Genomic DNA, 53,605 nt, shown 5'->3' with positions numbered 1-53,605 from the left:
AGGCCATTGCCTATACCGTCTATGTCGATACCGCGAAGATGCACCACCGAGCCGACCGGCGTGTTGACGATGATGCCATTCACGAGGGACGCGAGCACGCCAGCTTCAGTGTTTCTGCAGTCGATGGTGATGGATTTGGTGATGGTGACCGCGCCAAAACCGCCCGGGTCGATGCAGTTGATCTCGCCGGCCGTCGCCGTCTTCGAGATGGCACCGGCAAAAGTCTTGCAGGGTGCGGTCCGGCTGCACGGATTGGCGTCGTCACCAACGCCGGAAACCCACGTCCGCGTCGCTTGCGCGGAAGCTGGCGCAATCAGGAAGGCTGACGCGAGAGCCAACACAGCGAGTGAAAGGAAAAACCGTAAGATTTTCAATTGCCCCTCCTAGATTTGGCCAACGCCTCGTCGGCCATGGAAACCGGTGTCGATATGCTTGGGGCATAAATAAACGACGGGAGCGTGCAGGACACACTCCATCTTCGAAATACCAACCGTCGATACACTTTGAAAACCCAAGCGGTCGGGAGATTACCTTTTTCTAATTTGATTCTCCAGTGACGCGACGCGTCATCGTAAATAAATATACATTCGGATCGTTGATGATTTTTACAAATGGAAAATATCGTCAATGCCGGCACCGAGCACAGGGCGGGTCCATTTGTCGACGGCTTGGGCCGCCATGGTCGAGCGGTGCAACCGGGCAGCGGAAGACGCAGGCTCCTGCTATGGCAGTCGGGAACAAAGAGGCAATGCCGCCTATCCTTGAGGGCAGCCGGCATCGCCTTTGTTCACGCTACCGCGCAGGCTGTCGTCGCTTATTGCAGCGGCGTACCGCCAGGGCCCGGGAAGGCGGTGAGCGGTGTGCCGTCGGTTACGTTGCCGGCGATCATGTTGTTCTTGAACGACTGGACGGCGCCGCTCCCGGTATTGCTGACCCCGGTGACATTGCCGAAGATCGTCGATCCGCCGAGAAAGGCGATGGCGCTTCCGTTGCCGCTGGCAGCCGCACCGTTGGCGTTGACGCCGGCGCCGGCATTGGCGCTGATCGTGTTGCCGGTAATCGTCGCGCGCACCGGCGATGCCGCTGCGACGGATTTGACCACCACGCCGTTGCCGGTGTTGCCGCTGATCAGGCTGTTGGTCAGCGTCAGGTTCATGGCCACGGTGTTGCCCGTGCCGTCGATAAGAATGCCGCTGCCGCTGTTGGTGATTTCCACTCTTGAAAGGATGGCGTTGATACCAGCAGCCACGGACGATTTGATAAGAACACCTTCGGCGCCTGCCTCAGCTATCCGCGTGTTGCTTATGTAGAGTTCGCTGTTGGCGTTGGCGGCGAATTCGACGCCGTTGCTGGTCACCCGCTCTATGTTGCAGTCCTCGATATGCAGTTGACCTTGACCAAGCATACGCACGGCGTCGGCGCCTGTGCCTACACCGTCTAGATCGAGGCCGCGGAGATGCACTATCGAGCCGGCGGGAGCGTTGACGATGATGCCGTTCGTGCCGAGCGTAAAAAGCACACCGGCTTCAGTGTTTCTGCAGTCGATGGTGAGGGATTTGGTGATGGTGACCGCGCCAAAGCCGCCCGGATCGAGACAGTTGATCTCGCCGGCCGTCGCCGTCTTCGAGATGGCACCGGCAAACGTCTTGCACGGTGCCGTTCGGCTGCACGGATCGGCGTCGTTGCCAACGCCGGAAACCCACGTCCTAGTCGCCTGCGCCGAAGCTGGCGCAATCAGGAAGATCGATGCTGCAAGCAACACGGCGAGTGAAAGGAAAAATCGTACGATTTTCATTTGCCCCTCCTAGATTTGGCCAACGCCCTCGTCGGCCGTTGAAATCCGTGATGAAATGCCTGGGGCATGAATAGATGACGGGAGTGTGCAAGACACGCTCCGTCTTCTCAATACCATTCGTCAATACACGCTGGACCCAAGCGGGCGGGAGATTACCTTTTTCTAATTTGATTTTCCACCGACGCGATGCGTCATCGTAAATAAATATGCATTTGGATCGTAGATGATTTCTAAAAATGGGAAATATCGTCAATAGCAACAGCGAGGACCCGTGTTTCCATTTGCCGGCGGTTTGAGGCGCCCGGTCGAGCCATCACGCAGCAACGAGGTCGAATGTCTTTTGGTTGAGGGCACGAGTGCGATGCCGCATCCCGTCAATCTCCCGAGGGGACGGCACAAGGCTATTTGTCGGCCAAGTGGCGGATAACTCTTCAAAAAGCCGCATCGATATGGCACGACGCGGAGACTTCATGGCGCAATCACCTGGAAAACATGACCGGAACGGACTTTCAGCACGGCCTCACGACCGCTGGCCCGGCGATCATCCTCGTCGAGCCGCAGCTCGGTGAGAACATCGGCATGGTGGCTCGTGCCATGGCCAATTTCGGCCTGTCGGAACTGCGCCTGGTCAACCCTCGCGACGGTTGGCCGAGCGAGAAGGCGCGCGCGGCCGCCAGCCGCGCCGACCATGTCATCGACGCCGTCAAGGTGTTCGACGACCTGGCCTCGGCGCTCGCCGATCTGAACTTTGTTTTCGCGACCACGGCCAGGCAGCGCGACGGCTTCAAATCCGTGCGCGGCCCGGTGGAAGCGGGCAGGGTGCTTCGGACCCGTCACGCAATGGGGCAGCGCACCGGCATCCTGTTCGGCCGCGAGCGCTTCGGCCTCTACAATGACGAGGTCGGCCTTGCCGACGAGATCGTCACCTTTCCCGTCGATCCCGATTTCTCCTCGCTCAACATCGCCCAGGCGGCCTTGCTGATGTCCTACGAGTGGATGAAGTCCGGGCTGGAAGACGAGACCAAAACCAATTTTTCGGGCCCGGACATGAAGCCGGCAAGCAAGGAAGAGCTGCACGGCCTGTTCGCCTATCTCGAAGGCGCATTGGAAGCGCGCGGTTATTTCCGCCCCGCACCGAAGAAGCCGAAGATGGTCGACAATCTGCGCGCCGTGCTGACGCGTGCCGGTTTCGCCGAGCCGGAGCTGAAGGTGCTGCGCGGTATCATCTCGTCGCTGGACAGGTTTTCACCGGCGATGCCGCGTGGCGAGGGTTCGCCGGGCGACGATCCAAGACGCTTGCCGGCGGCCGTGGCGCGCGCCCGCAAGGCGGAAGGCGATCGCCTGGCAGACAAGGCAGACGGCACCGGCAAGGACGACGACATGCCGCCGCTCGGCGGAAAGGGAACCGACAATGACTGAGCGGCCGATCCTGATGTTCGATTCCGGCATCGGCGGCCTCACCGTGCTGCGCGAGGCGCGCGTGCTGATGCCCGACCGCCGCTTTGTCTATGTCGCCGACGATGCCGCCTTCCCCTATGGCGCCTGGGAGGAGCCGGCCCTCAACGCCCATATCCTTGGCCTGTTCGGCGCGCTGCTGGAAAAATTCCAGCCCGAGATTTCGGTCATCCCGTGCAACACCGCGTCGACGCTGGTGATCGACGCGTTGCGCGAGAAATTTCCCGGTCACCCTTTTGTCGGCACGGTGCCGGCGATCAAGCCGGCCGCCGAGCGCACGCGCTCAGGCCTCGTCTCGGTGCTGGCGACACCAGGCACGGTCAAGCGTCAATACACGCGCGACCTGATCAGCAAATGGGCGCAGAAATGCCATGTGCGGCTCGTCGGCTCGGACCGGCTGGCGCCGCTGGCGGAAATCTACATGCGCGAGGGGTTCGTCGACGAGGAGATCGTCCGCCAGGAGATCGCGCCCTGCTTCGTCGAGAAGGACGGCGCCCGCACCGACATCGTCGTGCTCGGCTGCACGCACTATCCGTTCCTGGCCAATCGCATGCGCAAGACCGCGCCCTGGCCGGTCGACTGGATCGATCCGGCCGAAGCGATCGCCCGCCGCGCCATGTCGCTGCTGGCGCCGGTCGACGGGCCATTGCCGGTGGGTGAGCCTGACATTGCGGTCTTCACCTCCGGCAAGGTGGATTTCGCCACCAGCCGGCTGATGCAGGGGTTCGGGCTGGTCGTGAGCCAGATGGCGGCGGAAACGTCTCCCACTTAAACAGGTTCGAAGACGATGCTGCGTTGATCTGGATCGGCCAAGATCAGCCTTAGCGTCAGATCGTCGCCCTGTCTAAGCCCGGAGGCCTTTACGTTGGCAACGACAGGCATGTCGGCAAGCTGAACGCGCACGCCATGGTCGACGACGTCGGTGACAGCAGCTTTGAACGTCTCGCCCTCGCGTCCCTTCAGCATCACCGCCTCGGCAAGGTCGATAGCCGCGTGGTTGATCTGCGAAGCATGGCTATCCGCACGCCCCATTACCTGCGGCAATCTGGCGAACGCGTCGGTGACAGCCTGGGACACCGGCTGGCCATTGGCGATGGCCAGCGCGCAGCGCACGACGTAGCGATCGGCCAGTCGCCTGAGTGGCGCCGTTGCATGGGCATAGGTCGCTGCCATCGCCTCATGCCAAGGCACAACACCTTCCTTATAGGGTTGGTAGGATGCGCCGGCGCTTGCATGGCGGATTTCCAGCATCAGCGCCGCCTGTTGCGGATCGGTCGGGTCAAGGGTTCGCTGATAGTCACGCAAGCTTGTGGAGGCCGGCCAAGACAGCCCGAGAGCCTGTGCCGCGCTGCGCAGTCTTTGCACCCTGAAAGCATCTGGCACCGACATCACCCGAAATAACCCGGTATGGTGCGCAAACATGGCGTCGGCAATCGCCATGTTTGCAGCCAGCGAAAGCGCGGCGTTGTCTTGCTCGGATTGCAGCAGCGGTCTGAACGAAAGCCGGAATGTACCATCGGCGAGCCTTTCAACCTCCTGCTCGGGTGGGTCGACGCGCGAAGCGCCACGACGCTCTTCGTTCATTGCCATGCGTCGCGCCATTTCGGCGAAGCCGGCCGGAACGTCTGAGGGCTTCACACTGTCATAGGCGAGCTTCGCGCGGCTTTGAATGATTGCCCGCTCCGCGCCGTCCAACTTCGTCGCACCGTCCTGCGCAACCCGGACCGTGAAGACAACCGCCGGCCGGGATCCATCCGGCAGCAGGCTCGCTGCACCCTCGGCAATTACCGGCGGGTAGAGCCCGGCCTTGCCGTCCGGCAAGTAAAGTGTCTCGCCCCGCGTCCAGGCTTCGAGATCGATCGCGTCACCGTCCTCGACGAACCAGGCTACGTCGGCAATGGCGTAATGCAGCAGAAGATCGCCGCCGCTCGCCTCGATTGAGAACGCCTGATCAAGATCGGTGGAGCTCGTCGGATCGAGCGTGACGAAGGGCATCGCTGTTCGATCGGCATGCTGGTTGGGCACACGTTTGGCCGCCGCCTCCGCGGCAGCCACGACGACTACCGGAAATCTATCTGGCACGTGGAATTCGGTGCGGATTTTCGCCAGGCCAGTGGAGAGAGCTTGTGAGGGATCGGTCAGAGACTTCATCCAGCCGTCCTACACTGGGGTTCCATACACGGGAAGGCTGCCAACGAGAATCGCCAAGCCTGAATAGGTGGCGAACTGGCACCAGCGGGCCGGGAACCGAGCCACCGGGACTGGAACCGTCACCAAACCGGGGCGTTTCTTCTGAAAGCAACGGAGAAACAGCCATGCCAGCCACCTCGAAAGCCCAGCAGAAAGCTGCCGGCGCCGCTTTGTCGGCCAAGCGCGGCGAGACCAAGAAGAGCGAGCTCAAAGGCGCTTCGAAGGGAATGTATGAATCGATGAGCGAAAAGCAACTCGAGGAGTTCGCCGAGACGAAGCGCAAGGGACTGCCGGAAAAGAAGTCGGACAGCTGACCCTGGTCGCGTGTCGTCTGGAAGCTGCACCAAAGTGCACTGCATCTACGCAGGAAAACGGGTATCTCGTCGCCGGGCCCTATGCCAGTCACAAGCTTGACACCGGTTGAATCTCGGTTTAACCAGCCGTCACAACCACCGGGCAGCGATGTCCGGTGTTTGTTTTGTATGCGCAAGATCAGGATGCCTAGTCGTATCCGATCTTGTTTGAAATGACGTGTCCCGTGGGTTTTCCGCCGCGTTGCGTGGGAAAACCCTGTCAGGTCTCGAAAACGGAGGCCAGAGGAGGGCGCGTTTCCTTCACCCGGACCATGAGGCTCCGGGTGTGTTGTTTTGAAAAGGGAATGCGATGAGCAAGCGCGAATCCGCGAAGTACAAGATCGACCGCCGTCTCGGCGAAAATATCTGGGGCCGCCCGAAGTCTCCGGTCAACAAGCGTGAATACGGCCCCGGCCAGCATGGCCAGCGCCGCAAGGGCAAGCTTTCCGATTTCGGCCTGCAGCTGCGCGCCAAGCAGAAGCTGAAGGGTCACTATGGCGACGTTTCGGAAAAGCAGTTCCGCAAGGTCTATGAAGAGGCCGATCGCCGCAAGGGCGATACCTCCGAGAACCTGATCGGCCTGCTCGAGTCGCGTCTCGACGCGGTTGTCTACCGCGCCAAGTTCGTGCCGACGATTTTCGCCGCCCGTCAGTTCGTCAACCACGGTCACGTCAACGTCAACGGCAAGCGCGTCAACATCGGCTCGTTCCGTTGCAAGCCGGGCGACGTCGTCGAAGTCCGCGAAAAGTCGAAGCAGCTGGTCATCGTTCTGGAATCGGTGGGCTTGGCCGAACGCGACGTGCCGGACTACATCGAAGCCGATCACAACAAGATGGTCGCGACCTTCTCGCGCATTCCCGGCCTGGCTGACGTTCCGTTCGCCGTGCAGATGGAACCGAACCTCGTCGTCGAGTTCTATTCGCGCTAAGCGACGAATTCCATTCGCGCCAAGCGAACGCATTTTGCGACACCATCCAAAGGCCGCCCGTCGAGGCGGCCTTTTCTTTGTCTGCCATGTCCGCTAATCCGGGCGCTCCGAGCAATTCCAGGAAAAGTGGGAACCGGTTTTCCGCCCGGAATTGCTCCGAACAAAGTGTCCACCGAAAGCGACATGCCATGAACATGCTGCCAGACATCGAAACGCTTGAACCGATTGCCGACGGCGAAGGCGGCTTCCATCCGCTGTTTGCCGATGTACCGTCCTCGGTCGAGTTCAACAAATTGCGCAAGCGGCTGCTGCGTCTCACCCGTCAAGCGATCGAGGATTTCTCGATGGTCAAGCCCGGCCAGCGCTGGCTTGTAGCGCTGTCGGGCGGCAAGGATTCCTACGGGCTGCTCGCGGTGCTGCTCGACCTCAAATGGCGCGGGCTGTTGCCTGTCGATTTGCTGGCCTGCAACCTGGACCAGGGCCAGCCGAATTTCCCCAAACACATCCTGCCGGACTATCTCGACAGCCACGCCATACCGCACCGGATCGAGTATCAGGACACCTATTCCGTCGTCACCGACAAGCTGCCCGAGGGCAGCACCTATTGCTCGCTCTGCTCGCGTCTCAGGCGCGGCCATCTCTATCGCATCGCGCGGGAGGAGGGGTGCTCGGCGCTGGTGCTCGGCCACCATCGCGAGGACATTCTGGAGACCTTCTTCATGAACCTGTTCCATGGTGGCCGTCTTGCCGCCATGCCGCCGAAACTGCTCAACGACGAGGGCGACGTCATGGTGCTGCGGCCGCTGAGCTACTGCGCCGAAACCGACCTCGAGAAGTTCGCCGTGGCGATGCGGTTCCCGATCATTCCCTGCGATCTCTGCGGCAGTCAGGAAGGCCTGCAGCGCAACGCAATGAAGGTGATGCTCGAGGATATCGAAAAGCGTATGCCCGGCCGCAAGGACACCATGATCCGCGCGCTGTCCAACACCAGGCCGTCGCACCTGCTCGACAGAAAACTGTTCGACTTCGCCGCGCTCAACGACACCCTCACCACCAGGCAAGATGTTTCCAATGACATTTGACGACACCGCGATCGACTGGCTGGCCGGCATTCTGGCCGAGGCGGCAGAGGTCGAGATCATGCCGCGCTTTCGCAGGTTGGGCGACGGCGACATCCGGCAGAAGACCTCGGCCGCCGACCTGGTGACCGAGGCCGACGTCAATGCCGAGCGCCTGATCACCGCCACGCTGCGCAAGCGCTATCCTTCGGCGATGGTGGTCGGCGAGGAAGCCTGTTCCGACAATCCGGCGCTGCTTGATGGCCTTGGCGATGCCGACCTGGCGTTCGTCATCGACCCGGTGGACGGCACCTTCAATTTCGCGTCCGGCGTGCCGCTGTTCGGCGTCATGCTGGCGGTGGTGGTCAAGGGCGAGACGGTTGCCGGCATCATCCACGATCCGGTCGGCAAGGACTGGCTGATCGGCGCCAAGGGCGCCGGCAGCCATATCCGCCATGCGCATGGTAGCCTTGAGAAGGTGCATGTCGCGGCGCCCGCGCCGATCTCGGAAATGACCGGCTCTGTCTCCTGGCAATACATGCCCGAACCGGAGCGGTCGCGGCTGGCGCGCAACCAGACCAAGATCCTGTCGCAATTCGCCTATCGCTGTGCGGCACACGAATATCGCCTGTTGGCCAGCGGCCATGCCCATTTCGTCGTCTACAACAAGCTGATGCCGTGGGATCATCTGGCCGGTGTGCTGATCCATGTCGAGGCCGGCGGCCACGCCGCGCGTTTCGACGGCAGCGCCTATCTGCCGTCGCATGTTGGCGGTGGCCTGCTTGTCGCTCCGGATAGGGAAAGCTGGCAGGTCCTGCGTCACGAACTCTGGGCTGAGTAGCCGCACCGCTCCCGTGCAGGGTCGCCTCAAACCGGCGGGTTGTGTGGCTGAAACATCTTGCCGCGTTCGGCGATCAGGATCATCAGAAGCGCTGCCACCGACACGCTGCAGAAGCCGGCGGCCAATGGCGTTACCGTGCCGTTGAAGGCTTGGCCGATCAGCGTGCCGAGAATGCCGCCGATAAAGGTCTGCATGAAGCCCAGTATGGATGACGCCGTGCCGGCCAGTTGGCCGAGCGGCTCCATGGCCAGCGCATTGAAATTCGCGCCGAGCGCACCGAACGGAAGCATGGCACTGGCAAAAAGGGTGATGAACAGCCAGAGCGGCATCTTCATTTCCAGGGAAACCACCAGCCAGACCAGGCTGATAGTCAAAAACAGCAGGAGAGCGCTCTGCGACAGTCGGCGCATGCCGATGCGGCCGACAAGGCGTGAGTTCAAATAGTTGGAAAAAGCGAGCACGCCGGCGACACCGGCGAAGATCACCGGGAACATCTCGCCGACGTTGAAGACGTCGACATAGATCTGTTGCGCCGAAGCGATGAAGCCGAACATGGCGCCGACGATGAAAGTGCTGGCGAAGGCGTAGCAGAGCGCCATGCGGTTGGTCAGCACGATGCGGAAGCCGCCGACGACGGATGAAACCGTCAGCGGCCTGCGATACTCCGGATGCAGCGTCTCGGGCAGGCGCAGCAGCGACCACGCCGACACGATCAGCGCGCCGACAGCCATGGTGACGAAGATCCAGTGCCAGCTTGCAAACAGCATGATGAACTGGCCGATCCCCGGCGCAATGACGGGTATCGCCATGAACACCATGAAGATCAGCGACATCACCTCGGCCATGCGACGGCCGTCGAACGTATCGCGCACGATCGAGATGGCGATGACGCGTGTGGCGGCAGCGCCAATGCCTTGCACGGCGCGGCACAGCAGAAGTGTTTCAAAGCTTGGCGCAACAGCTGCCGCCGCAGCCGCGGCGACATAGATCACCAGCCCGGCAACCAGCGGCGCACGACGTCCGAAGCGATCCGAGAGCGGACCGAAAAAAAGCTGGCCGCCGCCGAAGCCCAGAATATAGGCTGTTATGACATATTGCCGATGGTTTTCATTCTCGACGCCGAGCGAGGCGCCGATCTGTTGCAGGGCCGGCAGCATGATGTCGATGGCCAGCGAGTTCAGCGCCATCAGCGCGGCGCACAGCGCGATGAACTCCCAGCGCGGAATGGGCAGTTTGCTTGCCGATAGCGGCGCTGCTGTTGGCTGGTCCACGGCAAGTCCGATCTCTCAAACGAAAACGCGCCGGCGGGCCGGCGCATTGGCTCGTCTTGGTCCCGGTATCCGGGACATATTAATTGCCGAGGTGGGGCTGCCCGGGCGCCTGGTGCATGAACCGAAAAACGACGTCGATTTTCAGTTCATGCAAAAACAGAAATCAGGCGGCGCCTTTGACGCCGACGCCCTTCTCGACGAGGAACGTCTGCAGTTCGCCTGCCTGGAACATCTCGCGGATGATGTCGCAGCCGCCAACGAATTCACCCTTGACGTAAAGCTGTGGGATCGTCGGCCAGTTGGAATATTCCTTGATGCCCTGGCGCAGCTCGGCCGAGGTCAGCACGTCCACGCCTTTGTAGTCGGCGCCGATATAGTCGAGGATCTGGACGACCTGGCCGGAAAATCCGCACTGCGGAAAGCCGGGCGTGCCCTTCATGAAAAGGACGACGTCGTTGCCCTTCACTTCATTGTCGATGTAGTCGTTGATGCCGCTCATAAAATATCCTTTCCCGCCTGTGGGAGTCAGGCTCGAAACATACCTTTCAAATAAACCCAACGATTGCTCGAAACAAGACGTTAGCCGTGCCGTAGCTGAAATGGCGCAAACGATGGGCCGTTTTGGGCCAAGTGGTCTTCGCTGCTGCCGGTTAAGCGGTCTTGTTCTGGTGCGGATTAGTCGGGAACGCTTGTCTGCAGGGCGAGCGCATGCAGCACGCCGCCCATGTTGCCCTTCAGCGCGTCATAGACCATCTGGTGCTGCTGCACGCGGCTCTTGCCGCGAAAGCTCTCGGCCACCACCTCGGCCGCGTAGTGGTCGCCGTCACCGGCCAGATCGCGGATCGTCACCTTGGCGTCCGGAATGCCGTCCTTGATCAGTTTTTCGATGTCGTGGGCATCCATTGCCATGGCAAAATCCTGTTTCGAGCGGCCGATGGTCGGCCTTAAGATAAGAGTCGGGTGAGCCTAAAGCCTTTCTCGTCCGGATTGAAGCCGTTCAGACCTTGCCACCGGCAAGAAGGTCCTGGGGCCTCAGAAGCAGACTTAGGCTGGTGGGCTTGCTTCGTCCTCGCCCACATCCTCGCGCGTCGAAAAGGCGCGGCCAAGGCTGAAGGCCAGGACATAGAGCGGAATGTTTATTATCAGGCTGACGATGGGGAGATAGCTCGTCATTTGCCAGGCGGGCGAGAAGAATGGCTGGCCGTAGCCATCGCAGACAAGCGAAGAGCCATATTCCCACAGCGCTCCAACGACCACCGCGGCGGCAAAAAGCTTGATGCAGGTGACAATATGCCTTGCTCGCGCCGGCTCTGGCAAAAGCCGATCCCATAGCACCAGGCACAGGATTGGAATCGCATAGATCAAGTTCTGTACCGCAAGCATCGGAATGGTGCCGTTGGCCGCGGCGAGGAACTCGGCACGTGTTTCCAGCCGCGCGCAAACCTCGCTCGAGGTCGTTGACAGCAGGAACAGGACGAACGGCCCGAGGAACCAGAAGAAGAACAGCGACGGCCAGAAAACGACTGCAAGCAGCGCCCGGGCAGCCAGTCTGGTCAACTGGCCTGATCCATGAAGCGGGGGAACCAGCCTTCGTGCGCCACGCTCAGTTCGCCGACCGGAATCGCCCGCGCCTCGCCAAGCTTCAGCGCGCTGCCGCCGGTCGAACCGATCCACGGCGCGAAGATGCCGAGTTCGCCTTGCTGCTTGCGAATGGCGTCCCATTCATCGCTATCCGGATCGATCGACAGCGTCAGGAGATAGCGGCCCTGATCCTCGCCGAACCAGACCGGGATCGGATCGGTGCCGACAAGCCCGGGAACCGTGGCGCCGATGCCCGACGCCATCGCCATCTCGGCCAGCGCCACGGCCATGCCACCGTCGGAAACGTCATGCGCCGCCGTGACGATGCCGGATGCAATCAGCGCGCGCACATGGTCGCCAACGCGCTTTTCATGCTCGAGATCCACCGGCGGCGGGGGACCGTCGCTGCGCCCATGGATGTCGCGCATATAGACCGACTGGCCAAGATGCGTTCCCCAGGAAGCGGGCGCGCCGACCAGCAGGATCATCTGGCCCTGCGCCGCAAAACCGGTGCGCACCATCTTCGACCAGTCGGCGATCAGGCCGACACCGCCGATGGTCGGCGTCGGCAGGATGCCCTGGCCGTTGGTCTCGTTGTAGAGCGAGACATTGCCGGAGACGATCGGGAAGCCGAGCGCGCGGCAGGCATCACCGATGCCTTTCACCGCGCCGACCAGCTGGCCCATGATCTCAGGCCGTTCCGGGTTGCCGAAATTGAGATTGTCGGTGGCCGCCAGCGGCAGCGCGCCGGTGGCAGTCAGGTTGCGCCAGCACTCGGCCACTGCCTGCTTGCCACCCTCATAGGGGTCGGCCTCGCAATAGCGCGGCGTCACGTCGGAGGAGAAGGCGAGCGCCTTGGTGGCATGGCCGTCGACGCGCACCACGCCGGCATCGCCGCCGGGAAGCTGCAGCGAATTGCCCTGGATCAGGGTGTCGTACTGCTCCCACACCCAGCGGCGCGACGATAGGTCCGGTCCGCCGAGCAGCTTCAAAAGCGCCTCGGCGACGTCGGCCTGCGGAACGTCGTTGGCGGCAAGCGGCGCGGGCTTTTTGGGTTCGACCCAGGGGCGATCATACTCCGGTGCCTTGTCGCCGAGATCCTTGATCGGCAGGTCGGCGACCTCGTCGCCCTGGTGCAGCACGCGAAAACGCAGATCGTCGGTGGTCTTGCCGACGATGGCGAAGTCGAGGCCCCATTTGTGGAAGATTGCCTCGGCTTCCTTTTCCTTTTCGGGGCGCAGCACCATCAGCATGCGCTCCTGGCTTTCCGACAGCATCATCTCATAGGCGCTCATGCGCTCTTCGCGCACCGGCACCTTGTCGAGATCGAGCTCGATACCGAGATCGCCCTTGGCGCCCATCTCGACCGCCGAGCAGGTGAGGCCGGCCGCACCCATGTCCTGGATGGCGATGACCGCGCCTGAGGCCATCAGTTCGAGGCAGGCTTCCAGCAGGCACTTTTCGGTGAAGGGGTCGCCGACCTGCACGGTCGGGCGCTTCTCGTCGATCTTGTCGTCGAATTCGGCCGACGCCATGGTGGCGCCGCCGACGCCGTCGCGGCCGGTCTTGGCGCCGAGATAGACGACCGGCAGGCCGACGCCCTTGGCTTCCGACAGGAAGATGGCGTCTGTCTTGGCTATGCCGGCGGCAAAGGCGTTGACCAGGATGTTGCCGTTGTAGCGGGCGTCGAAATTGACCTCGCCGCCCACCGTCGGCACGCCGAAGGCGTTGCCGTAGCCGCCGACGCCGGAAACCACGCCGGAGACCAGGTGCCTGGTCTTGGGATGGTCGGGCGCGCCGAAGCGCAGCGCATTCATCGCCGCGACCGGCCGGGCGCCCATGGTGAAGACGTCGCGCAAGATGCCGCCGACGCCGGTCGCCGCACCCTGGTAGGGCTCGATGAAGGAGGGATGGTTGTGGCTCTCCATCTTGAAGACGACGCAGTCGCCGTCACCGATGTCGACCACGCCGGCATTCTCGCCTGGACCCTGGATGACCTGCGGGCCAGTGGTCGGCAAGGTGCGCAGCCATTTCTTCGAGGATTTGTACGAGCAGTGCTCGTTCCACATCGCCGAGAAGATGCCGAGTTCGGTGAAGGTCGGCTCACGGCCGACGAGGTCGAGGATGCGCTGGTACTCGTCGGGCTTCAGCCCATGCGCGGCGATGAGTTCGGGGGTGATCGGCACGGAATTGGAAATGGTCATGGGCGGCGGTTTGTATCCGGAGCGTTGGGATTTTGAGTCCCGTCTTATCGCAAGCCTTGCGACCGATACACCCCATGGATCGACGAAAAACGCGCGAAAGCCGGACAAAGCCGCAGGCCGATCCCGAGCAGGCAGCGATCCCTCGCGACAAGACGGCTCATGGCTCAGGAGAAGCTGTCGTAGCCGGCGCGACCCTCATCCAGCAGACGCCTGATGACCGCGACGCCTTCGGCGATGTCCTTGCGCTGCCTCGGCTGCGAAACACCGAAGCGGACGCCGTGGAAAACCTGCTCGGAGCGGCCGGCCTTGAATTCGTCCTCGTCGTCGATCAGCACGCCATGTTCGAGACAAGCGTTCTTGAAGGTGCCGGAAAGCCAGGGGTCGGGCAGGGTCAGCCAGACAAAGGGAACCTTTTCGTGTGACTTGAACGCGAATCCGGCCAGCGTCTCGCGCACGATGGCAATCCGGGCGCTGATTTCGGTGATACTGCGTTTGCGTATCTCGTCTGCCTGGCCGGACATCACCAGCCTTGTATTCACCTCCGCCAGCAGGAAAGGCATGCCGCCGGTCATCATCTTGTGGGCGACGCGGATGCGATGGCGATAGGCGGGCGGGCAGGACAGCCAGCCGCCGCGCACACCCGCCGCGACCGATTTCGACAGGCCGCCGGCGACAATGGTGCGTTCGGGCGCGTATTCGGCCAGCAGCGGCGTCGGATCATCGGTCAGGTTGCCGTAGAGATCGTCCTCGATGAGAACGACATTGTATTCGCGTGCGACACGCGCGATCGCCTCGCGGCGCGCCGCCGACAACGTCACCAGCGTGGGATTCTGCGCCGTCGGCATCAGGAAGATCATTCGGGGATGCTTTTGCGCGCAGACGCGCTCGAAATCGGCCGGGTCGATGCCCTGGTCGTCCGACGCCACCAGCGCGGTGCGCCGGCCGATCAGACCGGCGCTGCGGGAAATCTGCGAGTAGGTGAGGTGCTCGAAGGCGACATAATCGCCGGGCGTTGTCAGCGCTGCGATCGCCGCCATCACAGCGGCATGTGTGCCCAGCGTTGGAACGATGGCGTCGGCGTTCGGGCGAAACGAATTGCGCGACAGCCAGCGGGCGCCGGCTTCGTACCAGCGGTCCGGAAAATCCCGCGTGTAGCTTGAAATCTCATGCGGATAATCCTGCGCCGCGCGCGTCAGGACATCGGCGACTATGGCGCCCTGGCCGATGTCGGGCGCGGCCGTGCTGTCGAAACGCAGCTTGCCGCGCGGCGCATCGATATGGCGTGTGCCTTCGCCGGTGACGTCTGGAGCCAGCGAGGTCGGCCTCGCATCATCGGCGCGCTGGCCGAGCACATAGGTTCCGCGTCCGACTTCTCCGCTCACCAGCCCTCGTTCGCGCAGCAATTGGTAGGCCCGGCCGACCGTGCCGACGGTGGTGCCGATGTCGTAGGCGAGGTCGCGTTGTGGCGGCAGCTTTGCCCCCGCATCGATCACCCCCCGGTCGATGTCCGTTTCGATGGAATCCGCAAGCCGTTGATACAGCGGCCCGGAGCCGGCGGTGAGATCTGGAAGCCAATTTGTCATGGTGACAATTTTCTATATTGCACCGGATTGTGAGTCAATACATATCAGATCGGCGCCAAAAAAGGGTGCAATTTGGAAATCTGGTAGAAAGAAAATGAATACAATCGCGACAATCAGCCATTCGAGAGCCGAGTCATCGGGTCAATCGACACGCCCATCGGGCCGGCGCGGCTTTGCCGGCCGTCTGGTGCATGTGGTCCGGTCGCTGGCGAAATGGATCGACTATCTGCTGGAGCGCCGGCGCAGCCGGCTGGTATTGCTTGAGATGACCGATGATCAGCTCAAGGATATCGGTGTCTCGCGCTGCGATGCCCACCGCGAGGCCATCAGGCCGTTCTGGGACTGACCATCCCAAGAAGCGGGACCGGAGTCCGCTTGACTAACGGACGCTCGATGTTCTGATGCGAGCAACGCCGTGGTCGACGACGACGGCGACCACGCACAGCACCAGAAAAAGCCCGGTGATGGCCGCCGCCGAGATGGCGACGCTGGCTGCGCCGTTCTTGGCGACATCGAGGAAAGGGTAGGGCACCTCGCCGGCAAACGGGGCCCGCGCCAGCGCATAGATCAGATAGGCCACGGGATAGAGCATCCACCAGGAGATGTCGCCCCACCGCGTTCTGCCGTTGGCGCCTGCGACCAGCCACCACAGCACGAACAGCACCGGCGTCACATAGTGCAGCAGGACGTCGCAGAGCAGGAACAGGCCCTGTGGCTGCCAGAGCTGCGCCAGCACCGTCGCATATACGATGAACACCAGGGCGATCGAAACGGCGATGCCCGCGCGCATCCGTGATCCTGCGAAGGCAGGCAGCCATGCATAGCCGGTGGACGACAGCAGCGAGGTGTGGACGAGCACCGCGCCGATATTGGTCAGGATGGTGAAGAAGCTGAAAAGGAAGATGATGGAACCGAGCAGGCTGCGGCCAGCTTCCATCGACGCCGGAATGCTGATGCAGAACTGCAGGACGAGTCCGGCCAGACCGATGACCAGACCCGCAATCTGCAGGAACCGGCCCATTGCCCTATGCGGCCGCCGCGCAGGAGGGATTGCCTGCCTGCCAGCGGGCGATGTCGGAGCCGATGCGCGCGCCGAGCGGGTCGTTCATCAGCGGTCCGAACACGTCGACGCGGCTGGAATTGCCTTGTGCCTGCACGACCAGCAACGGTTTGCCGCCATAGTGCTTGGCCGGCACCAGCAGGAAACGCGGCGTGCCGCTGAACGAATTCAACTCATTGGCCATCTGGTATTGCCTGAACGCCGGATCCTTGCTGGCGATCCAGCATTTGTGGGCCGATATCGCCACCTGTTCCATGGCCAGCAACGAGGCACTTTTGCCCGAGGGGACAGGTGTGCTCTTCGGGCTCGATTGGCAGGACGCCAGGGCAAAACCCGCGGCCGCAACCAGGGCGATCGTCTTGCTCCTGCTCAAGCGGCACCCATCTCAAGTTCGGACAGAAAAATCTTCAACCCGTCGGTCATCTCGCCCCACACACGCGACAATGCCGGATGCTGCGAGGCGATCTGTTCGTAGGCATCGAATTTGGGATACGCGTCGAGCAGGTCGTGGCGTCCTGTCATGGCCCGGAGATTGTTGAAGATGAACCGCGTCGGCGTCAGCCACGCATCGGCGAAACTGATGTCGTTGCCAAGCGCAAAGGGGCCTTGCGCCATGCGTTTCTCGATCGCCGCCAGCCCGTGATGCAGGCGGGCGAACTGGGCGTCGATCTCGGCATTGTTTCGCTTGGGCGCGAAATGAAGCTCGAAAAGCTTCATCGTCGGGGTCAGCACGTCGAGATCGGTGATGCGGGCAAACATGCGCACCAGAGCGCGGTCCTTGGAATCGGGCGGCAGCAGCGCCGGTTCCGGAAAGCGCTCCTCGAGATATTCGGCGATGACCACCGATTCGACGATCGTTTCACCCGAACCGGTGATCAGCACCGGAATCCGGTTGAGCGGTGAGATGGCGCGAAACTCTTCCGGGATCGGAAAACCGGGCGGCGGCGCGATGATCTTGAGCGGTACATCCTTGATGTAGGCCAGCGCCCGCACGATCGACGAGTAGGGCGACAACGGCCGCGAATAGAGTTTCATGACCGTCTCTCTCCCTCATGAAGCGGACTTACCCAATAAAATGGGCTGGAATGTCCGGCTGTTTTCAGGCTGTTCGCCTTGATGATGTCAGGCAGCAATGCCAAGCGCGCCCTCGAACAACGCCCGGCCGTCGGTGCCGCCGTGGGCTGCTTCGATCAGGTTTTCCGGGTGCGGCATCAAGCCGAGCACATTGCCGCGTTCGTTGATGATGCCGGCAATGTCGTTGATCGAGCCGTTGGGATTGGTGCCGTCTGCATAGCGGAACACCACCTGGCCTTCGCCTTCGAGGCGGGCAAGTGTGTCGGCGTCGGCAAAATAGTTGCCATCATGATGTGCCACCGGCGTGCGGATGATCTGGCCCGGCTGGTACCGACGGGTGAACATGGTGTTGGCGTTGGTGATCTGCAGCTTGACCTGCCGGCAGACGAATTTCAGCGACGTGTTGCGCATCAAGGCACCTGGCAGCAGGCCGGCCTCGACCAGGATCTGGAAGCCGTTGCAGACGCCGATGACCATCACCCCCCTGGCCGCCTGTTCGGCAACAGCCCGCATGACCGGCATGCGCGCGGCGATGGCGCCGCAGCGCAGATAGTCGCCGAAGGAAAAACCGCCGGGAATGGCGATCAGGTCGACATCCGGGATTTCGGTGTCGGTCTGCCAGACGGTGACCGGCGGCTTTCCCGAAATCTTGGTCAGCGCCGCGATCATGTCGCGATCGCGGTTGAGGCCAGGCAGAAGGACGACGGCGGATTTCATTAGCTTGTCCTGAATTCGTTGTAAGATGTTTTTAGCGCGAGCGCAGCGTACACCTCGAATAGATGTTGCAAAATATCGTCCTCGATTACAACGTAGCGGCCGTTCAGAGCACGAATACGTGTCACAGAATCAGTAAAGGCCGTCTTGAAAATCTCATCAAGCATGAGAGCTTTGCGAGAACCCTCTGGTTTGTAGGTTGCTGTCCGCCCCGTTTTCTCACGAGCAACCTTGAAGGCGAAGGAAGATTGCTCTGGGCGCCCTCCTATGTGATTGCCTATCCGCTGCCAAATATTCTTGGCGCGGCCGACATAGATGGGAGTCGTATTTTCGTAGAGAGCGTACACTCCTGGCTTCTTAGGAAAACCGGTACGCGGGCTTGCAGGTCTGAGATCGCAACGGAGCAACTTCTCATAGAGCGACGGCATCTGGTCAACGGCATTGCTGTACTCGGCCAGCAATGCCATTTAAGCGATCTCCACCGCATAATTCTCAATCACCGTATTCGCCAGCAGCTTGTCGCACATGGCCTTCAGATCAGCCTCGGCCTTGGCCTTGTCGGTCTCGGAAAGCTCGACGTCGAACACCTTGCCCTGCCGCACCGCGCCGACGCCGCCGAAACCCAGTCCGGACAGCGCGTGTTCGATTGCCTTGCCTTGAGGGTCGAGCACGCCGTTCTTGAGGGTGACGGTAATGCGGGCCTTGATCACGCTGGACATGCTCCTGTTCTCAATATCGGGACGCAAGCCGCTATCAGTGCGGCTTGCCTTTGGCGCCATCCGTCGAGGCAACAAGCACCGGGCCGGTGGGGCGCGGCGGCTCGTTCTCGTTCATGATGCCGAGGCGGCGGGCAACTTCCTGGTAGGCTTCGACGAGGCCGCCCATGTCGCGGCGGAAACGGTCCTTGTCGAGCTTGTCATGCGTCGCCACGTCCCACAGACGGCAGGAATCCGGCGAAATCTCGTCGGCGACGACGATGCGCATCATGTCGCCTTCGAACAGGCGGCCGCACTCGATCTTGAAATCGACGAGCTGAATGCCGACGCCCATGAACAGGCCGGAGAGGAAGTCGTTGACGCGAATGGCGAGTGCCATGACGTCGTCGATTTCCTGCGGGCTCGCCCAGCCGAACGCCGTGATGTGCTCTTCCGACACCATCGGATCGTCGAGCGCGTCGGCCTTGTAATAGAATTCGATGATCGAGCGCGGCAAGACGGTGCCTTCCTCGATGCCGAGGCGCTTGGACAGCGAACCGGCGGCGACATTGCGCACCACCACTTCGAGCGGAATGATCTCGACTTCCTTGATCAGCTGCTCGCGCATATTGAGCCGGCGGATGAAGTGGGTCGGGATGCCCATCCGGTTGAGATGGTTGAAGATGTGCTCGGAAATGCGGTTGTTGAGCACACCCTTGCCGTCGACGACTTCATGTTTCTTCTTGTTGAACGCGGTTGCGTCGTCCTTGAAGAACTGGATGAGCGTACCCGGCTCGGGTCCCTCATAGAGGATCTTGGCCTTGCCTTCATAAATGCGGCGGCGATTTTTCATCTGATTTTTTCTCTGGGGTTCCAGACAGGCGGCAATCGACCATTTCCTGTCCGTCTGCCTGAAATAGTGCGGCTACTGTAGGGTTCAATGCCGGGTCTATCCCAATCACATCGTTTGCTCAATCGGCAAATCCTTCCAATCAACCGCTTTCGGGACTGAAATGCCGCAGCGCAGCATGCAACGAAGCGTATTGACCGGCTCGCGACCTTTTGGTTTGTGCTTCCCCAACACATATACGTCATCACCAGCGAATCGATTTCCATCGGAGGGATGCCATGAGCAGCATGAAGGATCGCGAAGAGGGCTTTGAACGCAAATTCGCATTCGACGAGGAACTTCGGTTCAAGGCATCGGCTCGCCGCAACAAGGCGCTCGGCCTGTGGGCCGCCGCAAAGCTTGGAAAGTCGGGCGCCGATGCCGACGCCTATGCCAACCAAGTGGTCGTCTCCGACATCGAGGAAGCCGGCGATCACGACGTGTTCCGCAAGATCCGCAAGGATTTCGACGACGCCGGTGTCGACCAGTCGGACCATCAGATCCGCCGCACCATGGACGAGCTGATGGCGCAGGCGATCGAGCAGATCAAGAACACCTGATCCGACCACACTCTGGACCAATCGACCGCCCGACCTATCCGGGCGGTTTTTCTTTGCCTTGCAGCGGTTTCCGGCTGAAACTGCGATCCTTAACGAGGAAAGTGTAGATGTCCCTGAAGTCCCGCCTTGCCGCCGATGAAACGCTGTTCACCGCATGGTCCGGCGTGCCGGATGCCCTGACCGTCGAGATCGTCGCCAAACAGGGCTTCGATGCCGTCACCCTCGACATGCAGCATGGCGGCCATCATGAGGACAGCGTGCTGCGCGGTCTGGTGCCGGTGCTCGCTGCAAACAAGCCGGCGCTGGTGCGCATCCCGGTCGGCCGCTTCGACATGGCAAGCCGCGCGCTCGATTTCGGCGCCGAGGCTGTCATTGCGCCGATGGTGAACTCGGTGGCCGATGCAAAACTGTTCGCCGCGGCCATGAAATACCCGCCGCTCGGCGAGCGCTCGTGGGGCCCGACCTATGCCTTTCCGCGCCACGGCAAGGGCGACCAGGCTGAATGGCTGCGCGACACCAATCAGCGCACCATGGCCTTCGCCATGGTCGAGACGCGTGCTGCCCTCGATGCGCTCGACGGCATCCTAGACACGCCGGGCATCGACGGCATCTTCCTCGGCCCGTCGGATTTCTCGATCGCCTGGAGCAACGGCGCGACCATCAATTCGACGCTGGAAAGCATGATGGAAACGGTGGCGTCGGTCGCCGAGCGCACCCGCAAGGCGGGAAAACATGCGGCGATCTATGTCGTCGAGCCGGCAATTGCCGGTCGCGTCGTCTCGATGGGCTACCGGCTGCTGGCCATGGGCTCGGAACACGCGCTGATCGGGCTCGGCGCAAAAACCCTGTTGAAGAGCGTCAGGGATTCGATCGGCGCCTGAGAGAGCTCAGGGTTTCAGATCGGTCAGGAACTTGGCGAAGGTCATCGAGCCCTCGGGCCACGGACCAAAGCCCGAATCCGCGTTGAGGTGACCGGTTTCGCCGGCGTCGATGAACAGCGAGCCCCAGGCGCCAGCAATGTCCTCGGCGACATCGAAGGCGCAGAACGGGTCGTTGCGGCTGGCGATCACGATCGAAGGAAAGGGCAGCGGCTCGCGCGGATAAGGACCGAAGGTCATCAGGTGCCGGGGCTTGATCCCGGGGTTGGCGACATCGGGCGGCGCCACGAAGAAGGCGCCTGCGACCGGCCTCTGGAACTGCGGCATGGCCTGCACTGCCGCGGCCACACCCAGTGAATGCGCGACAATGACGACCGGTCGCTCGGCCTCGTTGACCGCCTTGGCCACGCTCGCCGTCCAGTCCTCGCGCACCGGTTTGGACCACTCCGCCTGCTCGACGCGGCGCGCCGTCGACAGCTTCGACTGCCAGCGGCTCTGCCAATGGTCCGGGCCAGAATTGGTGTAACCCGGCACGATGAGAATATCTGCTTCCTTGACCTTCATGGCGCTGAAATAGCGAGCGGCGTCGCTTCGTGCAACGGCCATGAATCGCGCTCTTGCTCACAAATAGTGAACACGATGTTCGCTTCTTCAAGTCTTGTGTGAACGATGCCGATCGACGATTTGTCGTCAGGAGAGAGAAACAGCCGTGTGCGGGACCCCCTGCGCGGCGTACTATGGTTGGCGGCGTGGGGCTCCTTGTCTTGGAAGTTTCACCGCAGGCCGGCCGAACGGAGAATTTGATGAGCGAATTGCCTTTTGCCGCCACGACTCCCGTCAGCGTTGCCCGCGTCGGGCTTAAGGCGCGCGACGCCGAAAGTCTTGCCGCCTATTATCGCAGCGTCGTCGGACTGCAGGAACTGAGCCGCGCCGATGGCGCGATCACGCTCGGGGCCGGCAACCGTCCGTTGCTGGTGATCGAGGCGGACGCGGCGGCAAAGCCGGATGATCCGCAAAGTGCGGGCCTGTTCCATACTGCTTTTCTGCTGCCGAGCCGCGCCGATCTCGGCCGCTGGATCAACCACGCCATTGCCGACAAGATTGCCATCGAGGGGGCTTCCGACCATCTGGTCAGCGAAGCGCTCTACCTGACCGATCCCGAAGGCAACGGCATCGAGATCTACGCCGACCGTCGTCCGCACGACTGGAAGTGGAATGGCGACAAGATTGCCATGGCGACCGAGCGGCTGAACATTCCGTCTATCGTTGCCGAGGTGCCGGCGGGTGACGCCGGTTGGCAGGGCGCGCCGGAAAACAGCATTGTCGGCCATGTCCACTTGCGTGTCGGCAGGCCGGAAGACGCCGAAGCCTGGTGGAATCAGGAATTCGGCTTCAACACGGTAGCGAAATATGGCGGCCAGGCGGTGTTCCTGTCGTCGGGCGGCTATCACCACCACATCGGCGCCAATGCCTGGCGCAGCCCCGGTGCCGGCCGCCGCGGTCCGGGTCGGTCGGGCCTTGCCTGGGTCGAGATGCGTTCGGACAATGTAACCAGCCCGGTAACCCGCGAAGACCCATGGGGGACTGTGATCAACACCGTTCCCGGCAAGGCCTGATTGCCATTTGGAGAGCGTCCTCTCCCCGTATAGTGACGGGGAGAAGGGAAAGCTCGCCTCAGGCTTCGCCGAACACCCGCTTGAAGATCGTATCGACATGCTTGGTGTGATAGCCGAGGTCGAATTTCTCGCGGATCTCGGCTTCGGGCAAGGCGGCGGTCACTTCCTTGTCGGCCAATAGTTCTTCAAGAAAATCAGCGCCTTGCTCCCACACCTTCATGGCGTTGCGCTGCACCAGCCGGTAGGAGTCCTCTCGCGACAGGCCGGCCTGCGTCAGCGCCAGCATGACGCGCTGCGAATGCACGAGGCCGCGGAACTTGTTCATGTTCTTCAGCATGTTGTCGGGATAGACGAGCAGCTTGTCGACGACGCTGGTCAGCCGTGACAGCGCGAAATCGAGCGTCACCGTGGCGTCCGGGCCGATCATGCGTTCGACAGAGGAGTGCGAAATATCGCGCTCGTGCCAGAGCGCCACGTTCTCCATCGCCGGCAGCGCCATGGACCGCACCATGCGGGCAAGGCCGGTCAGGTTTTCGGTCAGCACCGGATTGCGCTTGTGCGGCATCGCCGACGAGCCCTTTTGCCCCGGCGAGAAATACTCTTCCGCTTCCAGCACTTCGGTGCGCTGCAGATGCCGGATCTCGATCGACAGCCGCTCGATCGACGAGGCGATGACGCCGAGCGTGGCGAAGAACATGGCGTGACGATCGCGCGGGATCACCTGCGTCGACACCGGCTCCGGCTTCAGCCCGAGCTTTGCCGCGACGTGTTCCTCAACATAGGGGTCGATGTTGGCGAAGGTGCCGACCGCGCCCGAAATGGCGCAGGTGGCGATGTCTTCCCGCGCGTGCACCAGCCGCTCGCGGCAGCGCGAGAACTCGGCATAGGCCTGCGCCAGCTTGATGCCGAAGGTCGTCGGCTCGGCATGGATGCCATGGCTGCGGCCGATCGTGACGGTGTCCTTGTGCTCGAAGGCACGGCGCTTGAGTGCCGCAAGCAGGCCGTCAATGTCGGCCAGAAGGATGTCGCTGGCCCGGGTAAGCTGGACGGCAAAGCAGGTGTCGAGAACGTCCGAAGAGGTCATGCCCTGATGGATGAAGCGGGCGTCGGGTCCGACGAATTCAGCAAGATGGGTGAGGAAGGCGATGACGTCATGCTTGGTGACGCGCTCGATCTCGTCGATCGCTTCCACGTTGAATTTTGCCGCGCCGCCCTTTTCCCAGATGGTTTTAGCCGCTTCCTTGGGGATGACACCGAGTTCGGCCAGCGCATCGCACGCATAAGCTTCGATCTCGAACCAGATGCGGAACCGGGTTTCGGGCGACCAGATGGCGACCATTTCCGGCCGGGAATAACGAGGGATCATCGGTCAGTCCTGATTTGTCGAGGAGTTTGCCCGCGTCCTAACAGAGGCGGGCAAAATGCTCAACGCCGCTGCCGCGCAAACCAGACGCTCGCGGCAAGCAAGGCGGCGAAACCGAGCGGAAAATAGAGCCGGATGCCCAGCACCACGAACTGGTAGAGCGCAATCAACACTGTGAAGACGAACTGGATGGCCCAGTTGCGGGTGAAAGCCGGTGCATGCCACTCGGCATAATAGGAGCGGTATTGCAAGGCATAGAGCCCGCCGGTCAGGCCGATGGTTGCGCCGAGCAGGCACACGAACGCCGCCGCGAACGCAACCTCCCAGCGCCTTCCGAGCGAGACCAGCCGCGCCGCGAACAGGCCAAACGGAAAGGCAAGTGCTCCGCCGCAGGCATAGAGCAGCGACACGGTGCCGATCTTTTCAGGCGTCTCCCAGCCATCCAACAGCAGGGTGACGAGCGCGCTGGCGCCCATCGCCACGGCCCACAACAAGGCGCCGAAAAGCGCTGTTCGCGACGCCGGTATAGCGCGGCGAAGGCGGCTCAGGGCACGATTGCGCCCAGCGGGTTGAACAAGCGATGTCACAGGCGGCCGGTCACTGCGATCCAGCGAAAGTTCGGCCCCTCGAAGCCGTATTGGCGCACGCTGATCAGCACTGCATAGCCGCTGAGACTGTCCAGTGAAAACGTCTGCACCGCGCCGATCCGGTAGCCGTTCGGGCAACCCCGGCTCTTGGGGATCGACTTGTCCTCGTGCAACAGCTTGGTCGTGCCGCCATCCTGCGCCTCGATGCGCAGCAACCGGAAGCCGTTGATCTCGCCCTGGCTCTCGCAGCCTTCGGTGCTGTTCATGCCGACCTCGTCGAGCCGGAATTCAAGCGGCTGGTCGACCGGTGAAAAGATCGGGCGGGGGTTGACCGCCATGCGGTGCGGATCGGCCGAAAGCTCGGTCACCGGGTTGAAGCCCGCGGTGATGCCCCTGTTCGCCGTCAACTCAGCCTGTTTGACGATCGCTTCGCCTTTTTGCCGGGCCTCGAGACGGGCGGCTTCGAGCGTGGCATTCTCATCGTCGATCCGGACCCTGATCGGCGTTCCCTTGAGAAAGCTGTCGTCGTTTGTGTCGATATAATAACGGTTGGCATAAGGAAATCCCGAGCCGTCCTGGACGCCATATTCCTCGAAGGCGAAGACACCACCGTCCTTGGTGAAGCCGAGGATTTCGAGCTCGGCCACATCGCCGGCATGGGCGGCGATCGACGTCGCAAATTGTGCAAGCATGGCAACGACAAACAGGAAGAGCAGTCGCATCGGTTTTCGCTCCGGCAGCCGTGATCGTTTCAATCCCCTAGCACGACGGAATCAAAACGTCGTGCAGTCCGACAGCCAATGCATCCAATCGGCAGGTCATTTGTTATCGTCGACAATCCAATGGAGAACCACCATGACCGACACCAGCAAAATTCGTGAGCATATGGAAGTCATCGGCGCCGATGGCGTGCATGTCGGCACCGTCGACAAGGTCGACGGGAAGCGGATCAAGCTGACCAGGGCCGACAGCGGCGAGGGCGCTCACAAGGGCCATCACCACTACATTTCCCTGGCTCTGGTTGCCGAGGTCGATGGCAAGAAGGTGTGGCTGTCGGCGAATTCCGATGTCGCGGTGACCTTCGAAGAAGAAAAGTCCGATCCCGTCTGATCGGCTGCTTCACCCCGAGCGCGCCGACCAGACCGGAAACAGGTCGTCATCGGCAGACGTCGCGGCAAACACACCGCGGCTGATGGCGCGCGCCATCGTGGCGCCGGCCGCGGCATAGAGGTCGATCGCCGCATCGGCCGCAAGCTCGACACCACTGATACCCGTCGCCAGCGCAAACACCAGGTCGCCGTCGGCCGGCGTGTGCGTCGGCCAGATGGCGCGCACGAACCCGTCATGCGCTGCTATGGCTAGTCGTTTTGCGGCGGCCTTGGTGAGAACCGCGTCCGTGGCAATAACGGCGATGGTGGTGTTGCCACCGGTCTCCATCTGCCTGCCGACATGCTTGTCGCGGTATTTCAACAGGATCCGTTTCGCGTCGTCCGGCATCGGCGAGGGGTAGCCAAGTCCGCCAAATTCGTCGCCAATCTCGAAGGGTGCCGCCCAGAAATGCTGGGTTCGGCCGACGGTCACCGAGCCGGTCGGGTTGACGGCGGCCAGCGCACCGATGGTGATGCCATTGTCGAGCAGCGTCGAGGCCGAGCCGAGGCCGCCCTTTAAACCCGAGGTGAGCGCACCGGTGCCGGCGCCGATCGTGCCGAGCGGGAAATCGGTAGTGGCGGCTTGCGCTGCTTCATAGCCGAAGTCGCGGTAGGGTGGATAACGGCCCCAGTCCTTGTCGCCGCCATTGCGCAGGTCGAACAGGATCGCAGCCGGCACGATCGGCACGCGAAAGCCACCGACTTCAAGCCCGATGCCGCGCTCGCGCAGGGCCGCCTGCACGCCGGATGCCGCATCGAGACCGAAAGCCGAACCGCCTGAAAGCACCACGGCGTGGACAGCCTCGACCGAATTGTGTGGTTCGAGCAGGTCGGTCTCGCGGGTGCCCGGTGCACCGCCCAGGATCTGCACGCCGGCCACCGCCGGCTCGTCGCAAAGGATGGTCGTGACGCCGGACTTCAGCCTGGCGTCGGAAGCGTTGCCGACCCGCAGGCCAGCAACATCGGTGATCAGATTGCGCGGGCCGGTGCGAAACATCAGTTGCTTTCCAAAGGCGCAAAACGTGTGCCGTCGAAGCGGAAGACGCGGTAAGGGCTCTGGCTGAGGTCGCCTTTCGCGTCGAAGCGGACCGGGCCTATCGCGGTGGTGAAATCATGCCCGGTCAGCGCGTCGGCCAGCGGCTTGCCTGAAGTTTCGGCCAGGCCTGATGCTGCCTTGGCGATCTCGACCGCCGCGTAGGCCGGCAGTGTGTAGCCGTCCGGCACGATCCTGCGTGCGGAGAAGCTTTCCAGCACTTTTGGATCGGCGACATCGGCCCATTCAGGCGGTGCGATCATCAGCGTGCCGGTCGCATAGGGCACATCGCCGGGCGGTGTGCGCAGATTTTCGCCTCCGGCGAACACGATACCGGCAGAGAGTTGCGCCGCGTCACGGCCCATGATGGCGACATCGTCGCCGTCGCCACCCGCAAAGACATGCGTCGCGCCGGCCTTCTTCAGCCGGCCGACCAGGCCGATCTGGTTGTCGAGTTGCGGCCGGAACGTATCGACGAAAACCGGCTTCAGCGCCGCCTGTTCGGCCGCCGCCCGAAACGTCTCGGCCATTTCGCGGCCATAGATGGTCCCGTCATCGATGATGGCGAACAGTTCGTCCTGCCACAGGCGGGTGAGGCTGGCGGCGACCGCATTGCGCTCGTCGTCGCCGCGTGGCCCGAGACGATAGACTGGCCAGCCGGTCTTGGCGCGCCGGTCGGTCAGGCTTTCGGTTCGCACGCCAACGGTGATGACCGGAATGTTGGCGTCTTTCAGGATCGGCATCGCCGCCTCGATCGCGTCGGTGCAGAGAAAGCCGACCACCACAGTGACCTTGGCCGCCACGAATTCCCTGGCCGCGGCGGCTCCGCCATCGGCGGTACAGGCGTCATCGATGGTTTTGAGTTCGACGCCGTTCGCTTCGGCCGCGAGACCGGTGCCGGCGTCGATCTGCTTGCCGAGGATGGCAGATGGTCCGGACAAGGGCGCAGCCACGCCCACCAGCAGCGTCTGGGCGCTGGCGACGCCGGCCATGAACAGCCAGGCCAGTGCGGCAGATATCGTTACCCCGGGGCGCATTCTGGTGATGAATTCCTCCCAACTGGCGACATCTCGCAGCCGCCAATTCCCGCCAAGACCTAAAGGCTGGCCGGCCTTGGTGCAACACGCGAATTTCACGATATGGGCCAAGCACTTCGCTTGTGGCATGTCGTATGTCGCCATATATAGCGGTAGGTTTCTGGCTGTGGACAATTTCCGGTGCTGAAGAAGAATGACATTGGGCCGCAGGCCTATCGCGACGCGATGAGCCATTTTGCCGGCCACGTCCATGTGGTCACCACCGATGGGCCGGCAGGCAAGCGCGGCGCGACGGTGATCGCGGCCTGTTCGGTGTCGGACACGCCGCCGACGATTCTCGTCTGCCTCAACCGTGAAAACCCCAAGAATGAGCCGTTCGTGAAAAACGGCAGATTTGCCCTGAACACGCTGGCTTCGCATCAGGAGCCGCTCTCGATCGGCTTTTCCGGCATTACCGGCCTGCCGGTCGAGGAACGCTTCGCGCTGGGCGAATGGGACGTGATTTCGACCGGCGCGCCGACCCTGAAGGGCGCGCTCGCGGTGTTCGACTGCGAGCTGATCGACAGCAAGGACCTGGCCACGCATCGTGTGCTTTTTGGCAAGGTGACAGGTCTGCGCATGGGCGATAATTTGCGGCCGCTGATCTATCACGCCCGCGGCTACCATGTCCTGGACAGCGGGGCGGCGGCGTTCACGGAGAAAGAATGAACGAGCTGAAACCGCGTGCCGCGCCGCGGACGATCGACGAGACGCTCGATCTCCTGACCGGTGCGGACTATGTGGCGGACCGGTCATTGGCAACCGTGCTGTTCCTGTCGATGCGCATGAAACGGCCGCTGTTCCTCGAGGGCGAGGCCGGTGTCGGCAAGACCGAGATCGCCAAGGTGCTGGCGCAAGCGCTTGGCCGCCGGTTGATCCGCTTGCAGTGCTATGAAGGCCTTGACGTCTCGTCTGCCGTCTACGAATGGAACTACGCCGCGCAGATGATCGAGATCCGCATGGAGGAGGCGGCCGGCAAGGTCGACCGCTCCGACATGGAGCGCAACGTCTTCTCCGAAAAATACCTGATCCGTCGCCCGGTGCTCGATGCGCTGACCGGCAAGACGGGTGCCGCGCCCGTCTTCCTGATCGATGAACTCGATCGCACCGACGAGGCCTTCGAGGCGTTCCTGCTCGAAATCCTGTCCGATTTCCAGGTGACGGTGCCTGAACTCGGCACGATCAAGGCGGAAGAACCGCCGATCGTCATCATCACCACCAACCGCACCCGCGAGATCCACGACGCGCTGAAGCGGCGCTGTCTCTATCACTGGGTCGACTATCCCAATGCCGAGCGCGAGCTGGAGATCGTGCGCCGAAAGGTGCCGCAGGCCAACCAGCGGCTTTCGGCCGAGGTGGTCTCCTTCATCCAGAAGCTGCGCCAGATCGAGCTGTTCAAGGTGCCGGGCGTCGCCGAGACCATCGACTGGGCCGGCGCGCTGACGGAGCTCGACAAGGTGGCGCTTGATCCGGAAACCGTATCGGACACCATCGGCGTGCTGTTGAAATACCAGGACGACATTGCCCGTATCGAACAGGGCGAAGGCCGGCGCATCCTCAACGAGGTGAAGGCTGAGCTTTCGGCGGCGGAGTAGGCGATGCCGCGCCCCGAGCCGAAAGAGGCGACAGCGGACGGTCGGATTGCCGACAATATCGTCTATTTCGCCCGCACTTTGCGCAAGGCCGGCATGCGGGTCGGACCGGCGTCGGTCAAGGATGCCATCGAGGCAGTGCTCGTCGCCGGCATCGGTTCGCGCGATGATTTCTACTGGACGCTGCATGCCGTGCTGGTGTCCCGCCACGAGGACCACGCCATCTTCGACGAAGCTTTCCGGCTGTTCTGGAAGTCGCGCGAACTGATCGAGAAGATGCTGGCGATGTTCTCGCCGGTGGCCCCCGACACCAGGGAAAAACACAAGCCGCGCGCCGCAGAAAACCGCGTCAGCCAGGCGATGTTCGAGGGCCATCAGAAGAACCAGCCGACGCAGGAAATCCCCGAAATCGAGGTCGACGCCCGCTTTACTTTTTCCGGCAACGAGGTGCTGCGCGGCAAGGACTTTGCCCAGATGAACGCAGCCGAGATGGCGGATGCCAGGAAGGCGATCGCCCAGTTGCGGCTGCCCTTCGACATGGTGCGGACCCGGCGCTTCAAGGCCGATGCGCATGGCCGCCGCATCGATCCGCGCGCCATGATGCGTTCGGCCGCGCGAACCGGCGGCGAATTGATCCTGCCGAAATTCCGCTCACAGCGCGAGGTTCACCCGCCGCTGGTGGTGCTGGCCGACATTTCCGGCTCGATGAGCCAGTACACGCGCATCTTCCTGCACTTCCTGCATGCGCTGACCGAAAAGCGCCGCCGCGTCCACACTTTCGTCTTCGGCACCCGGCTGACCAATCTGACCCGGCAGATGCGCCACCGCGATCCGGATGCCGCACTGGCCGACTGCTCGGCGGCGGTCAAGGACTGGTCGGGCGGCACCCGCATTGGCGATACGCTGGCCGAGTTCAACAGGCTGTGGTCGCGCCGCGTTCTGGGGCAGGGGGCGGTGGTGCTTTTGATCACCGACGGACTGGAGCGCGACGATGTCGTCGGCCTCTCGGAGGAGATGGAGCGCCTGCACAAATCCTGCCGGCGGCTGATCTGGCTGAACCCGTTGCTGCGCTTCGACGGTTTCCAGGCGCGCGCCCGCGGCGTCAAGGCGATGCTGCCGCATGTCGACGAATTCCGCTCGGTGCACAATCTCGATGCGCTCGCCGACCTCTGTGCCTCGCTGGACAAGAAATCGGCCGCTTCGGTCGATCCGCGCCGCTGGCTGGAAGCTGGTGTCAGGCACGCCGCATAGCCATATGTCTATCCATCGGAAAAACAGACTCCCAGAAAAAATTGAAATCACCGCGCAGGAGGCCCGATCAATGACGCTCCAAAGCATCAACCCCAAGGATCTGCCGATTCCGCAGACGTACAGCCAGGTCGTCGTTGCGACAGGTAGCAAGTTGGTGTTCATCTCGGGCCAGGAGCCCGAAGACCTACATGGCAAGCTTGTTGGCCGTGGTGATCTTGCGACTCAGGCGCGCCAGTGTTTGCCAATCTCGGCCGAGCACTTGCCGCCGCCGGTGCGGCGCCTACGCAGGTCGCCAGGATCACGATCTATGTCGTCAACTACAATCGCGATGAATGCCTGCCGATCATCGAAAAGGCGCGGATAGGGTTGTTCGGAGATCACAAACCAGCTGACGTGGTGCTTGGCGTGGCGAACCTGTCCCCCGACTACCTCATCGAAGTTGACGCATTCGCGGTGATTGATTGACCATGCGTTTGCCGCGCGCCAAGTGGATCACGACGAACCCGCTTGCGCGAACTGGCGGTGCCCAGATCATAAACAGATTCCAAGAGAAGCGACCATGGAAAACAGCATTTATCTCGACGAGGCCCGCGATCCGCTGATCATCGCGGAAGGCTGGATGAAGGACGGCAAGGATGTCGCCATTGCCACTGTGGTCGAGACCTGGGGCTCGGCGCCGCGTCCGGTCGGCAGTCATCTGGTCATCGACGCCGACGGCAATTTCCACGGCTCCGTCTCTGGCGGCTGCGTCGAAGGCGCGGTGGTCACCGAAGCCATCGATGTCATCGACACAGGCAAGGCCAGGATGCTCGAGTTCGGTGTTGCCGACGAAACCGCTTGGCAGGTCGGCCTGTCCTGCGGCGGCCGCATCAAGGTCTATGTTGAAAGATTGGGCTGATTATGGACCCGTATGCGCTCAAGATGTTGAACGCCGAACGCCGCGCCCGCCGCGCGGCGATCCTCGTCACCGATCTCGGTGACGGCCGCGACCGTATCGTGCGCGAAGGCGACCAGGTTGCAGGCGATCTCGGCGTTGCTGTCGCCAGGGCGTTTCGATCAGGCAATTCCGGTTCGGTCGAGGCCGAGGGACGGACCTTCTTTCTCAACGCGCATCTGCCGCAGCCGCGGCTGGTTGTCGTCGGCGCTGTGCACATCAGCCAGGCGCTGGCTCCAATGGCCAGGATCGCAGGCTATCCCCTGGAGATCATCGATCCGCGCACCGCCTTTGCCACATCAGACCGCTTTCCCGATGTCACCCTGCATGCCGAATGGCCGGAGGACGTGCTGAAGCGCCAGCCGCTCGACAGCTACACGGCGCTTGCCGCTGTCACCCATGATCCGAAGATCGACGATTTTGCGCTGAAGGCAGCGCTCGACGCCAACTGCTTCTATGTCGGCGCGCTTGGCAGCCGCAAGACCCACGCCAAGCGCGTCGAACGCTTGCTGGCGCTGGGCGCGAACGCCGACCAGATCGCCCGCATTCACGCGCCGATCGGGCTCGACATCGGTGCCGCCAGCCCTGCCGAGATCGCGGTCGCGGTGCTGGCGCAGGTCGTCCATGCCTTCCGCTCGCGCGGTCTGGAAGTGAAAGGCGCGGCAGCGTGAAATTCGGCCCGATTCCGATCGATGCGGCCGAAGGTGCGGTGCTGGCGCATGCCACCACGGCCGGCGAACGGCGCTTTCGCAAGGCGCACAGGCTGAACGCCGAAGACGTGGCCTTGCTGCGGGGCGCCGGCATTTCCCAGGTCGTTGCGGCCGTGCTGGCCGCCGACGATCTCAGTGAGGACGCCGCCGCGCAGGAAATAGCCGAGAGCATGGCCTTTCGCGGCATCGACGCCCGGCCGGCCGCGACCGGGCGGGTCAATCTCCACGCCGGGTCAGCCGGAATCTTCACCGTCAACGCCGCTGTCATCGACGCCATCAACGCCGTCGATCCCGCCATCACCATCGCCACGTTGGCGCAGCATGCGCCGGTCGAGAAAGGCCAGATGGTCGCGACGGTGAAGATCATTCCCTTCGCGGTCAGCTCTGCGCTGGTCGATGCGGTCACGAAAATCTGCGCCGGCGGGGAAATCTTTGCCGTCAACGCCTATCAGCCGGTGCGTGTCGGCGTCATCCAGACCGTCCTGCCGGGCATCAAGCCGAGCGTGCTCGACAAGACGCTGCGCGTCACCGAAGCGCGGCTGGCGCGCACCGGCGGCAGGCTGACAGCGGAGCGTCGCACCCCGCACGAGATCGCTCCGGTGGCGGAGGCCGCGGCCTTGCTGGCGCGCGACAACGACATGGTGGTGATCTTCGGCGCGTCGGCGATGAGTGATTTCGCCGATGTCATTCCGGCGGCGATCGAGAGGGCGGGTGGTACTGTTATCCGCGCGGGCATGCCGGTCGATCCCGGCAATCTCCTGGTGCTCGGTATGCTCGGCGGCAAGCGTGTCATCGGTGCACCCGGCTGCGCCCGCAGCCCCAAGGAAAATGGCTTCGACTGGGTGCTGGACCGGTTGATCGCTGGCCTTGACGTGACCGCCAAGGATATCGCCGGCATGGGCGTCGGCGGGCTGTTGATGGAAATCCCGACCCGGCCGCAGCCGCGCGAACCGCTGCCGCCCAAAAACAAGCTCAAGGTTGGCATCGTGCTTCTGGCGGCTGGCCGGTCGAGCCGCATGGGCGGGCCGAACAAACTCTTGGCGCTATTCGACGGCAAGCCGCTGGTGCGCCGCACCGCCGAGCGCGCGCTCGGCTCGAAGGCTTCGGGCACGATTGTCGTCACAGGCCACCAGCGCGAGCGGGTGCAGGCGGCGTTGGCGGGGCTGGATGTGGCTTTCGCCGACAATCCCGATTTCGCCGACGGACTGTCGACCTCGCTAAAGGCCGGGATTGCCTATCTGCCCGAAGACTCCGCCGGCGTGATGATCGTTCTCGGCGACATGCCGGGTGTCTCTTCTGATGACCTCGACAGGTTGATCGATGCATTCCGCAAGGCCGGCGGCAATTCGGTGGTGCGCGCCTCGCATGACGGCAAGCGCGGCAACCCGGTGCTTTTGCCGCGCTCGCTGTTTCCGGCGATCGCCCATCTGGAAGGCGACACCGGTGCACGCCATCTGGTCGAGGCCGAAGGGCTCGATGTCATCGATGTCGAGATCGGCGCAGGGGCGTCCGTCGATGTCGACACCCGCGAAGCGCTGGAAGGCGCCGGCGGCGTTCTGCAGGATTGACAAACCGAAGCTGAAAAACGCATGCCTGCTGGCATGTCATTCCGCTTCCGATTTTTCTGTATCTTTGTAACCGCGACGGCCCTGTTGTCGGCGGCCGCGCAAAGTCAGACGCTGTCGCTAAAACCCTTCAAGGACGATCTCTTCGCCTATCCGGCCGTGCTGTCGTCCGACACCAGCGGCGCCTACACGGTTCTCGACTACCACGAGCTGCGCGACATCAACCAGCGTGACGAGGTGCCGGAGCGCAGGGTGCGCGCGCAATACACCGACACCAGCGTGCGTAAGGTGCAGCAGGATCTGCTGCTGAAGACCGATGCCGGCGACGTCAGGCACGTTGCCGTCGGCAAGACCGAGGGTGCCGGCATCATCGTGCTTTACCTGCACGGGCAGGGTGGCAGCCGCAAGCAAGGCGTCGACGACTTCACTTTCGGCGGCAATTTCAACCGGCTCAAGAACCTGATGGCCGGCAATGGCGGCCTCTATCTCAGCCCCGACTTTCCCGATTTCGGCGACAAGGGCGCCGCCCAGGTGGCGGCGCTGATCGATCATTATGCCGAACAATCTCCCAGCGCGAAGATTTTCATCGCCTGCGGTTCGATGGGCGGGTCCCTGTGCTGGAAGCTTGCTGCCCGCAACGACACGGGCCGGCGCATCAACGGCCTGCTGCTGCTCGGCTCGCTATGGGACGAGAGCTTTTTCTCAAGCCCGGCCTTCAGGCGTCACGTCCCGGTCTTCTTCGGACAGGGCAGCCATGACGTGGTTTTCCCGGTGGAAAAGCAGGAAGCCTTCTTCCGCGCCATCATCGCCAAATCAAAGGCCTATCCCTATCCGACCCGCTTCGTCCGTTTCGAGACAGGCACCCATGGCACGCCGATCCGCATGACCGACTGGCGCGGCACCCTCAACTGGATGCTGTCGAAAGCACCTTGATTGACGCTGTGGGAAGCCGGCTAACCCTCAGGGCGCGGTGTTGTAGTCGACAACCGTCTGCGGATTTTCCTCGCCGTCATAGGATGCGTCGACGTCGAACTGTACCAGCGAGAAACTGCCATTGCGGAACAGATAGGTCCCCGAGTCGGATGCATCACCGATGCCGCGCCACTTGTTGAAGGTGGTGATCGTGTGGGCTTCCTCGTCATAATCGGAATTGACCGCCCAGCCGGTCGTCTGGAAGCCGACGATGCTCATGCCCAGCAATTTGCCGTCGCTGTTATTGTTCTCGTAGCGGATATCCATCTTGGGTTCGGCGAACTGCAATTGCTGCACGGCCGATAGCTCGTCGGTCATGTAGTAGACCGAGCTTTCATTGTAGGCAGCGGCGGAACAGGAAAAATGAAACAGCCGTGTTTCCTTGTCGGGGTCGCCGGGCGCTGCATCCTTGTCCTTGTATTTGATCGAAAAAACGGTCGGCTCATCGGCCAGGAATTGCTTGTCGCACTGGTCGCCATAAGTCGCCAGGAAGGCCTTCTTGGCCTGCTCCAGTGCCGTGTCCTTCTTCGGAGGTGGCGGCCCGTCGCCGCAGCTTGGCGGCAGCGCCTCCTCGAAATCGGCGGTGGAGGGTTTCAGCGCACCTTTTTCGATGTGGATGGGATCGAAGGGCGGCGCCGCCTGGATCTGGGCATTGACCTGGCGCAGTGTATAGCAGCCGGCAAAGACCTTTTCGCCGCCGGTCTTGTCGGTGGCGCGAATGGCGACAGGGACATTGTAGAAAATGCTGCCGGCAGCGCCTTCGTCTGAAATTGCACCGGTCTCGACCTCGACCTTGTCGGTGCCGTCATAGCCCTTGACGAAACTGTCGAAGTCCTTTGCTGGCTTTGTATCTCCGAAATAACCCCAGGCGCGAGCGAATTCATGCCGGTTGATCGCGCTGTAAAGTGAGCGGACGACGGCGTCGGCGCTTGATCGATCGTCGACATACGGCGTTTCGGGTGTATCGTTGGCGGCCAGTACTGTTTGGCCTGCTGTAGCAAGGGAGAGAAAGGCAGTCGCTGCGAAAAGGGCGCGTCTCATCGGGAATCTCCGCTCGATGGGGAGATTCTACTATGGCGATTGCGGCAACGTGGTGACGTGGCGCTGGTGGTGCTTGAAGAATCGTGCCTGAAGGCGCTACGTCCATCCGCCGGCGTTCCGGCCGGACAAGGAGATTTGACGTGACGATATCGATGTATGAGGTGTCCGTGCCTGTGTTTACCGAGAGGCTGAAAGCCCTTTCCACCATACTGGCGGCAGCCGAACAGAATGCGCTTGAGCGCAAGATCGACCCGCAGGTGTTCCTGACCTCCAGGCTGGCGCCCGACATGTTTGCGCTGACCAGGCAGGTGCAGATCGCCACCGACCATGCCAAGGGTGCGCCGTCACGGCTCGCCGGTCGGCAAGTGCCGAGTTACGAGGACAACGAGGCGAGTTTTGCCGATATCCAGGCGCGCATCACGAAGACCCTGGACCTGCTGGCGACATTTTCAGCCGCCGAGTTCGACGGGTCGGATGACAAGGTGATCGAGTTGAAGCTTGGCGGGCGCGAACGCTCGATGCCCGGCCTGCAGTATCTCCTGCATGTGGCCATGCCCAACTTCTATTTCCACCTCACCACCGCTTACGACATCCTTCGTCACAATGGCGTGCCATTGGGCAAGGCGACGTTCCTCGGCGCGCGCTGAAGGACTTGAGGTTTTTGAGATGTCCTGGACGGGTCCGGGACATCTCGCGAGCGTACGTGTTTAGCGAATGGACATTTCGCGGGCGATGCGCGGAAAGTCGGCGGGCTTGATGCCGATGTCGGCGCGGTCGGCATTGCTCATCGAATGAAGCAGTGCGAGTGCCGAGCGGTATCTCAGATGTTCCTGCGGCCGCGGCCGGGCGAACATTTCAGTGAAGAAACCCATGGTTCAGGCTCCTGGTTGATTCCTCCACGGCTGCTAATATAGGTGAATCGTGACAATTGTGCAGTGCAGCATTTGCATGCCTGCCATGTCCTGATGATTTTTCCGAGCATAGTTTTGCGAGCGGGTGAAACTTTTTCCCGATGCGCACCGTAGGCTGAACGCCGGCACATGGCCGGCTTTTCCTCGCCACTCCTGGCGAATTCCGGACTGCGTGAAAGTGCAGTCCGGCTTTTTGTTTTGGGACGGCAGATACCGCAGCTTTGGTCCCGGCAACGGCTAAATTCGTTAACATCGGTGGCATGCATTTTTAACGAGCCGGTTCTATGGTCCGAAGCTTGGATAGTCGAGCAAGGGGGAGGCTGACATCGCTACTGGCGCCAAGCGGGATTTCGCTTCGTTGCTCGACGACCTCTTCGTCGCTTCGGACAAGCTCGACGGGATCGAGGGCGAAGAGTCCGGCGCTCGTCCATCCATCCCGTTCGACTATCTTTCGGTGGCCGATGAACTCCATTCCGGCCGCATCAAGGTTTCGGGCAGCAGCTTTTCCACTGAATATCGCGAGGCCGGCGCCGATCTGGCGACCGAATTCGCCGCCTTGCTCGAGCATGCCAGACTGGCACTCGCCGGCGAAGAGCTGAAGCCCGAGGAAAGCCTGCCGCCGATCGATCCGGAATCCATTGCCGTCGAACTTGGCCTCAATCAGCCCAAGCAGGTCGCCGATTTTGGCCGCATGCGCCGCAGCTTCGCCTTTGCCAACCATCCGGACCGTGTCGCTCCGCACCTGCGCCAGCGCGCCATGATCCGCATGCAGGTGGCCAATATGCTGATCGACGAGGCAAAGCGCCGCGCGCTGGCCGGCGCTCGCCGCTAAACGCCACTGGTTCACCCAAAAGTCGGGCTGGCGAGGCTTGGAGAGCGCCTCTGCTTTCCCTATAGATGCGGCTTCCTTCCCACGCCGCCACGCAAGCTTTCCCTCCGGAGCAGAATTCCATGCACAAACGCCGTCTCGGTCGGACCGATCTTCTTGTTAGCCAGATCTGCCTGGGCTCCATGACCTGGGGCCAGCAGAACACCGAGGCAGATGGCCACGCCCAGATGGATCTGGCCTTCTCGCGCGACGTCAATTTCATCGACACCGCCGAGCTCTACCCGATCCCGCCCAAGGCGGAGACGCAAGGGCGAACCGAAAAGATCATCGGCAGCTGGATGAAGGCCAACGGCAACCGCGACAAGGTGATCCTGGCCTCGAAAGTCGTCGGCCGCACCGCCAACGGCTGGTTCCGCGGCGACAGGCCGTCGCAACTGGTGCGTGCCGATATCTTTGACGCCATCGACAAATCGCTGGCCAAGCTCGGCACCGACTATCTCGACCTCTACCAGATCCACTGGCCGGAACGGGACATCCCCTGGGGCGCCAACCCGACGCGCGTCGGCGCTGTACCGCGCCGCGCCGATTCTGTGGGCGCACCAACCGACGAAACGCCGATCGCCGAGACGCTTGCCGTGTTCGACGAACTGGTGAAGGTCGGCAAGATCCGCCATTTCGGCCTGTCGAACGAGAGTTCCTGGGGCGTGATGCGGTTCCTGGCGGAGGCCGACAAAGGCATCGGTCCCCGCGTCGCGTCGATCCAGAACGCCTACAATCTCGTGAACCGCACCTTCGAAGTGAACCTCGCCGAGGTCTGCGAGCGCGAACAGGTGTCGCTGCTTCCCTACTCGCCGCTGGCGCAGGGCTACCTGACCGGCAAATACGACCATGGCGCCCGCCCCCAGGGGTCGCGCACGCAGCTCTTCAACCGCGGCCAGCGCTACGAGACACCCAACGCGGCCGAGGCACAGCTCGAATACAATGAGCTGGCGCGCTCCTTTGGCCTCGAACCGGCGCTGTTTGCCAATGCCTATGTCTCGAGCCGGCCATTCGTCACTTCGAACATCGTCGGCGCGACCACCCTTGCGCAGCTCGACATGGCGTTGTCTTCGGTCGACGTCGTCTGGACCGAAGAGATGCAGAAGGCGGTGGACGCGATCCATCAGCGCGTCGGCAATCCCTGTCCTTGATGGGGGACAGAATTATCCAGGAATGACAGAGGGTGGAGACAATGGTGGATTTTCCGATCGAGGCAGTGCGTGGAAGGTTTCCGGCCCTCTCCCTGACCGACAAGGGGCGGCGGCGTATCTATCTCGACAACCCCGCCGGCACGCAGGTGCCACAGGCAGTAGCCGACGCCGTGTCGCGCTGCCTTCTGACCACCAACGCCAACCTCGGCGGCTATTTCGAAACGACTGTCGCAGCGCAGGTCGTCGTCGACGAGGCGCATCAGGCGATGGCCGATTTCCTCGGTGCGGAAAGCCCTGAGGAAATCATCATCGGCGCCAACATGACGACGCTGACCTATCACATGTCACGCACGCTCGGCCGCACGATGAAGCCCGGCGACGAGATCATCCTCACCCGCATGGATCACGAGGGCAATGTCTCGCCCTGGCTGCAACTGGCCGAGGACCTTGGCCTGGTGGTGCGCTGGCTGCCGTTCGACGAAAAGAGCTGGCAGGTCGAAGAGGCGACGCTGGCGGATCTGCTTTCGCAGAAGACCCGGCTTGTCGCCCTGAACTACGCCAGCAACCTGACCGGCTCGATCAACCGGGTGAAGGCGTTGACCGCCATCGCCCGGAATGCCGGCGCCCTGGTCTATGTCGACGCCGTGCAGTTTGCGCCGCATGGCCTGATCGACGTCAAAGATCTCGGCTGCGATTTCCTGATCTGCTCGGCCTATAAATTCTTCGGTCCGCACATGGGCATATTGTGGGGCAGGCGCGATGTCATCGATGGCCTGCAACCCTACAAATGCCGCTGTTCGTCGGATGGCCTGCCGGAGCGGTTCGAACTCGGCACGCCGCAGATCGAGCTGATGGCGGGCCTCACAGCCGCGGTCGATTATTTCTCAGGATTGGGTGCGGCAGCGGGCGAGGGTGGGTCGCGAAGGCGCAAGATCGCCAAGGCGTTCGAGGTGTCGATCGCCTACGAAAACCCGCTGGCGCAAAGGCTGATCGACGGGCTGTCGGACATTTCAGGCCTGACCATTCACGGCATCACCGATCCGAAGCGGCTGGCCGAACGTGTGCCGACAGTGTCCTTCACCGTCGACGGCATTGTGCCGGAGACGATCGCTCGGCAGATGAACGCCGAAAACATCTTCCTGTGGTCCGGCCACAACTACGCTTGGGAGATCGTCCACCAGCTCGGCATTCCGGCCGAACATGGGGTCGTGCGCATCGGCATCGCGCATTACAACACGGCGGCCGAAATCGACGAAACGCTGGAGAGCGTGCACCGGGTCATCGCCATGCTCAGGCAGCAGCGCTCCTGACGCCCGCTTGAAATCACGCCTTCTTGCCACCGAAACCGGTGAGGAAGGCCGTCAAATTGTCGCCGAGTTCGTCGCAGAGATAGCCGCCTTCCTGGACGATGACGGTCGGCAGGCCGAGCTTGGCGATGGCCTCGCCAATGCGTGAGAAGCCCGGTGTCGTCACCGAAAGCCCGCCGAACGGGTCGCCTTCGAACGCGTCGAGGCCAAGCGCCACGACCAGCGCGTCCGGCGAAAAGGCGCGGATACGCTGGAACGCCACCGCAAGCGCTTCGAGAAACGCCTTATCGGCGGATTTGCGCGGCAGCGGCAGGTTGAAATTGTAGCCAAGGCCCGCGCCTTCGCCGCGCTCGTCGGCATGACCCCAGAAGAATGGATAGAAGCGCACCGGATCGGCATGCAGCGAGACGGTGAGCACATCCGGCCGCGCATAGAAGATGCCTTGCGTGCCATTGCCGTGGTGCAGGTCGACATCGAGGATCGCCACGCGCGCAGCCTGTTTGCGCAGAACCTGAGCTGCAACGGCCGAATTGTTGACGAAGCAGAAGCCGCCGGCGACATCGGCAAAGGCGTGGTGGCCGGGCGGGCGGCATAGCGCATAGGCGGCCGGCGCGCCTGACGTCACGGCTTCAGCGGCTTCGACGGCGCTCCATGCACTCCACAGCGCGCTCTGCCATGTCTCGCCCGAGATCGGGCAAGCGGTGTCGGCCATATGATAGCCGGCCTGGCCGACCGCCGAGGCGGGATAGCTGCCTGACCGCGCGATCGGGTGGATGTTGGGGATGACCTCGGCGGAAGCGCCCTCGATGCGCTGCCAGCGCTCGAAAATGTGCTCGAGGAAGTCGAGATATTCCGGCGTGTGCACCGCCGAGACCGGGCCAAGCCCATGATTGCGCGGCCGCTCGATCGTGCAGCCGGCAGATAATGCGCCGGCTAACAATCGTTCGACCCGTTCGGGCTGTTCCGGATTGGGCTTCGCGGCACCGCTCGAAAGAAAGGCCTTGGGGTCGTGGCGCTTCTGTTCCTCGGCATAGAAGGCTTTCATTCCTGTTCCCCGTTCTGCGGCGCGTCGGCAAAGGCAAAAAAGGCATCGCCGATGATCTTCTGCGTCTGCTCGTAGCTCGACCAGGCGATGCCCAGCCTTTCATAAAACGCCTTGGCGACCTCATTGTCGGTGTCGACTGATAGCCGCAGATAGACGCCGCCTTCTTTCCGGCACTGCGCCGCGACATGCCGCAGCAGGCGCTCGCCGATCTTGCGGCCGCGGAACCGGTCCTCGACATAGAGGTCCTGCACATAGACGCCGGGCCGGCCCATCCAGGTCGAAAAGATCGGGAAGTGGAGGCAGAGGCCGGCGAATTCGCCACCCACTTCGGCAATCAAGGTGGAAAAGGCAGGCTTTTCGCCAAAGCCGTAGGTTCTGAGATCGTCTGCTGTCGAGATGATCTCCTCCGGCGCGCCGATGTGCGTTCCGAGTTTCAGGATCGCCGTATGGATGGTGTCGACGTCGTCGATGCGGCCGGGCCGGATAACGGTGTCGGTGGTCCTGGCTTGGGTCTTCTCTGGCATGGCTCAGGCCGCGGCGCCGGCCGAGCCCGGCCTGGTCAGAAGGTCATCAAGCTCGTCAATGCCGTCTTCCGAAAAGACCCGGATGCCGTTCGCTTCCAGCAGCGCGGTGGTCGTGCCCTGGCCAGCCACCCGGTTTCCCGAAAAACGCCCGTCATAGATGAAACTGCTGCCGCAGGACGGGCTGCCGTCGGTAAGAACCGCATACCGGCAGCCTGTTTGTCGGGCGAGATCGAGTGCGAGCTGCCCGGCTTCGAGATAAAGTGAGGTCACATCGTTTCCCGTTTGCTCGACCACTCGGCCTTGGCCGTGCAGCACTGCGTGGCCGTCGCCTGTGCCTCGAATTTCTGCCGGAGGACGTGGCGTGGAGAAGCCCGCGGCAACCTCCGGGCAGATCTGCACGATCCGTCCCTCTGCCTGCCATCGCGCAAGAATGGGATGGTCGTTGAGGCGGTAGGAGCCGTTGTAGCGAACCTTGCTGCCGAGCAGGCAGGCTGAAACGAGAACCCTTTCCATATCAGCTCCTCCGCTTGCCACTCGACCTCCAATACCCCCTAGAACGCCACCCGGTCGCCGCCCTTGAGCGCCAGCATGTCGCGCGCTTCGGTGGGTGAGGCAACCTCCAGCGACAGCCCCTCGAGAATGCCACGGATACGGCGCACCTGATCGGCATTGGACTTCGCCAGTTGGCGGCCATCAAAAAGGCTGTCTTCCAGGCCGACGCGGACATTGCCGCCCATCGCCGCGGCGATCGAGATCAGCGGCATCTGATTGCGGCCGGCGGCCAGCACCGAGAACTGGTAGCTGTCGCCGAACAGCTTGTCGGCGATCCGCTTCATGTGGACGAGGTTTTCCGGGTCAGCACCGATGCCGCCCAGTATGCCCAGCACGAACTGGATGAACAGCGGTCCCGACACCAGTCCACGGTCGCGGAAATGCGCCAGCGAATAGAGGTGGCCGACATCGTAGCACTCGAATTCGAAGCGCGTGCCGCAGCCCTTGCCCAGCCTCTCTAGCACGCCCTCCATGTCGGCGAAGGTGTTCTTGAAGATCGTGTCGCGCGTGGCTTCAAGCAGCTTCGGCTCCCATTCGTGCTGCCACTCCCTCGGCTTGTCGAGCATCGGAAACAGCGCGAAGTTCATCGAGCCCATGTTGAGCGAACACATTTCGGGTTCGGCCCGCAGCGGCGCCGCCAGCCGCTGGTCGAGCGTCATCAGCGACGAGCCGCCGGTGGTGATGTTGATCACCGCGTCGGTCGCCTGCTTGATGCGCGGCAGGAACTGCATGAAGACGTCCGGATCGGCGGTTGGCCGACCATCCCTGGGATCGCGGGCATGCAGGTGCAGGATCGAGGCCCCGGCTTCGGCGGCCGCGATCGCCTCGGTGGCGATCTGGTCCGGCGTCACCGGCAGATAGGGCGACATCGACGGCGTGTGCACTGAGCCGGTGATGGCGCAGGTGATGATGACTTTTCGCGGCGCCATTTTTGTCCCTCAGCCTTCGACCGGCAGGTCGAGTTCGGCGGCCAGCGCCTGCAGCGAGTCGCCAAGGACCGCGATGATCTCACCAATCTGATCGCGGGTCACAATCAGAGGCGGGCAGACCATGAAATTGTCGCTCACTGGCCCGCCACGCACGCGCCGCGAATAGATGATCAATCCGCGCTCGAACGCCAGATCGATGAGCCTCAAATTGGCGTTGAGGCCCTGTGGCAATGGCTCCTTGGCCAGCGGATCCGCGTAAATTTCGGCTCCCATGAACAGCCCCTTGCCCCGCACGTCGGCAATGAAAGGAAAGCGCCGAGTCAGGGCCTCGAGTTCACCCCTCAGCAATTCGCCCATGCTGGCCGAATTCTCGACCAAGCCAAGGCGGTCGACCTCTCCAAGCACCGCAACGCCCGCTGCACAAGCGACCGGGTTGCCGCCATATGTGTGGCCATGCAGGAAGCCACCGGTCTCCACAACCGGCCCGACGATCTTCTGTGTCGCGGCAAGTGCGCCAAGCGGGGCATAGCCAGATGAAAGGCCTTTCGACAGCGCAACGATATCCGGCCGGCAGGACCAATGGTCGCCACCCAGGAATTTTCCGGTGCGTCCGATGCCAGTCATTACCTCGTCGTGGATCAATAGGATCCCGTAGCGGTCGCAGATTTCGCGGATACGCGGAAAATAGCTGTTGGGCGGCACCAGCGCTGCGGTCGCGGCACCACCGATCGGTTCCATGACGAAGGCGAGCACGCTTTCCGGCCCTTCCTCCAGGATCTTTTCCTCCAGCATATCGGCGTAGCGGATGCCACGCTGTTCCGTCGACAGATTGTCGTGATCGCGATGGACAAAAGGGGCCGGCACCAAAGGCATCGGCCGACCGATCGGGTCGAAAGTCTTGGTGAGGATGTCGTCGCCAGTGACGGCAAGCGTGCCGATCGTCACGCCGTGATAGGAGGGCATACGTCCGATGACTTTCCAGCGTTTGTCCTGACCTGTTGCTACCGCCCATTGCCGCGCAAGCTTGAGGCAGGCCTCGATCGCCTCAGAGCCGCCCGAGACGAAATAGATGCGGTCGAGTTCGTTCGGTAGCCGATCGGCCAGCCCCCGCGCGAGTTCGATGGCCTGTTCGTTCTCAAATTGAAAGATGTAGGCGAAGCTCACGCGATCAAGCTGCCGCGTCATCGCGTCGATGACGTTGCGGTTACCATGACCTATGTTGACGTTAACCGCGCCGCTCGATCCGTCGATGTAGCGGCGGCCGCTCTTGTCCCATAGGTAGATCCCATCGGCGCGGTCCACAATTGGCCGTTGGATTCGTGTGAAATGGAAAAGGTTCGGTCGGCGGTCGGTTTCAACGGACTGCACAGCGATCATTCGCCCCTCTTTTTTCGGCCGAGGTAACGGTCGAGGACATTCCTGGTGACGCGTTCGACCATCGGGTCTTGTCTTAGCAGGCCGGCGACCCACTCGCAGCTTCCGGCATGGAACACCTCGCCCTTGCCGCGCGGGAAATTGACGATCATGCCGTTGCCGCGTTTGACTTTTTCCAGATTGGCGTCGCTGGCCTCGCCGAACAGCGTTTCGGCGGTGAAGCGGCCATCCTCGTCGGTAAGGAACTGGTCCTCTATCGGGATATCTGCGCTTTCCTCGACCTGGGATGCCATGCCAACGGCGAGAACCTGCAACCCGTCGGGCGCACCGCTGGTCGCGGTGGGGTAGGGAAGGCCGCCGCGTATCTCGAAGTCGAGCCCATCGACCTCATAGCCATAGACATGGCTGTCGGCGCCCAGCAGGTCGCCATAATAGACGCCGGTGCCGGCAAAGGCCCAATGCTCTGGCCGGTAGACCGGAAAGCCGCGCACGCCGCGCGGCGCGCAGCCGCCCCAGCCGGCATAGACGCCGCGCGTCGCGTTGAGCCCGAAGGTCGCTGAACCCGGCCGGCCGATTTCCGGCGCTTCCCAGGAATTGGTGGCGCGGGTGACGTCGCCGCCGTGGAGATAGGCGGGGTCCTCGGCACGTGCGCGGTATTTGTAGCAGACCTGCCGGCGGCCCTCGTCCTCCAGCCGCGTCTGCCACATGAAATTGCCGGCAAAGCGCGCTGCATGGCCGCCGCGCTCGACATAGGCGTCGACCGCATCGCGCATGTCCCAGGTCCAGTATTCGTCATGGCCGACGAAGACGGCACAGTCGTAACCGTCGAGAATCTCAGGTGAGAAATGCAGATCGTGCTGGCTGGCGAGGTCGACGCCATAGCCGGCCCGTTCGGCAAAGCGGAGGAAATGGCTGTCGTAGCTGGCCCAGCCGGACGAGGCGTACTTCTTCGAATGACCGGTGGCGAGCGCCCATTCCATGTGCGGATAGCGCGGCACCGTCTTTGGCGGTACGGCGACTTCCAGCGGCACACGCGGCGCGTCTTTCGGCAGCACGACGAAACCGCGGCACCAGGGGCGTTGCGTCGACACGACGGGCGAATACTGGTTGCGGTCCGGCCCGGTGATGCCCTGGTAGTGGTTGGAGCCGCCCCAGGTGTTGTAGGCAAGCCAGGTGCCCGTTGCGGCCACTTGCAGCACTCGGCCGGGTTTCTTGCCGGGCTGCGGGCTGACGATGAACAGATGATGGCAATGGATCGGCTTGCCATCACGGCCATCCGCTTCAAGCGTCACGCGATAGGCGCCGGACGGCCAGTCTGCCCCGACGCGGAATTCAAACGAGGCTTCCCAGCCGCAGCCTTCGACCGAGCACTGGTCGGGGCTGTCCTGCCAGCGCGCCGCGATGCCCGATTTCTCGAACACTTTGGTCTCGGTGCCGCCATCGCGGACGATCGCAATGTTGAATGCCGGAGCCGTCGAACTGACATGGAACGCCACGGTCTCGCCGGCGCGATAGGAAAACCGGTCGCTGTAGCACCAGATCTCGCCGCGCTCGCCATCCATCCCAGGCCATTCGTAGTAGTGGCCGCGTACCGCGTGGCGACGCTGCTCCGGCGTCAGTCCGAAATCGGGGAATTCGGTCGGAAGGTTGATCATGAAGCCCTGAAGTTTCAAAGGCGCCATTTCGGCGATCTGGCGGTCAAGCGTCAAATGGAAACCATCGGGCCAGCATTCGTTAGCCGCGCCCTTGGCCCCTGTGGCCAAAAAGACTATCTCCACAAAGGGCGGCGTTTTCCGCCACCGGAGGCGGCATGCTGAGAATCCAGAAGGTCAAGGTCGACGACATCTACGTGCCGACGGCACGCAAGAAGACGCTGCATCCCGAGACTGTCCGACATCTGGCCGAGGACATCCTCGAAAACGGTATGAAAACACCGATCCAGGTCCGCCACGACGGCAAGCGCCATATCCTGGTCGAAGGCCTGCATCGGCTGGAAGCAGCCAAATGGCTCGGCGAGACCGAGATCGACGCCTATCTGGTGCAGGCCAAGCGCCACTGACGCTCCTTCGTTCGTGATCTCTATCCAACAGGCGCATTTCTCCAGATTTTTTCGCTGGCCCAGATTTTTTCTCTGGCGATGTCGACTTGCGCGTCATCCGTTCGTCCTAGGGACGCAAGCCAGATCAAACCACGCAAGGACCCATCATGACCACCAAGCTCGACATCGCTCCCGCCAATGACCGCGAACTGGTTCTGGCCCGCATCATCGATGCGCCGCGCGAGAACGTCTATCGCTGCTGGACAGACCCGAAACTGGTGACGCAGTGGTTCGCGCCAAAGCCGTGGACGACGCCGCGCGCCGAAATGGATGTGCGCACCGGCGGCTCGAGCCTTGTCGTGATGGCAGGCCCCGACGGCAATGAATTCCCCAACCCCGGCGTTTTCCTCGAAGTCGTTCCCGGCAGGAAGATCGTCTTTACCGACGCCTACACAAAGGCATGGGAGCCATCGGAGAAGCCGTTCATGACCGGCGTGCTGACCTTCGAGGACGAGGGCAATGGCAAGACCCGCTACATTGCTCGGGTCAGGCACTGGAGTGTCGCCGACCGCGAGCAGCACGAGAAGATGGGCTTTCACGAGGGCTGGGGCCAGTGCACCGACCAGCTCGAAGAGCTCGCCAGAACGCTTTGATACCGCCGGGACGAGGAGGAGATCGATATGTTCAAAACCCTGATTTTCGCCATTCTTGCTTCGGCTGCAGCGCTTCTTGCTTCACCGGGCGCCACCAATGCAGAGGAGGCAAAACCCGCCATGACGACCGCTACGAACCCACTGCCGAAGCCGGAAAAATCTGGCCTGCTGCCGGTCAACGGCCTGAACTACTATTACGCCGTCTACGGCAAGGGCGAGCCGCTGCTTCTGCTCCATGGCGGCCTTGGCACGACTGACATGTTCGCGCCGATCCTGCCCAAGCTTGCCGAGAATCGCACCGTCATCGGCGTCGACCTGCAGGGTCATGGCCGCACGGCACTCGGCGATCGGCCGTTCACCCTGGAGGCGATCGGTGACGACATGGCTGATCTCGTCAAGGCGCTCGGCTACGACAAGGTCGACGTCATGGGCTATTCGCTGGGCGGCGGCGTCGCCTTCCGCATGGCGGTCCAGCATCCTGAAACGGTGCGCCACCTTGTGCTGGTTTCGACCGGCTATGCCGCGGACGGTTTCTACGCCGAGATGCGCGGCCAGCAGGCGCAAGTCAGCGCGGCGGCGGCCGATTTCATGAAGAACACGCCGATGTACAAATCCTACGTCGCGGTGGCGCCGCATCCAGAGGACTTCCCGAGACTCCTCGACACGCTCGGCAACTTCATGCGTCAGAACTACGATTATTCCGCCGACGTCGCCAAGCTGAAGATGCCGGTCATGCTGGCCTATGGCGACAGCGACATGTACCGGCCCGAGCACGAGATCAAGTTCTACCAGATGCTCGGCGGCGGGCTGAAGGACGCCGGCTGGATGCGCGAGAACCTGTCGCAGAACCGCCTGGCGATCCTGCCCAACCGCACCCACTACGATGTCTTCTTCGCCCCCGAACTGACCGCTGCCGCATTGCCGTTTCTCAACGGCGAGACCAAGGTGAAGACCTGGGACGAGGTCGTCAGCGAAACCGAATAACCGCCTGCCGATTCCCACCGGCCGTTTCCGACGAAATGGCCGGCGGTCTTTGTTTATGAAGCCTTCGCCCGGCGCGGCTGCCTGAGATGCTTGATGCCGCTCATCTCGACGAAATTCGTCGCCGCTTCCCAAAGATGGTCGCCGTAGAGGAACGGCTCGAAAGGCTCCGCGTCGGTCAGCGGCAGCGGCGCGATCTCCGCGTCGACGCGTGGCTCGTAGAAGAACGGGATCGAGAAGCGCGCCGTCTTCGGCGCGATCACCCGGTGTCGCGTCGCGCGGACGCGTTCGCCGGTCCAGCGCTCCAGCAACTGGCCAAAATTGACAGCTAGTGTGCCATTGGCCGGCGGCACGTCGATCCATTCGCCGGCGAGGTTCATTGCTTGCAGACCTTCGACACCGTCCTGCGCCAGCAAAGTGACGAAGCCGGAATCGGCATGCTCGCGGCCGATGATGGTGCGCGTCTCGCCCTTGTGCACCACCGAAAACTCCGGTCCGCTGGTGTCGACGCCGGCATTGGCGTCACGCAAGGGGTAACGGATCAGGCGCAGCGTCGAGATGCCGTGATCGAAATAGGCGTCGAAGATCGTTTCCGGCAGGCCAAGTCCGCGGGCGATCGACCGCATCAGCGCGTTGCCCACCGTCTCCATGGCGCGGTAGTAGTCCGCTGCCGCCGCGCGCCAGCCGGGCAGGGCCTCTTCGGCCGGCAGGGGTGTCGGCTCGCACAACGGATCGTCGGAAACCGAGGCATCAGCCGCGTCGACAAGACCCGGATCGGCAAGGTCCGGACCCATGTCGATGCCTTCCTTGTAGGAAACGGCTGCCGGCTGCAAAGGGAACCAGCCGCGATAGACGTTCTTTTTGCTGCGGTCGAAATTCCAGCGCAGCAATTTCTGCTTCTCCCCGTCGGGAAGCGCGAAGATGCGCAGCAATTGCGCCCTTCTTTCCGGCGTCAGCCGGTCATCGCCGGGAAAGTCCCGGACGGCCATGAAGCCGATCCCCGAAGCTGCGGCCATGATCCTGGCGTCGGTACGGTCACGGGCGGGCGAGGACGGCCCGAACAGATCCTCAATGCCGATGGTTTCGATGTCCGGTGTCATGGCTTCAGGTCCACTGCATCACGATAAGCGATGGCGTTGTATCAAAGCTTTTCAATTGACCCAATCGGGTCGGCCATTACCTTGCCGCCTATTCTCTTCACCTATGGATCAAGGACGATGGCCAAATATCAGGGCGGATGCCTATGCAAGGCGGTGCGCTATCGCGTCGACGCAGCCCCCATCAACGAACGCGTCTGCCACTGCCGGCTGTGCCAGAAGGTGATTGGCGCCGCCTTCAACGCACGCGTGCTGTTTCGCGTCGATGAAGTGACGATCGAGGGGTCACTGGCGATGGTGAACACCTCACCCGATCTCAAGCGCGGCTTTTGCCCAAGCTGCGGCACGACGATGTTCTCCCGGCGCGATTCCGCCGGCATCATCGGCATCACCACCGGTTCGCTCGACGATCCCACGGCCTTCAAGCCGCAAATGCATATTTTCACGGCCTCGAAGCAGCCCTGGGTGATGCTTGACGATGGCCTGCCGCAGTATGAAGGCGCACCGCCAGGCTGAAGCTTTTGCCTTTTTCCGCAAGGGAGAAAGGAGCCTCAAGCATGAACAAAATTTAATCGAAAGAGACACGAGATAGCCGGCAAAGCGTCATTGGCGGGCCATCATCGTGTCCCTATTTATGGGGCGCGGGTACGGCATTCGAGGAGACGACGGATGAACGACAGCATCAGCACCCTGGACGAGCTTTTGAGCGATCCGATGGTCCTGCTTGTGATGGAGCGCGATCGTGTGCGCCCCGAACAGGTGCGCATGCTGCTCGAACGGGTTCGCCGGACTTCCGTCGACGAGCCTATGGTGCCGCCGGCCCATATGGTGGCCAAAAGCTGTTTCCAGCAATGGCTGCTTACTTAGCTACGGTCAGTTGGAGCTGGCCGGCAAATAGCTGTAATGGCTGCGGAAATAGGCGATTCTGAAGCCCAGGCGCGCGTAGTTGCGATAGGCAGGGCCGTCGCGCTCCTCGTGCGGCGCCTCGATGTCGGCGACGAACAGTTTCGCGCCGGCCGCAATCCCGTCGCGCACCAGCGCTTCCCCAAGCACCGCGTCGAGATCGAAGCTCGGCGCCATGACGCCGGGCACCGGCGCGTCGATGCCGCTCCAGGCCGCGCCGTCGGGCCCGATGAACAGCGAGCGCACCGCCACCACCGCGCCGTCCCGCTTGGCCATGTAGTGATGCCAGCCCTTTCGGCCGACCAGAGCCATCAGCCATGGTGAGGTGGGCAGCCGGTAGCGGCTGTCGATGAAGCCGGCCCATTCGCTTGCCGATGCCTTCGTCACACGTTCTACTGAAACCCCTTCAGCCGTGAAGAGCGGCTCGGATGACAGCGGTTCTGCCCCGCGATAAATCCGCTCCCAGCCGCCCTGGCGCTGCAGGCCGCGCGCCTCGAGCCAGCATCTGAGGCGCGATGGTTCAGTGTGCGGATTGACATAGAACCAGGGCCGCGAAATGCCGGCGGCGCGGTAGTGCGCCAGCAGCGCGTCGAGCTGGCTTTCGGTGGCCGGGCTGTCGACGCCGAAGTTCTTCACGCAGTTGAAATGGACGAACGGAATTGTCGTGCAGGTGGTCCAGGCGAGGCCGCCTTCTTGCGCTATCGAAAGGCCTTGGCTTGCGGCGAAATCGGCAGGCACGGCGGCGTAGAGGTCGAGCCAGGCATTCACCTCGGCGTGCTCGATAATACGGCTGAGGTCGCGCGAGACATCCTCGATCGCGATGACAGGCGGGCATGGTTCGGGCAGGGGCTGCAATTCTGACAGGGCGGTCTGCATGGCTCTCCTCCGTCATATGCCTTACAGTGTAAGATTAGCGGATTTTAATATAACCGCATGGCTTGTCAAGCGGCGCCTTACAAATCCGTAAATTGGATTCCGGGGATCGCCAGACTATGGCTCGGCGGGGATCGCCCCTCACGATTGTTCGACAGAAAGGCTCGATATGGCAGACATCTGCACCCAAGGCGTCGACACCGGCTTTGTCGGGCTGGGATTCGCCAAGGTGGCGTTCCTCGGCCTGGTGCAAGGCATCACCGAATTGCTGCCGATCTCTTCGACCGCCCATATGCGCATCGTACCGGCCGTGCTCGGCTGGCAGGATCCGGGCTCCGCCTTCTCCGCCGCCATGCAGCTTGCGGCCTTGGCCGCGGTGGTCAGCTATTTCTGGAGCGATGTCAGGGATATCCTGTTTGGTTCGCTCGACGCGCTGACGCGACGCGATTTCGCCGACCGGCATTTCCGGCTGGCGCTGTGGATCGTGCTGGCGACCATCCCGATCGTCATCGCCGGCGTGGCGCTGTCGGGCGTGCTCAACGCCTGCAACTCGCCGCTGCGCAGCCTGACGGTGATCGGCTGGGCCTGTATCGTGATGGCGATCCTTCTGGCGCTGGCCGAGATTTTTGCCAGCCACCGGCGCACCGTCGGCGAGGCATCGCTGACTGACGCGCTGCTCGTCGGCGTCGCCCAGATCGGCGCGCTGATTCCGGGTGTCTCTCGTTCCGGCTCGACCCTGACGGCCGCACTCGGGCTCGGCTTCAAGCGGGCCGAGGCGGCGCGGTTCTCGTTCCTGCTTGGGCTGCCCGCCATTGCGCTGGCCGGCCTCAAGGAGCTTTGGGAACTGCACAAGGTCCATCTCGACGCGCATGGCTGGTCGGTTCTGATCGTCGGACTGGTCGTCGCCTCGGTTTCCGCCTTCTTCGCCATATGGGGCCTGATGCGTGTGCTGGAGCGTTTTTCGGCCTGGCCGTTCGTCATCTATCGCGGCCTGCTTGGCGTCGTCCTGCTGCTATGCGTGGCGATGGGATGGCTTGCCTAGGGCTCTTTCACGGTATCGCTTGAAACGGGCTATATCCCTACCGGATCCTCCTGAACTTCGATTCCGGTACACGCATGGATTTTTTGACCCTCCTGCAATCGCTGCCGCTGCTGCTGGCGCTCGCCAAGGGCGCGCTGCCGTCGGTGGCGGCGTTCGGCATGGGATTTGGCCAATGGGTCGCTTCGCTGCCGCCATGCCGCGACTTTGCCTTTGAGGCGACCAGCTACCTCGTCTGCGAGGTCGACCCGAAACGGTATTCGATCGAACTGTTCTGGAAAGATCCGGCGGGCAAGCCGTTTCAATCGCTGCACAATCTCGATGCCTCGGAGCAGGCGGCCGGGCGCACCATGCTGTTTGCCATCAATGCCGGCATGTATCACCCGGACCTCGATCCGGTCGGTCTGTATGTCGAGCGCGGCAACGAAATGGCATCGGTGAAGACGGGATCGGGAAGCGGCAATTTTTCCCTGCAGCCGAACGGCATTTTCTACATGAGCAACGGCAAGGCCACGGTCCGCGCCACAAGGGATTTCCTGAAAAAGCGACCGCCGCTCGACTATGCGACGCAATCCGGGCCGATGCTGGTGATCGACGGCAAGCTGCATCCGAAATTCCAGGCCGACAGCACCTCGCGCAAGACGCGCGACGGCGTCGGCGTGCGGAAGGACGGCGTCGCCGTCTTTGCCATTTCGAACGGCACGGTGACCTTCCATGCCTTCGCCCGTCTTTTCCGCGATGCGCTCGGCTGCGACAACGCGCTTTTCCTCGACGGCACGATATCGAGCCTGTTCGCGCCGGCCATCGGCCGCAACGACGACTACTGGAATCTCGGGCCGATGATCGGCGTCTTCAGGAAATCCTAGCGGCTTTGCCAACCCGCTTGCCGCCGATCGCTCGCACTGGAAGCCAGATTTTGCGGCCCGGCGCGCTCGAAAAAAACTTGATTCAAACTTTATTGGTAATTTCTCGTTCATAACTCGATCTGGTTTGTCCGTCGGCTGTCGTTTTGCCCTCGGTCTGTTGTGTTTTGAGTACAGGTCCAGATGCGGATTCCGGGCGCCATCAGTTTTTTGATCGCATCGCTATGCCTTGCCGGCTGTACATCGACGGCCGGCGTCGACGCGCTGGATTTGCAGAAACCGTCGAACGAAACCACCAGTTCCGTGATACGGCCGCCCGCGCCGATCGCCGCGGCTCCGAAGGCGATGGCCAGGAGCGCGCCGAGGGCCGAAAGGGCGCCCGAGCCTGACAATGGTCTGCCTGACAATGGTCTGGAAGACGACAATGCTGCCGCCGAAAATACTCGGCCTTTCGGCCTTGCGGAAGAAGAGACGGTGTCG

At 62.5% G+C, this 53,605-nt stretch carries 63 protein-coding genes (2 of these 63 cut by a window edge); 31 read left to right on the top strand and 32 right to left on the bottom strand.

Features of this window, described 5'->3' with window-relative positions:
• A protein-coding gene (locus tag AC1D08_RS27945; RefSeq protein WP_477228574.1) for a right-handed parallel beta-helix repeat-containing protein crosses the window boundary here: on the bottom strand, window positions 1-374 show its beginning. Its footprint begins 604 nt before the window's first position; only the first 374 of its 978 coding nucleotides appear in the window; its start codon is at window positions 372-374; the stop codon falls past the left edge of the window.
• Window positions 375-814: 440 nt separating this feature from the next.
• Complete coding sequence (locus tag AC1D08_RS27940; protein ID WP_095085684.1) at window positions 815-1,795, bottom strand: right-handed parallel beta-helix repeat-containing protein; 981 nt, start codon at window positions 1,793-1,795, stop codon at window positions 815-817.
• A gap of 492 nt (window positions 1,796-2,287) precedes the next feature.
• Between AC1D08_RS27940 and AC1D08_RS27935 the strand changes: the two genes are divergently transcribed.
• Together AC1D08_RS27935 and murI are read left to right on the top strand one after the other, a co-directional pair.
• On the top strand, window positions 2,288-3,214 hold the full coding sequence (locus AC1D08_RS27935; RefSeq protein WP_457151358.1) for an RNA methyltransferase: 927 nt from the start codon (window positions 2,288-2,290) through the stop codon (window positions 3,212-3,214).
• On the top strand, window positions 3,207-4,022 hold the full coding sequence (murI, locus tag AC1D08_RS27930) for a glutamate racemase (RefSeq protein ID WP_457151357.1): 816 nt from the start codon (window positions 3,207-3,209) through the stop codon (window positions 4,020-4,022). The genes AC1D08_RS27935 and murI overlap by 8 nt, the downstream gene beginning before the upstream one ends.
• On the opposite strand, the gene AC1D08_RS27925 is transcribed toward murI, so the two are convergent.
• Window positions 4,019-5,401 (bottom strand): RNB domain-containing ribonuclease, encoded by a 1,383-nt coding sequence (locus AC1D08_RS27925; protein ID WP_457151356.1) that lies wholly within the window; start codon window positions 5,399-5,401, stop codon window positions 4,019-4,021. The genes murI and AC1D08_RS27925 overlap by 4 nt on opposite strands.
• Before the next feature lie 164 nt (window positions 5,402-5,565).
• Between AC1D08_RS27925 and AC1D08_RS27920 the strand changes: the two genes are divergently transcribed.
• From AC1D08_RS27920 to AC1D08_RS27905, 4 genes are all read left to right on the top strand, one after another.
• Window positions 5,566-5,754, top strand: a complete 189-nt coding sequence (locus tag AC1D08_RS27920) for a DUF3008 family protein (protein ID WP_457151355.1) — start codon at window positions 5,566-5,568, stop codon at window positions 5,752-5,754.
• 349 nt (window positions 5,755-6,103) lie between these two features.
• Window positions 6,104-6,721, top strand: a complete 618-nt coding sequence (rpsD, locus tag AC1D08_RS27915; RefSeq protein ID WP_095085417.1) for a 30S ribosomal protein S4 — start codon at window positions 6,104-6,106, stop codon at window positions 6,719-6,721.
• Window positions 6,722-6,909: 188 nt separating this feature from the next.
• Entirely contained in the window at window positions 6,910-7,803 is an 894-nt protein-coding gene (ttcA, locus tag AC1D08_RS27910) for a tRNA 2-thiocytidine(32) synthetase TtcA (RefSeq protein WP_477424528.1), read from the top strand.
• Window positions 7,793-8,620: an inositol monophosphatase family protein gene (locus AC1D08_RS27905; protein WP_477424526.1), complete on the top strand. Its 828-nt coding sequence runs from the start codon at window positions 7,793-7,795 to the stop codon at window positions 8,618-8,620. Before ttcA ends, AC1D08_RS27905 begins: the two co-directional genes overlap by 11 nt.
• Window positions 8,621-8,646: 26 nt before the next feature.
• Here AC1D08_RS27905 and AC1D08_RS27900 read toward each other — a convergent pair whose 3' ends face one another.
• From AC1D08_RS27900 to AC1D08_RS27875, 6 genes are all read right to left on the bottom strand, one after another.
• On the bottom strand, window positions 8,647-9,891 hold the full coding sequence (locus AC1D08_RS27900; RefSeq protein WP_457151352.1) for a multidrug effflux MFS transporter: 1,245 nt from the start codon (window positions 9,889-9,891) through the stop codon (window positions 8,647-8,649).
• 163 nt (window positions 9,892-10,054) lie between these two features.
• On the bottom strand, window positions 10,055-10,390 hold the full coding sequence (gene grxD / locus AC1D08_RS27895; RefSeq protein ID WP_095085430.1) for a Grx4 family monothiol glutaredoxin: 336 nt from the start codon (window positions 10,388-10,390) through the stop codon (window positions 10,055-10,057).
• 176 nt (window positions 10,391-10,566) lie between these two features.
• The gene (locus AC1D08_RS27890; protein ID WP_010909092.1) at window positions 10,567-10,800 is read right to left on the bottom strand and encodes a BolA/IbaG family iron-sulfur metabolism protein; all 234 of its coding nucleotides are present in this window, start codon (window positions 10,798-10,800) and stop codon (window positions 10,567-10,569) included.
• A 135-nt stretch (window positions 10,801-10,935) separates the two neighbouring features.
• On the bottom strand, window positions 10,936-11,448 hold the full coding sequence (locus AC1D08_RS27885; protein WP_457151350.1) for a hypothetical protein: 513 nt from the start codon (window positions 11,446-11,448) through the stop codon (window positions 10,936-10,938).
• A complete protein-coding gene (gene purL, locus AC1D08_RS27880; RefSeq protein ID WP_457151349.1) occupies window positions 11,445-13,676 on the bottom strand; it encodes a phosphoribosylformylglycinamidine synthase subunit PurL in 2,232 nt (743 codons plus the stop codon). The genes AC1D08_RS27885 and purL overlap by 4 nt, the downstream gene beginning before the upstream one ends.
• A 164-nt stretch (window positions 13,677-13,840) precedes the next feature.
• A complete protein-coding gene (locus AC1D08_RS27875) occupies window positions 13,841-15,259 on the bottom strand; it encodes an aminotransferase-like domain-containing protein (RefSeq protein ID WP_477424524.1) in 1,419 nt (472 codons plus the stop codon).
• A gap of 94 nt (window positions 15,260-15,353) precedes the next feature.
• On the opposite strand from AC1D08_RS27875, the gene AC1D08_RS27870 reads away from it, so the two are divergent.
• Window positions 15,354-15,605, top strand: coding sequence for a DUF1127 domain-containing protein (locus tag AC1D08_RS27870; protein ID WP_457151347.1), 252 nt, complete (start codon window positions 15,354-15,356; stop codon window positions 15,603-15,605).
• A 33-nt stretch (window positions 15,606-15,638) separates the two neighbouring features.
• Here AC1D08_RS27870 and AC1D08_RS27865 read toward each other — a convergent pair whose 3' ends face one another.
• From AC1D08_RS27865 to purC, 7 genes are all read right to left on the bottom strand, one after another.
• The gene (locus tag AC1D08_RS27865; protein ID WP_457151346.1) at window positions 15,639-16,280 is read right to left on the bottom strand and encodes a Pr6Pr family membrane protein; all 642 of its coding nucleotides are present in this window, start codon (window positions 16,278-16,280) and stop codon (window positions 15,639-15,641) included.
• 4 nt (window positions 16,281-16,284) lie between these two features.
• Complete coding sequence (locus tag AC1D08_RS27860; protein WP_457151345.1) at window positions 16,285-16,692, bottom strand: hypothetical protein; 408 nt, start codon at window positions 16,690-16,692, stop codon at window positions 16,285-16,287.
• Complete coding sequence (locus AC1D08_RS27855; protein WP_457151344.1) at window positions 16,689-17,354, bottom strand: glutathione S-transferase family protein; 666 nt, start codon at window positions 17,352-17,354, stop codon at window positions 16,689-16,691. The genes AC1D08_RS27860 and AC1D08_RS27855 overlap by 4 nt, the downstream gene beginning before the upstream one ends.
• 87 nt (window positions 17,355-17,441) lie before the next feature.
• On the bottom strand, window positions 17,442-18,110 hold the full coding sequence (gene purQ, locus AC1D08_RS27850) for a phosphoribosylformylglycinamidine synthase subunit PurQ (RefSeq protein ID WP_477417728.1): 669 nt from the start codon (window positions 18,108-18,110) through the stop codon (window positions 17,442-17,444).
• A complete protein-coding gene (locus AC1D08_RS27845; RefSeq protein ID WP_457154073.1) occupies window positions 18,110-18,574 on the bottom strand; it encodes a GIY-YIG nuclease family protein in 465 nt (154 codons plus the stop codon). The genes purQ and AC1D08_RS27845 overlap by 1 nt, the downstream gene beginning before the upstream one ends.
• Window positions 18,575-18,817, bottom strand: coding sequence for a phosphoribosylformylglycinamidine synthase subunit PurS (gene purS / locus AC1D08_RS27840; protein ID WP_457154074.1), 243 nt, complete (start codon window positions 18,815-18,817; stop codon window positions 18,575-18,577).
• 43 nt (window positions 18,818-18,860) lie between these two features.
• A complete protein-coding gene (gene purC / locus AC1D08_RS27835; protein WP_095085488.1) occupies window positions 18,861-19,655 on the bottom strand; it encodes a phosphoribosylaminoimidazolesuccinocarboxamide synthase in 795 nt (264 codons plus the stop codon).
• Window positions 19,656-19,930: 275 nt separating this feature from the next.
• On the opposite strand from purC, the gene AC1D08_RS27830 reads away from it, so the two are divergent.
• Both AC1D08_RS27830 and AC1D08_RS27825 read left to right on the top strand, forming a co-directional pair.
• The gene (locus AC1D08_RS27830; protein WP_457154072.1) at window positions 19,931-20,251 is read left to right on the top strand and encodes a DUF1476 domain-containing protein; all 321 of its coding nucleotides are present in this window, start codon (window positions 19,931-19,933) and stop codon (window positions 20,249-20,251) included.
• A gap of 107 nt (window positions 20,252-20,358) precedes the next feature.
• Window positions 20,359-21,132, top strand: coding sequence for an HpcH/HpaI aldolase family protein (locus AC1D08_RS27825; protein ID WP_111542506.1), 774 nt, complete (start codon window positions 20,359-20,361; stop codon window positions 21,130-21,132).
• Window positions 21,133-21,138: 6 nt separating this feature from the next.
• Here the strand turns inward: AC1D08_RS27825 and AC1D08_RS27820 are convergent, their stop codons facing one another.
• Window positions 21,139-21,693 carry an RBBP9/YdeN family alpha/beta hydrolase gene (locus tag AC1D08_RS27820; RefSeq protein WP_184872185.1) on the bottom strand — a complete coding sequence of 185 codons (555 nt, stop codon included), beginning with the start codon at window positions 21,691-21,693 and terminating at the stop codon, window positions 21,139-21,141.
• 239 nt (window positions 21,694-21,932) lie between these two features.
• Here AC1D08_RS27820 and AC1D08_RS27815 point away from each other — a divergent pair, with 239 nt between their 5' ends.
• Window positions 21,933-22,745, top strand: a complete 813-nt coding sequence (locus AC1D08_RS27815; protein ID WP_457154071.1) for a VOC family protein — start codon at window positions 21,933-21,935, stop codon at window positions 22,743-22,745.
• 58 nt (window positions 22,746-22,803) lie between these two features.
• Here AC1D08_RS27815 and purB read toward each other — a convergent pair whose 3' ends face one another.
• The 3 genes from purB to AC1D08_RS27800 form a co-directional block, all read right to left on the bottom strand.
• Window positions 22,804-24,111 carry an adenylosuccinate lyase gene (gene purB, locus AC1D08_RS27810; RefSeq protein ID WP_095085498.1) on the bottom strand — a complete coding sequence of 436 codons (1,308 nt, stop codon included), beginning with the start codon at window positions 24,109-24,111 and terminating at the stop codon, window positions 22,804-22,806.
• 59 nt (window positions 24,112-24,170) lie between these two features.
• Window positions 24,171-24,584: a hypothetical protein gene (locus AC1D08_RS27805; protein WP_095085500.1), complete on the bottom strand. Its 414-nt coding sequence runs from the start codon at window positions 24,582-24,584 to the stop codon at window positions 24,171-24,173.
• Between the two features lie 107 nt (window positions 24,585-24,691).
• Window positions 24,692-25,417 (bottom strand): DUF2259 domain-containing protein, encoded by a 726-nt coding sequence (locus AC1D08_RS27800; protein WP_457152239.1) that lies wholly within the window; start codon window positions 25,415-25,417, stop codon window positions 24,692-24,694.
• A 133-nt stretch (window positions 25,418-25,550) separates the two neighbouring features.
• On the opposite strand from AC1D08_RS27800, the gene AC1D08_RS27795 reads away from it, so the two are divergent.
• A complete protein-coding gene (locus AC1D08_RS27795; protein ID WP_457152240.1) occupies window positions 25,551-25,805 on the top strand; it encodes a DUF2171 domain-containing protein in 255 nt (84 codons plus the stop codon).
• 9 nt (window positions 25,806-25,814) lie between these two features.
• Here the strand turns inward: AC1D08_RS27795 and AC1D08_RS27790 are convergent, their stop codons facing one another.
• On the bottom strand, window positions 25,815-26,840 hold the full coding sequence (locus AC1D08_RS27790) for a P1 family peptidase (RefSeq protein ID WP_457152241.1): 1,026 nt from the start codon (window positions 26,838-26,840) through the stop codon (window positions 25,815-25,817).
• Window positions 26,840-27,913, bottom strand: a complete 1,074-nt coding sequence (locus AC1D08_RS27785) for a branched-chain amino acid ABC transporter substrate-binding protein (protein ID WP_457152242.1) — start codon at window positions 27,911-27,913, stop codon at window positions 26,840-26,842. Before AC1D08_RS27785 ends, AC1D08_RS27790 begins: the two co-directional genes overlap by 1 nt.
• Before the next feature lie 180 nt (window positions 27,914-28,093).
• Between AC1D08_RS27785 and AC1D08_RS27780 the strand changes: the two genes are divergently transcribed.
• The 8 genes from AC1D08_RS27780 to AC1D08_RS27745 all read left to right on the top strand — a co-directional run bounded on the left by AC1D08_RS27780 (window position 28,094) and on the right by AC1D08_RS27745 (window position 34,937).
• Complete coding sequence (locus tag AC1D08_RS27780; protein ID WP_095085520.1) at window positions 28,094-28,621, top strand: flavin reductase; 528 nt, start codon at window positions 28,094-28,096, stop codon at window positions 28,619-28,621.
• Window positions 28,618-29,547, top strand: a complete 930-nt coding sequence (locus AC1D08_RS27775; protein WP_457152243.1) for an AAA family ATPase — start codon at window positions 28,618-28,620, stop codon at window positions 29,545-29,547. The genes AC1D08_RS27780 and AC1D08_RS27775 overlap by 4 nt, the downstream gene beginning before the upstream one ends.
• Window positions 29,548-29,550: 3 nt before the next feature.
• Window positions 29,551-30,795 carry a vWA domain-containing protein gene (locus tag AC1D08_RS27770; RefSeq protein ID WP_457152244.1) on the top strand — a complete coding sequence of 415 codons (1,245 nt, stop codon included), beginning with the start codon at window positions 29,551-29,553 and terminating at the stop codon, window positions 30,793-30,795.
• Between the two features lie 234 nt (window positions 30,796-31,029).
• Entirely contained in the window at window positions 31,030-31,260 is a 231-nt protein-coding gene (locus AC1D08_RS27765) for a Rid family hydrolase (protein ID WP_457152245.1), read from the top strand.
• A gap of 94 nt (window positions 31,261-31,354) precedes the next feature.
• Window positions 31,355-31,693 carry an XdhC family protein gene (locus tag AC1D08_RS27760; RefSeq protein WP_095085542.1) on the top strand — a complete coding sequence of 113 codons (339 nt, stop codon included), beginning with the start codon at window positions 31,355-31,357 and terminating at the stop codon, window positions 31,691-31,693.
• 2 nt (window positions 31,694-31,695) lie between these two features.
• Window positions 31,696-32,400, top strand: a complete 705-nt coding sequence (locus AC1D08_RS27755) for an XdhC family protein (protein ID WP_457152246.1) — start codon at window positions 31,696-31,698, stop codon at window positions 32,398-32,400.
• Window positions 32,397-34,007 (top strand): NTP transferase domain-containing protein, encoded by a 1,611-nt coding sequence (locus AC1D08_RS27750; RefSeq protein ID WP_457152247.1) that lies wholly within the window; start codon window positions 32,397-32,399, stop codon window positions 34,005-34,007. Before AC1D08_RS27755 ends, AC1D08_RS27750 begins: the two co-directional genes overlap by 4 nt.
• A 33-nt stretch (window positions 34,008-34,040) precedes the next feature.
• Window positions 34,041-34,937 (top strand): alpha/beta hydrolase family protein, encoded by an 897-nt coding sequence (locus AC1D08_RS27745; protein WP_457152249.1) that lies wholly within the window; start codon window positions 34,041-34,043, stop codon window positions 34,935-34,937.
• A gap of 27 nt (window positions 34,938-34,964) precedes the next feature.
• Here the strand turns inward: AC1D08_RS27745 and AC1D08_RS27740 are convergent, their stop codons facing one another.
• Complete coding sequence (locus AC1D08_RS27740; protein WP_477424517.1) at window positions 34,965-36,017, bottom strand: DUF1176 domain-containing protein; 1,053 nt, start codon at window positions 36,015-36,017, stop codon at window positions 34,965-34,967.
• Window positions 36,018-36,157: 140 nt separating this feature from the next.
• Here AC1D08_RS27740 and AC1D08_RS27735 point away from each other — a divergent pair, with 140 nt between their 5' ends.
• Window positions 36,158-36,664: a DUF1993 domain-containing protein gene (locus tag AC1D08_RS27735; RefSeq protein WP_095085553.1), complete on the top strand. Its 507-nt coding sequence runs from the start codon at window positions 36,158-36,160 to the stop codon at window positions 36,662-36,664.
• A gap of 60 nt (window positions 36,665-36,724) precedes the next feature.
• On the opposite strand, the gene AC1D08_RS27730 is transcribed toward AC1D08_RS27735, so the two are convergent.
• Window positions 36,725-36,889, bottom strand: a complete 165-nt coding sequence (locus AC1D08_RS27730) for a hypothetical protein (protein ID WP_023810361.1) — start codon at window positions 36,887-36,889, stop codon at window positions 36,725-36,727.
• A 397-nt stretch (window positions 36,890-37,286) separates the two neighbouring features.
• Between AC1D08_RS27730 and AC1D08_RS27725 the strand changes: the two genes are divergently transcribed.
• The 3 genes from AC1D08_RS27725 (at window position 37,287) to AC1D08_RS27715 (ending at window position 40,257) form a co-directional block, all read left to right on the top strand.
• On the top strand, window positions 37,287-37,760 hold the full coding sequence (locus tag AC1D08_RS27725; protein WP_095085555.1) for a hypothetical protein: 474 nt from the start codon (window positions 37,287-37,289) through the stop codon (window positions 37,758-37,760).
• Between the two features lie 119 nt (window positions 37,761-37,879).
• Window positions 37,880-38,947, top strand: a complete 1,068-nt coding sequence (locus tag AC1D08_RS27720; protein WP_457153503.1) for an aldo/keto reductase — start codon at window positions 37,880-37,882, stop codon at window positions 38,945-38,947.
• A gap of 41 nt (window positions 38,948-38,988) precedes the next feature.
• On the top strand, window positions 38,989-40,257 hold the full coding sequence (locus AC1D08_RS27715; RefSeq protein WP_457153504.1) for a cysteine desulfurase-like protein: 1,269 nt from the start codon (window positions 38,989-38,991) through the stop codon (window positions 40,255-40,257).
• 13 nt (window positions 40,258-40,270) lie between these two features.
• On the opposite strand, the gene AC1D08_RS27710 is transcribed toward AC1D08_RS27715, so the two are convergent.
• From AC1D08_RS27710 to AC1D08_RS27685, 6 genes are read right to left on the bottom strand one after another with little or no spacing between them, the layout of a single operon-like run.
• Window positions 40,271-41,299 carry a histone deacetylase family protein gene (locus tag AC1D08_RS27710; protein WP_477424515.1) on the bottom strand — a complete coding sequence of 343 codons (1,029 nt, stop codon included), beginning with the start codon at window positions 41,297-41,299 and terminating at the stop codon, window positions 40,271-40,273.
• Entirely contained in the window at window positions 41,296-41,823 is a 528-nt protein-coding gene (locus AC1D08_RS27705) for a GNAT family N-acetyltransferase (protein ID WP_457153506.1), read from the bottom strand. The genes AC1D08_RS27710 and AC1D08_RS27705 overlap by 4 nt, the downstream gene beginning before the upstream one ends.
• A 3-nt stretch (window positions 41,824-41,826) precedes the next feature.
• Window positions 41,827-42,336, bottom strand: a complete 510-nt coding sequence (locus AC1D08_RS27700; RefSeq protein ID WP_457153509.1) for a 2-thiouracil desulfurase family protein — start codon at window positions 42,334-42,336, stop codon at window positions 41,827-41,829.
• 38 nt (window positions 42,337-42,374) lie between these two features.
• Window positions 42,375-43,304 (bottom strand): 3,5-dioxohexanoate:acetyl-CoA acetone transferase, encoded by a 930-nt coding sequence (gene kce, locus AC1D08_RS27695; RefSeq protein WP_457153507.1) that lies wholly within the window; start codon window positions 43,302-43,304, stop codon window positions 42,375-42,377.
• Between the two features lie 9 nt (window positions 43,305-43,313).
• Entirely contained in the window at window positions 43,314-44,681 is a 1,368-nt protein-coding gene (locus tag AC1D08_RS27690) for an aminotransferase family protein (protein ID WP_477424512.1), read from the bottom strand.
• Window positions 44,678-46,333: a N,N-dimethylformamidase beta subunit family domain-containing protein gene (locus tag AC1D08_RS27685; RefSeq protein WP_477228606.1), complete on the bottom strand. Its 1,656-nt coding sequence runs from the start codon at window positions 46,331-46,333 to the stop codon at window positions 44,678-44,680. The genes AC1D08_RS27690 and AC1D08_RS27685 overlap by 4 nt, the downstream gene beginning before the upstream one ends.
• Before the next feature lie 155 nt (window positions 46,334-46,488).
• On the opposite strand from AC1D08_RS27685, the gene AC1D08_RS27680 reads away from it, so the two are divergent.
• From AC1D08_RS27680 to AC1D08_RS27670, 3 genes are all read left to right on the top strand, one after another.
• Complete coding sequence (locus tag AC1D08_RS27680; RefSeq protein ID WP_095085577.1) at window positions 46,489-46,737, top strand: ParB N-terminal domain-containing protein; 249 nt, start codon at window positions 46,489-46,491, stop codon at window positions 46,735-46,737.
• Between the two features lie 146 nt (window positions 46,738-46,883).
• Window positions 46,884-47,369, top strand: a complete 486-nt coding sequence (locus AC1D08_RS27675) for an SRPBCC family protein (protein ID WP_457154010.1) — start codon at window positions 46,884-46,886, stop codon at window positions 47,367-47,369.
• 27 nt (window positions 47,370-47,396) lie between these two features.
• Window positions 47,397-48,353, top strand: a complete 957-nt coding sequence (locus tag AC1D08_RS27670; RefSeq protein ID WP_457154011.1) for an alpha/beta fold hydrolase — start codon at window positions 47,397-47,399, stop codon at window positions 48,351-48,353.
• Window positions 48,354-48,406: 53 nt separating this feature from the next.
• On the opposite strand, the gene AC1D08_RS27665 is transcribed toward AC1D08_RS27670, so the two are convergent.
• Complete coding sequence (locus AC1D08_RS27665; protein WP_457154012.1) at window positions 48,407-49,450, bottom strand: isopenicillin N synthase family dioxygenase; 1,044 nt, start codon at window positions 49,448-49,450, stop codon at window positions 48,407-48,409.
• A gap of 117 nt (window positions 49,451-49,567) precedes the next feature.
• On the opposite strand from AC1D08_RS27665, the gene AC1D08_RS27660 reads away from it, so the two are divergent.
• Together AC1D08_RS27660 and AC1D08_RS27655 are read left to right on the top strand one after the other, a co-directional pair.
• The gene (locus AC1D08_RS27660; RefSeq protein WP_457154013.1) at window positions 49,568-49,963 is read left to right on the top strand and encodes a GFA family protein; all 396 of its coding nucleotides are present in this window, start codon (window positions 49,568-49,570) and stop codon (window positions 49,961-49,963) included.
• A gap of 153 nt (window positions 49,964-50,116) precedes the next feature.
• Window positions 50,117-50,314 (top strand): hypothetical protein, encoded by a 198-nt coding sequence (locus tag AC1D08_RS27655; protein ID WP_095085597.1) that lies wholly within the window; start codon window positions 50,117-50,119, stop codon window positions 50,312-50,314.
• Between the two features lie 6 nt (window positions 50,315-50,320).
• Here AC1D08_RS27655 and AC1D08_RS27650 read toward each other — a convergent pair whose 3' ends face one another.
• Complete coding sequence (locus tag AC1D08_RS27650) at window positions 50,321-51,226, bottom strand: hypothetical protein (RefSeq protein WP_457154128.1); 906 nt, start codon at window positions 51,224-51,226, stop codon at window positions 50,321-50,323.
• A 166-nt stretch (window positions 51,227-51,392) separates the two neighbouring features.
• Between AC1D08_RS27650 and uppP the strand changes: the two genes are divergently transcribed.
• From uppP to AC1D08_RS27635, 3 genes are all read left to right on the top strand, one after another.
• Complete coding sequence (uppP, locus tag AC1D08_RS27645) at window positions 51,393-52,265, top strand: undecaprenyl-diphosphatase UppP (protein ID WP_457154129.1); 873 nt, start codon at window positions 51,393-51,395, stop codon at window positions 52,263-52,265.
• 74 nt (window positions 52,266-52,339) lie between these two features.
• A complete protein-coding gene (locus tag AC1D08_RS27640; RefSeq protein ID WP_457154130.1) occupies window positions 52,340-53,128 on the top strand; it encodes a phosphodiester glycosidase family protein in 789 nt (262 codons plus the stop codon).
• Window positions 53,129-53,308: 180 nt separating this feature from the next.
• Window positions 53,309-53,605, top strand: the 5' end (the start) of a protein-coding gene (locus AC1D08_RS27635; RefSeq protein WP_457154131.1) for a glycoside hydrolase family 25 protein. It continues 816 nt past the right edge of the window; only the first 297 of its 1,113 coding nucleotides appear in the window; its start codon is at window positions 53,309-53,311; its stop codon lies off the right edge, out of view.

Source organism: Mesorhizobium sp. P2_E6 (assembly GCF_056403835.1).
The sequence above is the reverse complement of the archived record's forward strand: the minus strand, read 5'-3'. Positions and strand labels throughout refer to the sequence as shown.

Bases quoted from the DNA above. Each gene is read 5' to 3' on its own strand.
- AC1D08_RS27760 (WP_095085542.1), top strand. From the start codon at position 31,355: ATGGAAAACAGCATTTATCTCGACGAGGCCCGCGATCCGCTGATCATC.
- AC1D08_RS27705 (WP_457153506.1), bottom strand. From the start codon at position 41,823: ATGCCAGAGAAGACCCAAGCCAGGACCACCGACACCGTTATCCGGCCC.
- AC1D08_RS27875 (WP_477424524.1), bottom strand. From the start codon at position 15,259: ATGACAAATTGGCTTCCAGATCTCACCGCCGGCTCCGGGCCGCTGTAT.
- AC1D08_RS27890 (WP_010909092.1), bottom strand. From the start codon at position 10,800: ATGGCAATGGATGCCCACGACATCGAAAAACTGATCAAGGACGGCATT.
- AC1D08_RS27785 (WP_457152242.1), bottom strand. From the start codon at position 27,913: ATGCGCCCCGGGGTAACGATATCTGCCGCACTGGCCTGGCTGTTCATG.
- AC1D08_RS27710 (WP_477424515.1), bottom strand. From the start codon at position 41,299: ATGAAAGCCTTCTATGCCGAGGAACAGAAGCGCCACGACCCCAAGGCC.
- AC1D08_RS27655 (WP_095085597.1), top strand. From the start codon at position 50,117: ATGAACGACAGCATCAGCACCCTGGACGAGCTTTTGAGCGATCCGATG.
- AC1D08_RS27715 (WP_457153504.1), top strand. From the start codon at position 38,989: ATGGTGGATTTTCCGATCGAGGCAGTGCGTGGAAGGTTTCCGGCCCTC.
- AC1D08_RS27775 (WP_457152243.1), top strand. From the start codon at position 28,618: ATGAACGAGCTGAAACCGCGTGCCGCGCCGCGGACGATCGACGAGACG.
- AC1D08_RS27820 (WP_184872185.1), bottom strand. From the start codon at position 21,693: ATGAAGGTCAAGGAAGCAGATATTCTCATCGTGCCGGGTTACACCAAT.
- AC1D08_RS27815 (WP_457154071.1), top strand. From the start codon at position 21,933: ATGAGCGAATTGCCTTTTGCCGCCACGACTCCCGTCAGCGTTGCCCGC.
- AC1D08_RS27640 (WP_457154130.1), top strand. From the start codon at position 52,340: ATGGATTTTTTGACCCTCCTGCAATCGCTGCCGCTGCTGCTGGCGCTC.
- AC1D08_RS27690 (WP_477424512.1), bottom strand. From the start codon at position 44,681: ATGATCGCTGTGCAGTCCGTTGAAACCGACCGCCGACCGAACCTTTTC.
- AC1D08_RS27685 (WP_477228606.1), bottom strand. From the start codon at position 46,333: ATGATCAACCTTCCGACCGAATTCCCCGATTTCGGACTGACGCCGGAG.
- AC1D08_RS27675 (WP_457154010.1), top strand. From the start codon at position 46,884: ATGACCACCAAGCTCGACATCGCTCCCGCCAATGACCGCGAACTGGTT.
- AC1D08_RS27795 (WP_457152240.1), top strand. From the start codon at position 25,551: ATGACCGACACCAGCAAAATTCGTGAGCATATGGAAGTCATCGGCGCC.
- purL (WP_457151349.1), bottom strand. From the start codon at position 13,676: ATGACCATTTCCAATTCCGTGCCGATCACCCCCGAACTCATCGCCGCG.
- AC1D08_RS27925 (WP_457151356.1), bottom strand. From the start codon at position 5,401: ATGAAGTCTCTGACCGATCCCTCACAAGCTCTCTCCACTGGCCTGGCG.
- AC1D08_RS27830 (WP_457154072.1), top strand. From the start codon at position 19,931: ATGAGCAGCATGAAGGATCGCGAAGAGGGCTTTGAACGCAAATTCGCA.
- AC1D08_RS27800 (WP_457152239.1), bottom strand. From the start codon at position 25,417: ATGCGACTGCTCTTCCTGTTTGTCGTTGCCATGCTTGCACAATTTGCG.
- uppP (WP_457154129.1), top strand. From the start codon at position 51,393: ATGGCAGACATCTGCACCCAAGGCGTCGACACCGGCTTTGTCGGGCTG.
- AC1D08_RS27670 (WP_457154011.1), top strand. From the start codon at position 47,397: ATGTTCAAAACCCTGATTTTCGCCATTCTTGCTTCGGCTGCAGCGCTT.
- AC1D08_RS27790 (WP_457152241.1), bottom strand. From the start codon at position 26,840: ATGTTTCGCACCGGCCCGCGCAATCTGATCACCGATGTTGCTGGCCTG.
- murI (WP_457151357.1), top strand. From the start codon at position 3,207: ATGACTGAGCGGCCGATCCTGATGTTCGATTCCGGCATCGGCGGCCTC.
- purQ (WP_477417728.1), bottom strand. From the start codon at position 18,110: ATGAAATCCGCCGTCGTCCTTCTGCCTGGCCTCAACCGCGATCGCGAC.
- AC1D08_RS27755 (WP_457152246.1), top strand. From the start codon at position 31,696: ATGGACCCGTATGCGCTCAAGATGTTGAACGCCGAACGCCGCGCCCGC.
- AC1D08_RS27730 (WP_023810361.1), bottom strand. From the start codon at position 36,889: ATGGGTTTCTTCACTGAAATGTTCGCCCGGCCGCGGCCGCAGGAACAT.
- AC1D08_RS27740 (WP_477424517.1), bottom strand. From the start codon at position 36,017: ATGAGACGCGCCCTTTTCGCAGCGACTGCCTTTCTCTCCCTTGCTACA.
- AC1D08_RS27745 (WP_457152249.1), top strand. From the start codon at position 34,041: ATGTCATTCCGCTTCCGATTTTTCTGTATCTTTGTAACCGCGACGGCC.
- ttcA (WP_477424528.1), top strand. From the start codon at position 6,910: ATGAACATGCTGCCAGACATCGAAACGCTTGAACCGATTGCCGACGGC.
- rpsD (WP_095085417.1), top strand. From the start codon at position 6,104: ATGAGCAAGCGCGAATCCGCGAAGTACAAGATCGACCGCCGTCTCGGC.
- AC1D08_RS27905 (WP_477424526.1), top strand. From the start codon at position 7,793: ATGACATTTGACGACACCGCGATCGACTGGCTGGCCGGCATTCTGGCC.
- AC1D08_RS27650 (WP_457154128.1), bottom strand. From the start codon at position 51,226: ATGCAGACCGCCCTGTCAGAATTGCAGCCCCTGCCCGAACCATGCCCG.
- AC1D08_RS27700 (WP_457153509.1), bottom strand. From the start codon at position 42,336: ATGGAAAGGGTTCTCGTTTCAGCCTGCCTGCTCGGCAGCAAGGTTCGC.
- AC1D08_RS27660 (WP_457154013.1), top strand. From the start codon at position 49,568: ATGGCCAAATATCAGGGCGGATGCCTATGCAAGGCGGTGCGCTATCGC.
- AC1D08_RS27870 (WP_457151347.1), top strand. From the start codon at position 15,354: ATGAATACAATCGCGACAATCAGCCATTCGAGAGCCGAGTCATCGGGT.
- AC1D08_RS27935 (WP_457151358.1), top strand. From the start codon at position 2,288: ATGACCGGAACGGACTTTCAGCACGGCCTCACGACCGCTGGCCCGGCG.
- AC1D08_RS27940 (WP_095085684.1), bottom strand. From the start codon at position 1,795: ATGAAAATCGTACGATTTTTCCTTTCACTCGCCGTGTTGCTTGCAGCA.
- kce (WP_457153507.1), bottom strand. From the start codon at position 43,304: ATGGCGCCGCGAAAAGTCATCATCACCTGCGCCATCACCGGCTCAGTG.
- purC (WP_095085488.1), bottom strand. From the start codon at position 19,655: ATGAAAAATCGCCGCCGCATTTATGAAGGCAAGGCCAAGATCCTCTAT.
- AC1D08_RS27805 (WP_095085500.1), bottom strand. From the start codon at position 24,584: ATGGGCGCCAGCGCGCTCGTCACCCTGCTGTTGGATGGCTGGGAGACG.
- grxD (WP_095085430.1), bottom strand. From the start codon at position 10,390: ATGAGCGGCATCAACGACTACATCGACAATGAAGTGAAGGGCAACGAC.
- AC1D08_RS27770 (WP_457152244.1), top strand. From the start codon at position 29,551: ATGCCGCGCCCCGAGCCGAAAGAGGCGACAGCGGACGGTCGGATTGCC.
- AC1D08_RS27920 (WP_457151355.1), top strand. From the start codon at position 5,566: ATGCCAGCCACCTCGAAAGCCCAGCAGAAAGCTGCCGGCGCCGCTTTG.
- AC1D08_RS27865 (WP_457151346.1), bottom strand. From the start codon at position 16,280: ATGGGCCGGTTCCTGCAGATTGCGGGTCTGGTCATCGGTCTGGCCGGA.
- AC1D08_RS27680 (WP_095085577.1), top strand. From the start codon at position 46,489: ATGCTGAGAATCCAGAAGGTCAAGGTCGACGACATCTACGTGCCGACG.
- AC1D08_RS27665 (WP_457154012.1), bottom strand. From the start codon at position 49,450: ATGACACCGGACATCGAAACCATCGGCATTGAGGATCTGTTCGGGCCG.
- purB (WP_095085498.1), bottom strand. From the start codon at position 24,111: ATGATCCCTCGTTATTCCCGGCCGGAAATGGTCGCCATCTGGTCGCCC.
- AC1D08_RS27845 (WP_457154073.1), bottom strand. From the start codon at position 18,574: ATGGCATTGCTGGCCGAGTACAGCAATGCCGTTGACCAGATGCCGTCG.
- AC1D08_RS27720 (WP_457153503.1), top strand. From the start codon at position 37,880: ATGCACAAACGCCGTCTCGGTCGGACCGATCTTCTTGTTAGCCAGATC.
- AC1D08_RS27855 (WP_457151344.1), bottom strand. From the start codon at position 17,354: ATGAAACTCTATTCGCGGCCGTTGTCGCCCTACTCGTCGATCGTGCGG.
- AC1D08_RS27825 (WP_111542506.1), top strand. From the start codon at position 20,359: ATGTCCCTGAAGTCCCGCCTTGCCGCCGATGAAACGCTGTTCACCGCA.